The following is a 57,671-nucleotide window of genomic DNA, read 5'->3' as shown; positions in this document are numbered from 1 at the left end:
TAAAGAACAGCAGAAGTTTGTACTGAATTATTTTAATGAGGAGGTCCGTACCAATATCATCCCCCTGATGATAGAAAGTATCCAGCATTTCCCCTTCCTCCGCGATAAATCCATATATCTGGCGGTAGTACTGGCTCGTCAGGATAATTCAGTAAGACAAAAGTTTGCACTGATAGAAATACCAACCACCGTACTTCCCCGTTTTATCATCCTGCCTGCCAAAGAAGGTGAACAGGATATTATCCTGATGGAAGACCTGGTACGGTTCTGCTTACCTCATATCTTCTCCTTCTTCGGGTATGATAAGTTCCTTTCCCACATCATTAAAGTGACCAGGGATGCAGAACTGGATATTGATAATGATATCTCCACCAGTCTGATCCACCAGTTGGAAAAAGGATTGAAAGACAGACGCAAGGGTAAACCGGTGCGTTTTGTATATGATAAAGATATTGATCCGCTGTTGCTGGAATACCTGATGCGCCGGCTGGGCCTTTCGAAGAAAGATAACCTGATTCCTGGTGCAAGGATCCATAACTTCAAGGATTTCATGGACTTCCCGTCTTCCGTATTTTCTGACAGGATCAACCCTGCACGGAAAAGCTTCATCCATCCGCTGTTTGCTAATGCTACCAGTGTGATGCATGTAATCCAGACGAAAGATGTAATGCTGCACCTGCCCTACCACTCTTTCGATACCATCATCGACTTGTTAAGAGAAGCTGCAATTGATCCTAATGTGATCAGCATCAAGATAACCGCCTACCGCCTGGCCAGGAACTCCCGGATCGTGAATGCCCTTACAAATGCGGTACGTAATGGAAAACAGGTTACCGTAGCACTGGAATTGCGGGCCCGCTTTAATGAGGCTGAAAACCTGGTATGGAAATCAAGACTGGAAGATGAAGGGGTGAAAGTACTAATCGGGATCCCAGGACTGAAAATGCATGCTAAGTTATGCGTGATCAGGAAAAGGATCGGCATCAAAACTGTACAGTGTGGTTTTGTGAGCACCGGTAACCTCAACGAGAAAACCGCCCGTGTGTATGGAGATCATTGCCTGCTTACAGCAAACCGGAATATTATGGCGGATATCAACCGGGTATTCAGCTATTTAGAAAATCCAAAACACGATATTAAAATACTGGAAGCTTGTAAAATGCTGCCCGTAAGTCCCTTCAATATGCGGAGCTTTTTTGCGCGCATGGTAGATAGGGAGATCAAGCTTGCCAATCAGAAAAAGAATGGTGGCAGCATGATCATCAAAATGAACTCCCTCTCCGATCCGGATCTGATTAACCGGTTGTACGAAGCTGCGCGCAGTGGTGTAAATATAAAAATGATCATCCGGGGTATCTGTTGTGCTTATACGGAAAATAAGAAGTGGAAGAAAGATATTGAAGCCATCAGCATTGTAGATGAGTACCTGGAACATGCACGTGTGTTTGTTTTCCATCAGGGTGGAAAAGAACAGATCTATATTTCATCGTGCGACTGGATGCTGCGTAATCTCGATCATCGTGTGGAAGTGGCAGTACCTATCCTGGATCCCGAGATCCAGCAGGAGTTGAAAGATATTCTGGCAATACAGCTCAGTGGCAATGTGAAAGCCAGGATCTTAGATAATGAACAGAACAATGAATATAAACGTGAGGGTAGCAAAAAAATACGCTCCCAGATCGAGATCTTCCGCTACCTTCATGAGAAGCAGTATAAATAATATTTACGTTACTTTTGCTATCCGACTAAATGATGACCATGAAGCTTGCTGCCATTGATATAGGTTCCAACGCTGCGAGGTTGCTTATTTCAGAAGCATCCCCAAACAGTCAGGGTAGAATGGATTTCACCAAAGTGAACCTGGTAAGGGTTCCCTTACGCCTGGGATTTGATGTATTCAGCAATGGAGCTATCTCGGAAAAAAGAGCTTCTCATCTGCTAAGTACAATCCAGGCATATAAACTTCTATTGGAAGTATATGAAGTCAAATACCTGAAAGCGTGTGCGACTTCAGCAATGCGCGATGCATCTAATTCAACAGAAATCCTGCAGAAAGTAAAACATCACACCGGTATAGATATAAAAATAATCTCCGGACAGGAAGAAGCTTCTTTCCTGTTTGAAAGCCATGTGGCAGAACAGTTGGAGAAAAGCCGCGCTTACATGTACATAGATGTAGGTGGTGGTAGTACGGAAGTTACACTGTTCAATAACAACGCATTGGTATACAAAGAATCTTTCAATATAGGCACTATCCGTTTGCTGCAAAAGCAGGTAACTGATGAACAGTGGCAATATATGAAAGATACCATCAAGCAGCAGATCAAAGGCGTAAACCAGTTGACCGCTATCGGCTCCGGCGGTAATATCAATAAAATCTTTTCACTCTCAAAACGAAAAGAAGGTAAACCACTTACGCTGGATATATTAAAAGATTACTACAAGGAATTCAGCAATTTTACGGTAGAGGAAAGAATTCACCTTTACAACCTCCGGGAAGATCGCGCAGATGTGATTGTTCCTGCATTGCAGATTTATGTGAACATCATGCGCTGGGCAGATGCTACAGAAATTTATGTCCCCAAAATAGGACTGGCAGATGGCCTGATCCAGTCACTATATGCTGAAATCAGCCATAATAAATAGTCCGATTTGCCTGATTTAATGATTATGCCTACCTTAACGCGCTTTTAATCATTAATAAGATGTCTACGCATAAAGAAGTTAAGAGGATCACAACACATATTCTACAGAAAATGAAGGACGATGGAGAGAAAATCTCCATGATCACTGCATATGATTATTCTATGGCCCGCATTTTTGATGATGCCGGTATGGATATATTGCTGGTGGGCGATTCTGCGTCTAATGTAATGGCAGGCCATGAAACCACCCTGCCCATCACGCTCGACCAGATGATCTATCATGCTGCATCTGTGGTAAGAGGCATTAAAAGAAGCTTCGTAACAGTAGATCTTCCTTTTGGTTCTTACCAGGGCAATTCCAAAGAGGCCCTGCTGTCTGCTATCAGGATAATGAAAGAAACCAGTGCCCACGGGGTGAAAATAGAAGGCGGTGAAGAGATCCTGGAATCTGTAAAACGGATCATATCTGCCGGGGTGCCGGTTATGGGACACCTGGGGTTAACACCGCAATCCATTAATAAATTCGGTACCTATGCTGTTCGTGCCACCGATGAGGCAGAGGCGCAGAAGTTACTGAACGATGCCCGCCTGTTACAGGAAGCCGGTTGTTTTGGTATAGTACTGGAAAAGATCCCTGCCCTCCTGGCCAAACAGGTGGCAGAAACTGTTCGTATTCCAATCATCGGTATCGGTGCGGGTAAATATGTAGACGGACAAGTACTGGTGATGCATGATATGTTAGGTATCAATAAAGATTTTAAACCACGTTTTCTTCGCAAATACCTCAATTTATATGAGGAGATTTACAATGCCTCCCAGGCATATATCCGCGATGTAAAAACAAAGGATTTCCCCAATGATAACGAACAATATTAAAATTGTTTTATGTTAGACTACGTTCTGAACGGACTAATGCATCGCTATAAAGAGCGTGTGCCTGATGTTGCCGGTATTATTACGGCAATGATCAATGATAACATTATTCAGCGCGCAGAAGATATTGAGAATGACCACATTGCCTTCAGGACTATAGGCGTCCCACAGCTGGGTATACAGTCGCTCGAAAAGATCTTCCTCCACTACGGTTACACGAAAAAGGATCCGTATCATTTTAAGGAAAAAAAACTGGATGCCTGGTGGTATGCTCCTCCGAAACCCCACTACCCGCGTATTTTCCTGAGTGAGTTAAGGGTGAAAGATCTCAGCAAACAGGCACAGGCTATCATCACGAGTTACACCAGCGAAGTGATCACAGACCCTGCCAATCAGCTGGACCTGAATAGCGGAGTTATAGTAGACAACTTCCTGCATAGTGCTTTATGGCGTACACCTACTATTCAGGATTATCAGACACTTGCTGCAGAAAGTGAATACGCTGCCTGGGTGATCTATAACCGGTATTACCTGAACCATTTTACCATCAGCCTGCAGAACCTCCCTGAAGGATATAATACCGTAGCGGATTTTAATACATTCCTGGAAAAGAAGGGTTTTGTACTGAATAATGCAGGCGGCAAAATCAAAACCAGTCCGGATGGCCTGTTATTGCAAAGCAGCACTGTTGCGAAAATGATCCCAGCCACCTTTGCAGATAATGAAACACTGCAGATAGCCGGCTCTTATGTAGAGTTTGCAGAACGCAAGGTGTTGCCCCAGTTCGCACACCTGCCAGCATCCTCCATTACCCGTGAACAACGCCGCGAAGGTTTTGAAGCGGGCAATGCCGATAAAATCTTCGAAAGCACTTACAGTTCACAGACAACTCAGAAAGGTCAGTAAACCACTGGGTACCAAATACAACACCAAAACCGTCATCAGCAATTTTCTTAAATTTGCTTCTTAATTCTCATCTACATGATCAACGATATTCTACAGCAACTACATATAAATGCAGAAAATAGTGGCGTAAGCACCGGCACTGTATGGCTGCCAGCAACTGGCCCTTCAATCAAAGCAGATTCTCCTGTGGATGGTAAAGTGATCGCTTCCGTGAGCACTGCCAGCCGTGAAAACTACGACTCCGTTATCGAAACAGCCACTGCGGCTTTTAAGGAATGGCGCTCATGGCCCGCTCCCCGTCGTGGAGAGGTGGTAAGACAGGCGGGCGAAGCATTGAGGAAGAATAAGGAAGCGCTCGGCAGACTGGTTTCTTATGAAATGGGGAAAAGTTTGCAGGAAGGATACGGTGAGGTACAGGAGATGATAGATATCTGCGATTTTGCAGTAGGACTCTCAAGACAACTCTATGGTCTGAGCATGCATTCTGAAAGGCCGGGCCATCGCATGTATGAGCAATGGCACCCATTGGGCATTACGGGAATCATCTCTGCCTTTAACTTCCCGGTAGCGGTCTGGAGCTGGAATTCTATGCTGGCTCTGGTATGTGGAAACGTATGTGTCTGGAAACCATCAGAAAAAACACCTTTATCTGCTATTGCCTGTCAACAGATCATCCAGGATGTATTACGGGATAATAAGGTACCGGAAGGCGTTTGTAACCTGGTAGTAGGTGGCCGTGAACTGGGCGAATGGATGGCTGCAGATACCCGTGTTCCGCTGGTATCCGCCACAGGTTCTACCCGCATGGGTAAGGCAGTTGGTACAGCCGTAGGCTCCCGTCTGGGAAGGTCCCTTCTGGAGTTGGGAGGTAACAATGCCATCATTATTACAGCCAATGCCGATCTCGATATGTCCCTGATTGGTTGTGTGTTTGGGGCTGTAGGTACTGCCGGTCAGCGTTGTACCAGCACCCGCCGCCTCATTATCCATGAAAGTGTGTACGATGCTTTTACACAAAAACTTGCTAAAGCCTATCAGCAGTTGCGTATTGGCAACCCGCTGGATGAGAATAACCACGTAGGTCCATTGATAGATAAAGATGCGGTGCGTTTGTATCAGCAGTCTATTACAGAAATCAAATCCGAAGGTGGAAGTTTCATAGTAGAAGGTGGTGTACTGGAAGGGGATGCTTACTCATCCGGCTGTTATGTAAAACCTTGTATTGCAGCAGTAAAGAATAACTTTAAGATCGTTCAGCATGAAACCTTTGCGCCTATCCTCTATGTAATGAAATACAAAGAGCTGGATGAAGCGATTGCTATGCAAAACGATGTACCACAGGGATTGTCTTCTGCAATTATGACACTCAACCTCAGGGAAGCTGAGCTTTTCCTGTCACAGGCGGGTTCCGATTGCGGAATTGCCAATGTGAACATAGGAACTTCAGGTGCGGAGATTGGTGGTGCTTTTGGAGGAGAGAAAGAAACCGGTGGCGGACGCGAGAGTGGTTCAGATGCCTGGAAGGCGTATATGAGGAGGCAAACCAATACTATCAACTACTCAACCCATCTCCCACTTGCCCAGGGTATTAAGTTTGATCTGTAACACTTCATTTTATATAAGGCAACTTCATGGCTTTGAGATTCATACTATCTCAAAGCCATTTTTTTAGTCCGTATCAAACTATTTAGTTTTTATTCTAATACAATAAGTTAGGACATTAAACGTTATACAAGTATATAAAAATAGCGAGGTTAGAGAACCCCGCTTTTCGTTAAACGGAAACCATGCTTATGAGAAAATAATCAGATAGCTGTAAGGCCTCCAATTATTCTTCAAAAACTAAATATTACATTTTTTTCTGGAATTTCATATTCAACTTTTGTGCTAATTTAAATAACCTCTTTCCCCACATCTTTGTTCACTAATACTCCCCGGAAGCTTTTCCTTTATCCATGTTTTAAGTCGCTTATCACTAATGCCCTTCCCAAATATGTCATTTTACATATCTTTAACCAAATATGGTATTCGTATTGTTACGCTTATTGTGAAAAAAATAAATTAGATGAAATTTAGCAGAGCGCTGGCAGTCATGACCGTTTGTGTTGCGATGTTGACTGCACTTACAACTAGCAGATCCTATGGCCAAGGTACAACAGCTATTCCTAAAAACTGGCATTTACTGAACTACGCAACTGACAGCGTATATGGTACAGGCGTTGAAAAAGCCTATGCAGACTTGTTAAAAGGCAAAAAAAGCACCCCTGTTATTGTGGCTGTGATAGATTCAGGAGTAGATACTACCCATGAAGATCTCAAATCCATTTTATGGATAAATCCGGGAGAAGTTCCAAATAATGGAATCGATGATGATAAAAATGGTTATGTTGATGATATTCATGGCTGGAATTTTCTGGGTGGTAAAGATGGACGCAGTGTAAAAGAAGATACCGATGAAGGTACCCGCGAATATTACCGTTACAAGAGATTATACGGTAATCCGGATTCCCTGCTGGACAAACAATCCAAAGAATATGCCTACTGGCAGAAGCTTCAGGGTAAAATCGTAAAACCGAGCAGCGAAAGCAAACTGACCTATCAGAAAATGCAGCAAATGCAGGATAATGTGAAAAAATGTGAAAACCTGCTGACAAGATATCTGCAACAAAGTGACTTTACCATCCCCAGGCTGGATAGCATCGAGACCGCCGACCAGGGTGTTATGATGGCAAAGAACTACATGATCAGACTGCTGAAAAGTACTGAAGAACAGGATATTACCTACGCCGTTTTCAAATCTGAGTTTGATGAATACATGGAAGATCTCAAACATAAAGCAGAAATTGTAGAAGGAGAACCGGCAGATAAACGAGCTGAAATTATCGGAGATGATATCAATGATATCAACGACCGGTATTATGGCAACAATGATGTAATGGGCAAATTTGGCTTTCATGGTACTCACGTATCCGGTATCATCGCAGCTGTAAGAAATAATGGTGTAGGAATGGATGGTATAGCTGATAATGTACGTATCATGCTTGTAAAAGCTGTACCTGATGGTGATGAGCGTGATAAAGATATTGCACTGGCTATCCGTTATGCAGTGGATAATGGTGCCCGCGTTATCAATATGAGTTTTGGTAAGAGCTTTTCTCCTCATAAAGACTGGGTAGATGCTGCTGTAAAATATGCAGATGAGAAAGGTGTATTACTGATACATGCTGCCGGTAATGATGGTAATAATAACGACTCTACAGATAACTTCCCTAATCCTGACTTTGTGGATCATACCCATGCCGGTAACTACATTACAGTGGGTGCAAGCAGCAATGGTAAAATAGGTCCAAAGATTGCAGGATTCTCTAATTATGGTAAAAAGAGTGTAGACTTGTTTGCTCCCGGAGTACAGATTTATTCTACTGTACCAGGTGGTAATAAATATGGCAGTGCCAGTGGTACCAGTATGGCGGCTCCTGTAGTAGCCGGTGTGGCGGCACTCGTCCTCTCCTATTATCCTAACCTGAGTGCCAGGCAGTTAAAGGAAGTGCTTGAAGAATCTGCTACACCATTACCTGATGGAACAAAAGAAGTGATCAAGCCCGATACGAATGACAAAGTACCCTTTGCAGATCTTTCTATTACGGGAGGTGTAGTAAATGCTTACAATGCATTAAAGCTGGCTGCTACTATGCAGGGAGAGCTTACACCTAAGAAGGCGAAAGTGAATAAGATTAGAAAAGGATAACAAAAGAACCTACATGCACGGGGTTCACACATTCTGTTAAGTGGACATTCAAATCAACTGATTTACAAACTATTTGTATAATAAAAAAGCTCCCGGTTGGGAGCTTTTTTATTATACAAAATCTTCAAAGGATAAAGTCCTGTAATTACTTAACAAGTCTCCAGCTTACCGGATACTTATATCCAATTCCTTTATTAGCGCGAACTGCTGCAATGATGGAAAAAACGATGTTGAGTATCCATATTACACCATGACTGCCAGAGTAGATAGTCAGATCGTCGAAATCCCAGTCTCCTCTATGGAAAAACATACTGTTAAATGACCAGAATCCAAAACGGATGGCAGTGATAATGCCTAATGCAGCATTTGCCAGGCTTAGGGTTATCTGAAAATTCAGAGCTTCTTTTCCCTGATCATCTACAAATGCAGATTCATTGCGTTTGATCAGCCAGATTATAAGAGCCCCTAAGATATTACCAACAGAAGGAATAACCAGCGTACCAATTATTCCTCCGAGATGAGCCAGCGTGGCCCAGGTATTTTCTTCTTTTTGTTGCATAAGGGATTAGTTATTGTGGGTTACTAAATTAAAAAATAAAATCAAAGGATCGTCTTTACTTGCTTATTATGATTTTGAATGTTTTTAGTTATTGATAATCAGTTTAATATAAGCAAATTATCACTTAATCAGACCTTTGGTATCTGTAGGCTTCCATAGAACTCTTTAAAAGAATTACATTTAGTGCTTTCCAATAATTCTATATAGTCATTCCTTTCAATATGACTAACCAAGGCATTAATGTCCCCTTTACTCTTACTATAACGTTGTCCAACAAGTTGAAATATATCGTGTACATTATCTGCAGGATGAAAAAAAGTCTTCTCAGGATCTACAGTATTCAGGTCAAATCCTACATGCTCATTAATAAATTCAGGTGTTAACCGGTTATCCATCCGCTCAAAAGATCTTCTCAATCCTAATAACCAGGACTCGATTTCCATAATTGCAAAGGAGAAAAAAATATCGCCGGATTTGATCTGAGATCTGTGGCCATCAATGAATTTTTGGTTAATATCGTTGTCTATACTTTGGTTTTTAACCAAATCCCTGTATTCCCCTGAATACATATCTCTTAATCCTATGATCCGTTGAAATCCAGCATTCTTCAAATAGCTCTCTCTCTTCAATATCCTGGTAAGCACACTTTTATCATTTCCTACATTTATTATCTGGAAAAAATGCGCTGCATCCGGATTAGGGAAAGCATAATCAGTAGGATGAAAATTAGTGTCTGTAAAAAGATTAAAGCATTCCAGCGATATGTTCTGATACTCGAATACTTTTAATAATAACTCCCGGACAAAAATCAATTCTGTTTGTCCTTCAACGAATACAGCGGTTCTGGTCATTTTTTAATCTTTTGGGCTATATAATCAGAAGCCAGGAAATCAAAATTTGATAAACCGGTAAATTGAAAATCGTTGAACAGATCTGGTTGATTTTTAGGATTTAATGCGGTCACAACTGCACCATCCCTTTGCAGCAGGTTCCAGTATTTTAAATTTACTACATCCATCAGAAACATATCATTAGAGGTAGCAATCAATTGAATGTTCTTTTGTATGCAATTCTCATATATAATCTTGCCAAGTTTAGTAGCCCTATCGTAATCTAACCCTTCACACAAATCATCTATAATTACCGTTGCTGCTTTCTTTATGAATAAAAGATATTCTATGAAGATCAATATGGACAAACTACGAAACATCCCTTGCGAAAGTTGATAATGTGCAAGATATATTTCCATATCAGATTCTTTTATATGCAGGAAATTCCTTTGACGACCTGACGTGAAAACAATCTCATCAATCCTGTACCCGATTTCTAAAAAGTATTTCCTCACCCTTTCTTTACTTTCTGCACTTAACTCTTTATATAAAGCAGGTATTTCATCCACAGCAGTTAGCAGGTTATATTCCTGCTGATTATAAGGAACTTCAGGCCCAATACTGCCAAATTTAAACCCGTAGGAACGTTCAGCCCAAATTATAATTTCTTCCAGGTAAGGATACTTTTTAATATCGCGGGTAATATGGATAGTCAGTTTATTAGAAGGAGGATAAATAGTATTGCCAATATTATCTAATACATTCTGAAGGGATGCCTGTTGTAATTTTCTATGAACATAAACCTTATCATCTACTGCCATCTGTTCAAATGAAACAAAAGATTCTCCATTGCTCGTTTCTACTATAAATTGATAATTAATGGTTCCGTACTTATCGGATGAAAAAGTTACATTCCATGTGGACTCCTCAACTAAACCTACCCTTTGCGTAAGAATTTTACCCAGCAAATCTATTGCACGCAATGTTTTCGACTTTCCTGTTGAGTTTTTACCAACGATTAAACTCACATTATCAAATTCGAGATTCTTAATTTCCCAATTAGCTGTCTTATATGATAATTCTGTTAGCTTCATTTTAGTTGCTGCTTAAATCGCTAATTAACGAAGGGTATTATTTGATTCTGGAACAGGCTTTATTGCCCATTTGGTTAATCATTCTGAAGAAAAAAAATAAACTACAAACCTGTAAGCCGGATTCTGTTCCCGGGCAATGCCCGTGATGCTATCATTTATCTGCGATGACGTTCACACGTCACCTGTAGCTGCCTACCCTCAGTCATCGGGCGAGCCGCCCTCAATCGACTGTATACATGGCGTTTCAGCACGCAAGGTTTACCCTCCTATAATGTTGCCATTACAGAACGTGGGCTCTTACCCCACATTTTCACCCTTACTCCATACCGGCAAGCCGTTATGGAGCGGTCATTTTCTGTGGCACTTTCTGTACCTGTCTCAGGCTTTCACCCTTCACAGGCCCCACCCGTTAGGTGGTGCGTTGCCCTATGCTGTCCGGACTTTCCTCACTGAAATAAATCTCAGAGCGATAGCACGGTCTGTAGTTCGTTGCAAAAATAATAGAATTAAGGTCTAATGCTGAAAAATATCTCAATAACGCTATGCACATAGCAGAGATCGTAGTATAGTTATGTCCCTAATGTTTGAAAAATATCTCAGTAGCACCATATCCGTAGCGGGGGTGATATTCATTCACAAAGCGTTCTACATCGTTAGTCTGCTTCAGTATTGCATGAATCTCTTCTTTCAGCTTACCTCTTCCCAGTCCGTGAATAACAATCATGGTATGCTGATGATGTACAATCGCCAGATCCAGGTAACGCTGAAATTCATTGAGTTGTATGGCCAGGATTGCTACATTGTTTAATCCTCTCCATTCTGTCAAAAGGTGCTCTATATGAAGATCCAGTTCGTATTTGGGTTGCAAGGGCGGTTCTGCCTGTGCTGCTACGCTGTTAGCTCCTGCAGCAAGGTTACCAATCTTCCCCGTTTCAAAATCTGATATGGCAGATTTCTCTTTGATAGGGTATTTCTCAAATAAAGGATAACTCAGGGTAGCATCCCTGCGGGCCTTTAATTCATTGAGTTGCTGAAAAAGTTGTTTAGGCTTTATTTTCCAGATTTTCTGGTAAGCAGGTGCCAGGGTGGGATCATTTTCCTTCGGATAGAAAGTAAATTCCAGCCGCGGACTATCATTCAATGATTCAAATAAAAGATCTGAGAGATAAAAGTGTTTGAAAGCATCAATATCATTGCGGATTTCCAGTTCCAGCCGCTGTTTCAGCCATACCTGGAAATGAAAGCGATAGGCCATTTGTGTTTCATTCAGCAGGTGAAACTTCAGTACCTGCACATTCTCTTCATACCCTTCTACCTGGAATACAGGTAATACAGACAGGAATACTCCTTTACTTTCTTTGAATGTCTCCTGCTTTTTTTCAGGTTTGATATCCCAGCCGGGTATACGGGTAGGTGGAGGTGTTACCTTGGGAGCGGTAAAACGATGAAAATAAGGAAAGTCGATCTGGTCAAGATATACAGGGAAGGATACTTTGCCGACTTCTACCATTACCATTTCGGCATTGATGATGTCCACTACTGTCCCTTCTTCCTTAGAATGTAATAATAAAATTTTATCGCCGATCTCGTATTTCATACTTAAATTTCCCAATATGAGTGGCAAATCTAAGGAAATGAGCCGAAACGGGAGGACATAATTACTAGTGGCCGGACGACCCTGAGCCATCCTGACCACTAGCGAAGATCATTGTGAAAAATCTTCATGCCGGGTGACGGCGCATATATCCATCGAAAGAAATGGGGCCGCTCCCCTCCACTAAGAAGAAGATTAATAGCAGCAGAACAAGGATAGAAAGGCCGGTTTCTCCATGTACATCGAATAACCCCGTAGAGGTATGTACAAAAATGAGCGCGCCTAAAAGAATGGGGATCTGGACAATGACAGCAACTCTTGTCAGTAAACCGAACGTAATGAGAATACCACCAGCCAGATGAGCAAAAACAATGTAATGAGCAAGCCAGAAAGATAATACAGTTAATACCGGACTCTGGGTGATCACAGCTTTAAGAACATCAATATTTTGTATGAAAACCACCCCTTTCCAGAACAGGAAAATTCCTAAGAGGACACGAATGGCGTCTACCCACTTAGGATGATGCGACTCGCCCCAACGGTCAATACGTTGCAGTAGGTTCATAAAATTTGATTTTTAAGAGCTGATATGAATATACATTAAAATATTCATACTACAAAATCAGCGTTTAGAGCGGAAATGCTCCAGGTAAGCACTCAGTTTGGCCCGGAATGAGTATATACCAAACCAGGGTAGTCTGTAAATAAAGATTTCCTCTGGATCCAGTAATAATGCGAGGTAATAACGATAAGAAGAACTACGGCGTCCACCTCTGGGTCTGGCAACAATATACATATCCAATATGTTATGCCATTGGAAGCTACGGTCATCTATTACCAGACCTGATCTGGAAATTTCAATTCTGCGTGGTCGTAATGAAGGAGTTATTAATGGTACGCATAAAGCAACCAGGACAAATAATAATATCAGATAATTCCCGACAGAATTATCAAACGTTGCTATAAATATGGTTAAAGCAAATGATGCCAGCAGCAGCAAACCAATACCTGCAACAATCCGGGCAGTCCGGTTTATAAACACCTTCGGGTCCTTAGTATTCGCTTTGAGAAGAGGTGCATAGTACTTTGTCTGAGCAGTCGTAGACAGTAAAACATACTCAGGGAAGAAAAAACCTATCCTGTTTTTATACTCCCTGGCATATAACTTTTCATAAAGCCTTCTTCTTAAAGCTTCTCTGCTTTCCATACTAAGCATTTAGTATAATCTTCTTCACACTATTCAACTTACTGTTCCGGTAACTATACCCAAAGTAAATCACTAACCCCATCAACAACCAGATAGAAAACACAACCCAGTTCCGGAACCCAATCTCGGTCATCAGGTAAAAACAGCTAAGCAGTCCCAGCACAGGAATAAGCGATAGTTTTTTTAAGAACGAAAGCACGGAAAAAACAATCGCCGCTATAGTAAAGAAAAAGAAAGGAATATTATGTTTCCATACCTCCCAACCTCCTTCAAAAGAGAACTTGTTCGGTAACTCCTCACGGAAAAAATACGCAAAGGCTATAATGATTGCCGGAACGATGAATTGTCCATTAATATAAGGCAAACGGAAACGCTTATTGTTCGGATCTGCTTTTTCCTGCGGAGGCAGCAGCAATACGCCACCACAAACAAGGATAAATGCAAACAGTGTTCCTATACTGGTAAGGTCTGTTACAACCGTCAGGTTCAGGAATAATGCGGGGACACCTACAAGAAAACCAGTGATGATAGTGGCAAAAGAAGGTGTTTTAAACCGGGGGTGGATCTTACTGAAGCGTTTAGGTAACAGTCCATCGCGGCTCATACTCATCCAGATACGGGGCTGCCCTATCTGGAATACCAGCAATACACTGGTGGTGGCCACTACGGCACTCACCGAAATAATATATCCTATCCAGGGCAGGTTTACTGCCTGAAACACATATGCCAGCGGATCATTCACTTTCAGTTGTGAGTAGGATACCATCCCTGTCAGCACTAAAGCGATCAGGATATATAATACAGTACAGATGATCAGCGAATAGATCATCCCCTTTGGCAGATCCCGCTGAGGATTAGAACATTCTTCTGCTGTAGTACTGATGGCATCAAAGCCGATATAAGCAAAGAAAACAGCCGACACACCTTTCATCACTCCCGAAAAACCATTGGGCATAAACGGATCCCAGTGACTGGTATTTACATAAAAAGCTCCCACCACAATCACAAACAGGATCACCAGGATCTTTAATCCCACCATCAGGTTGGCACTGCGTTTACTTTCCTGGATGCCTACATAGGCCAGATAAGTAACCAGTACTACTATAATAAAAGCAGGTAAATTCAGAATGATAGGCACTCCGGCTATATGTGGCGCTGCGGCTACTATCTCCGGCGTTGCACTGTCGTAGTTACTGGTAAGCCATACCGGGAAAGACATTCCTATACCGCTAAGGAGGTTATTGAAATAGCCACTCCAGGAGATGGCTACCGCAATATTCCCAATGGCATATTCCAGGATCAGCGCCCAGCCAATTACCCAGGCGGCCAGTTCTCCGAATGTTACATAAGAATAAGTATATGCACTGCCGGATACCGGTACACGGGAGGCAAATTCTGCATAACAGAGTGCAGAGAAACCACAGGTTACCGCGGTAATAATAAACAATAAGGAAACTCCGGGGCCGCCATGAAAGGAGGCTTCACCGATAGTAGAGAAGATACCGGCGCCAATCACCGCTGCAATTCCCATTGCAGTGAGATCTTTTACGCCCAATACTTTTTGTAATTTAGTACCACCACCATGACTGTCAGTCAAACCATCATGTGCATCTTTTAATATCGTAGCAATAGATTTTTTTCTAAAAAGCGATTTAGACATTGGGTGATAGCAGTTAAATGTGAATTACGTTACAGGTTTAGCGATGCTGCGAATATATCAAAAAATCTAATGCTCCCTTCTTAGTAAATAATCAGCCAGGTCTATTAATGGCTTTTTCCGGGCAGATAATACGGCAATACTTTCAAGATGCTGTAAAGCAATATCCTGAAAACGTTCCTTTTCCTTCTCTGCCCAGGCATCTACCCGGCAGTCACGGAAAAGTTGCAGTACCTGTGCTACCTTATCGTCCGGATTGGCGGACAGTAATTCCTTTAGTTTGGTGCGCTGTGCCGGATTACACATTTCCAATGCTTTCAGCAACAGGAAGGTTTTTTTATTAACGAGAATATCGCCACCCTGCTGTTTGCCAAATTTCTCCGGATCACCAAAAGCATCCAGGTAATCGTCCTGAATCTGGAAGGCAATACCTACATTCTTACCAAATTCGTAAATATGCGTCTGGTTATATTCACTCCCCCCTCCTATAATGGCTCCCATCTGTAAACTGGCGGCCAGTAATACGGAGGTTTTCAGGGCAATCATGTGCACATAGTCCTTGTAGTGTACCTGCTCCGGTTCCATATCTTCAAAATCCATATCTATCTGCTGGCCTTCACATACTTCTTTGGCAGCCTTGTTAAAAGCCGTCAGCAGTTTCTGTTTATAATGAGGCTGCACCCTGTTCAGGTATTCATATACATTTATGAGCATTACATCTCCGGCCAGGATGGCTGTAGGTTCTCCGTATAACGTATGTACAGTAGGATGATTCCGGCGAAGCGGCGCTTTATCCATGATATCGTCATGCACCAGGGTAAAATTATGGAACATTTCTACGGCGATGCCTACCTGGTATACATCCGGGTGAATGGCATCAAACAGTTCGTTCCCCATGATACTGAGCACCGGGCGAATACGTTTACCTCCTATTTTAAGGATGTGGTTTACAGAATCATACAACTTTTTAGGCTGTTCCGGGAAATGTTCTTTTTCAAAATGTTCTCCAAACTTTACAGTTAATTCCTGAAATGAATGCATCATTATTTGTGTCAATTTTTCTTTTTGGATCTTCCTTCATTCTTTTTACCACCGGAAGATGCTTTTTTCTTTCCAGCGTTGCCTGCAGACTCTTTACGTCCTCCACTCCTTGCTCCTCCCGATGATTTCTTATCTCCTCCGGAAGATCTGCGGCTATCTCCACCACCAGACCGGCGACTATCGCCTGCTGCTGGTTTGCGACGTGCCGTGGGGCGTGATCCCTGCGGCATATCCGGCCAGTCTTCTATCAGATCATAGTCCAGCTGACGTTTCACCAGGTTGGCTGCTACTACGCGGATCTTTACTCTATCCCCAATACGGATTTTCTTACCAGTATACAAACCTATCAGTGCATATTCGGCTTCATCATAGTGGAACTCGTCCTTTGCTGTCATATTATGAATGCTCACCAGTCCTTCACATTTGGTATCCACAGTTTCCACCCAGAAGCCAAAATGCGCTACTCCACTCACTACACCATCAAATTCCTCACCGAGAAACTGCTGCATGTATTCCACCTGTTTGTATTTGTTGGACGCTCTTTCCGCTTCCATGGCTTTGCGTTCCATTTCAGAAGAATGCTTGCATTTGCTTTCCATATTCTTGTCCGGGTGCACATCATGTACCAGGCATTCTGCCAGAACACGGTGTACCAGTACATCCGGATAACGGCGAATAGGAGAAGTAAAATGACAGTAATGTTCGAAGCCCAGTCCGTAGTGACCAATATTTTCGGTGGTATATACCGCCTTTGCCATCGTCCTGATTCCCAGGGTTTCCAGCACATGCTGTTCCGGTTTCCCTTTAGCCAGCCGCAACATCTCATTGAAAGATGCGGCTAATGTATCCATATTGCTGGTATCCAGTGAATGACCAAACTTGCGGGCGAATACTGAAAATACCTGCAGCTTATCTTCATCCGGGGTATCGTGGATCCTGTATGGGAAAGGAACACGCTGATTCGTTCCTATCTTAATATTATATACATACTCTGCTATGGTACGGTTGGCCAGCAGCATAAATTCTTCAATCAGTTGATGGGCTTCTTTGCTTTCTTTCACCACAATGCCTATTGGCTTTGCATTTTCATCCAGCTGAAAGCGAACTTCTGTTGAGGAGAAATTGATAGCACCATGTCTGAATCTTTCCGCACGCATGGTTTGAGCTATCTGATTCAGCAGCAGAACTTCATCTTCATATTGTCCTACTTTGCTTTCTATCACTTCCTGTACATCTTCGTAGGTAAAACGATGATCGGAATGAATGATGGTTCTGCCTATCCAATGTTCCTTGATCTCTCCTTTTTCGTTCATTTTAAAAACAGCGGAGAAGGTCAGTTTATCTTCATGAGGACGGAGGGAACAAAGTTCGTTAGAGATCTTTTCCGGCAACATCGGGTTTACACGGTCCGGCAGATAAACGGAAGTAGCTCTTTTATAGGCTTCCTTATCCAGTGCAGTTTCCGGTAACACATAATGGCTAACGTCTGCAATATGTACCCCTACTTCATACCAGCCACCACGCATTTTGCGGATGGAAATGGCATCATCAAAATCTTTTGCGTCTACAGGGTCTATCGTAAAGGTGAGGATCTTACGGAAGTCCTTTCTTTTCTTTATTTCATCTAAAGAGGTGCTTTCTTCTATCTGTACTAACTCTTCCAAAACGTCATCGGGGAAACTGAGAGGGAATCCGCTTTCTATCAGGATTTCCTTCATGGCCAGATCGTTGGTATTGGTAGCATCCAGTAATTCAACGATCTCTCCCACCGGTTTGCGGGTTTTATCGCCCCAGCTTACAACGCGTACCAGCGCCTTATCACCGGTTTTACCATCTTTCAGTACATTGGCCGGGATATAGATGTCCGGCATGAACAATGATTTGTCCAGTATCAGGAAGGCAAAGCCTTTATTTACCTGCAGGGTGCCTGTAAACTCTGTTTTTTTGCGTGTAATGATCTCCGTTACCACACCTTCCATACGGCCCATATTCTTGCCCTGCTTGATCACATTCACGATCACTTCATCGCCATCCAGTGCGGTATTCAGGTTTTGTTGCCTTACCATCACGTCTTTATCCTGTCCTTCTATAATTACGAAGGCCATACCCGAACGGGTTATTTGTACAGCGCCTTTGAATACCTTCTCATGGCTGCTGCTTTTTTGAGGTTTTTTACTATTTGTCATTCTCGTAACATTTAAACATGGTTACTTCCAAACTGCTCCACGTAATCAAAAATATAATTATTAAATGAATATGCTTCCCCGAAAAGGAAAGATATTTCTACCGGCATAACGGCGATGCTTATGTTTAACTCCTTTAATCTTTCTTCCAGGAGGTGCAGTCTTACAGCATCTTTTTCTGTCGTTATTACCATTTTTTTGTTGCCCGGAAGGTCGGCCAGTTCCTTCCTTATCTTATCCAGATCATGTTCCGCATAGTAGTAATGATCTGGAAAGGACAGCAGGAACACCTGTTCATGGGTGCTTTTCAGCTGCTGTAATAATGGCTCCGGGCGGGCAATTCCACATACCAGCATCAGTGTAGCGCCGGCAGGTACATCGATTGGCTGACCGCTGAACATATCATATAATGTGCCATACTGCAGGGATGTAAAGAACAGTTGTTGAGATGGCAGCGGGTTTATTTCTTTTCTGATAGCATCTTTTTCGGCTTCCGATAAGTTGGGCGGACATTTGGACACGATAATACAATTAGCCCGTTCATATCCTTTGCGGCCTTCACGCAGGCGGCCAAAAGGTACCACATGGTCTTTTGTAAAACGGCGGCTGTAATCCGTGACCAGGATATTCATACCCGGCTTAATGGAACGGTGCTGGAAAGCATCATCCAGCAGTATTACCTGCGTATCAGGGCGTTCTCCGAGTAATTGCGGAATGGCCAGCATCCTTTCTTCTCCTACACAAACGCTGATTTGAGGAAATTTCTGATGAAACTGCATGGGTTCATCTCCCAGTTGGGCTGCCGTACTGTTTTCATCTGCCAGCAGATAGCCGGTAGTGCGCCGGTTATATCCCCGGCTGAGAGTAGCTGTATGGTACTGATCTTTCAGCTGGCGAATCAAATGTTCTACATGGGGAGTTTTGCCAGTGCCTCCGACTGACAGGTTCCCAACGGCAATCACGGGCAGGTCAAACTCTACAGCGGTGAGTACATTCGTATCATATAAGCGGTTGCGGATCCACATCACAAGGCCATATAACAGGGAAAAAGGGTATAAAAAAATCTTCAGGTATTGCAACATGCATTAACTTTTTGAAAAATGATAGATAGCGTCCGGAGTGATCACCATTTTCAGTGGCACGTCCAGGGCATCTGTATCTGTAATTTTATCTACCGGGTCAAAAAGTGACAATCCGATAGTGATGGCATCCGGCCGGCATTCACTTAAGAAACGGTCGTACATCCCTTTTCCGTATCCCACACGGTGACCTGTTTTGTCAAATGCCAATAGAGGAACAAACACAAGATCGATTGCAGAAGGTTCAACCAGTGTTCCGTTTTCCGGCTCCGGAATACCATATTTGTTCTTTTCAAGGATGGTTTGTGGCTCCCACAAAAAATGCTGCATCTGGCCGGTCTTGAGATCTGACTTAGGCAATACCCATTTCAGTGCAGGCCATGCTTCCCGCGCCCAGTGGACCAGCGCATGAGTATTCACCTCTTTTTTTTCAGTAATTGGCAGAAAAATATGGGCCAGTCTTAAGGAACTATAATCCAGTTGCCGGAATTGTTCCAGCAGTTGCCCATTCAGCGTGGTAGTTACGGCATCCGGAAGATTCAAACGTTTTTCCAGGTATTCTTTTCGTATATCCTTTTTTGTTAACAAGTATGCTTTCAGGTTATAAAGTTGTTGTCCGCAAAGATAGCTTTTCTGCCTGTTCTTTTACAAAGGCCCTGTCTACCAGCGATGTTCTGGGTATTCGTCCCAGATGCGGGAAGCCACTCCATGATACGACTTCGTCCTCATTACTATGGGTATCCCCGCTAAAAACCCATCCCATCACGGGAATACCACTGTGTTTCAGTACTCTGGCAGTTAACAGTGCGTGGTTAATGCTGCCCAGGTAATTTTGTGCAACAATGACCACTTTTGCATTCAGCTGCTGAATAAAGTCGATGGTGAAGGTCTGCTCATTCAGCGGCACCATCAATCCTCCTGCCCCTTCAATAACCAGTGGTCTGTTTGCCGGCTGCAAGCTTTCGGCTACTTCTATGATCCGTTTTACATTGATAGTCACGTCTTCCATTCTCGCGGCCAGGTGCGGAGAGGCTGGTTCTTCCAGGCAATAGGCTTCACGGTGGCATACGGATATCGGGTTGGATAACAGGCTTCTCACGGTATCAGTGTCTGTCCCTTCCTTCAAACCAGTTTGCACAGGTTTCCAGTAATCAGCCTGCAGCGCCTCTGTGATGCAGGCCGCAGTTAATGTTTTTCCCACTCCGGTACCTATGCCCGTTATAAAGATCCGCTGACTCATATATTGCAAATATAGTTCAATACAAGTACAGACAGTTAGTAAACGGGAACTAAAGAGTAAGGGCTCAGGCTCATCCTACGTTCATCCTTCGTTTAAAAACGTAGGATGAACGTAGGATGAGCCTGAACGTACCTTATCTGAAACCCGTTTGATTCCTGTTTTAATACTTGTTATAGTATCTTCAAGATAACACTACAACCTGAAATTTCCTTATTTTCGTTGGAATTCAACATTTCACAATATGAATTTTTGCAATAGCATTCTGGAAACAATTGGAAATACCCCTTTAGTAAAACTGCATCGGGTAACAGCAGGAATACCCTGTCCCGTGTTGGCAAAAGTAGAATTCTTTAACCCAGGCAACTCAATCAAAGACCGCATGGCACTGAAGATGGTAGAGGTGGCGGAACAAAAAGGCTTATTAAAACCGGGAGGTACTATTATAGAAGGAACATCCGGAAATACCGGTATGGGACTTGCCCTGGCAGCAGTAGTAAAAGGCTATAAATGCATTTTTGCTACTACAGATAAACAGTCGAAAGAAAAAGTAGACATTCTGAAGGCCGTAGGTGCAGAAGTAATTGTTTGTCCTACAAACGTAGAACCTGAAGATCCACGTTCTTATTATTCTGTAGCCGCCCGGCTGGCAAAAGAAATCCCTAACTCGTTCTATATGAACCAGTACGATAACCTGGCTAACCGCGATGCTCATTATGAGCAAACCGGCCCGGAAATTTGGGAACAGACAGACGGAAAGATAACCCACCTGGTAGTTGCTACCGGAACTGGTGGCACTATTACTGGTACAGGAAAATATCTTAAAGAGAAAAATCCCGACATTCAACTCTGGGCAATAGACAGTTATGGCTCCCTGCTGAAAAAGTTTCATGAAACGGGCGAACTGGACATGAGTGAGGTTTATCCTTACATCACAGAAGGCATCGGGGAAGATTTTGTACCACAGAATTATGATATGTCCCTCATAGATCTCTTTGAAAAAGTAACCGATAAAGACGGCGCTGTAATGGCCCGCCGCATCGCAAAAGAAGAAGGGATTTTTGTAGGTTACTCTGCAGGCTCAGCTATCGCAGGACTGCAACAGCTGAAAAGCAAATTGAAACCAACAGACCTGGTAGTAGTGATTTTTCATGATCATGGCAGTCGTTATGTAGGAAAGGTATATAATGATCAGTGGATGATGGAACGCGGCTTTCTTGATGTTAAAACAGTAAAAGATGTGGTGAATGCCCGTCGTAATAAACCCCTTGTAACGGTTGATCAGGATGAGAAAGTAAGTGATGTGATTGTGAAAATGAAAAAATACGATATAGAGCATATCCCGGTATTACATAATAATGAAATTGTGGGTTCCATCTCCGAAAATGGATTGTTTATCAGATTGATAGATGATTCCAACCTGAAAGATGCGCATGTAAAACAGGTGATACAACCTGCTTTTCCGGTAGTAAAGATGGATACGCCTATAGAAAAGTTATCCGTATATATTAATAAGGAAAACGGAGCTGTGTTAACAAAAGATGAAAGTGGCGACTATCATATCGTAACCAAATACGACATTATCCAGGCACTTGGAAACTAATACACATATTGATCAGTTGGGCCGGCGGGTAAAGATTCCTTTCCCGCCGCGCCGGATTGTGTCGCTTGTTCCCTCACAAACAGAATTGCTTTCCTATCTAGGGTTAACCACAGAAGTGGTGGGCATCACTAAGTTCTGTGTACATCCTGACGAATGGTTCAGGGAAAAGACCCGCATAGGTGGAACTAAAAAACTCCACCTGGATCAGATCCGGGCCCTGGCACCAGATCTCATTATTGCAAATAAAGAGGAGAACGACCCACAACAGGTGAAAGTACTGATGGAGGAATTTCCTGTATGGGTAAGTGATATCCATACCCTGGCCGATGCGCAGGAAATGATCAGCAGTATTGGTGTTATAACAGGAACAAGTGAAGTTGCATTACAACTTAATAAGCAGATTTCAGAAGAATTCAGCACCCTTACAGGGCCGGGTCAATTAAAAACCGCTTACTTCATATGGAAAGATCCCTGGATGGTTGCCGGCGGGGATACTTTTATTCATGAAATGATGAAGTTGTCCGGACTGGAAAATGTCTTTGCCGGATTATCCCGCTATCCGGAAGTAACGTTGGCTGAACTACAGGCAACCGATTGTCAACTGATTTTATTATCTTCTGAGCCCTACCCTTTCAAAGAAAAGCATATTGCTGAATTACAGGAATTATTACCAGCGTCGAAAATTCTGCTGGTAGATGGTGAAATGTACTCCTGGTATGGCAGCAGGCTCCTTTATGCCCCTGCTTATTTCAGGAGCCTGTTCCCCCCTGAAACCGTAAAGTCTACGAAAACACTATAATAAGTACTATTAAGTCCTTATATTTGCTTCCCTTAAATGTAAAACAATTCGTAAGCTATGGGAAAATACAGAGCTGGCGTGTTATTCGGCGAAGAGCTGGATGCGCTGTACAATGATGCTAAGGCTAATGCATTTGCAATGCCTGCCGTGAACGTGGTAGGAACAAACACTGTTAACGCAGTACTGGAAACAGCTGCAAAGGTAAATTCACCTGTAATTATACAGTTTTCTAACGGTGGTGCTCAGTTCTTTGCTGGTAAAGGCATGCCGAATGATAAGCTGCAGGCAAATATTGCCGGTGGTGTTTCAGGCGCTAAACACGTACATGAGGTAGCTAAATACTATGGTGTTCCTGTAGTATTACATACAGACCATGCTGCCAAGAAATGGTTACCATGGATCGATGGTTTGCTGGATGCAGGTGAAGCCTTCAAAAAGCAAACTGGTCAGCCTTTGTACAGTTCCCACATGCTGGATCTTTCCGAAGAGCCAATCAAGGAGAACATCGAAACTTCCCTGAAATATTTCGAGCGCATGAACAAGCTGGGCATGTCTATCGAAATCGAACTGGGTGTAACCGGTGGTGAAGAAGATGGTGTTGACAACTCTGGTATAGACAACTCCAAGCTGTATACTCAGCCTGAAGAAGTAGCTTATGCTTACGAAGAATTATCAAAGATCGGTACCCGCTTTACAGTAGCTGCTGCTTTTGGTAATGTACATGGTGTGTATACTCCGGGTAACGTAGAATTACGTCCTGTGATCTTACAGAACAGCCAGGAATTTATCCAGCAGAAGTTCAAGACTGCTCAGAAACCAGTATTTTATGTATTCCACGGTGGTTCAGGTTCTCCTAAACACCAGATTACTGAAGCTCTGGGTTATGGCGTGATCAAAATGAACCTGGATACTGATATGCAGTGGGCATATTGGGAAGGTGTACATGACTTCTACGAGTCTAAAAAAGCATATCTGCAGGGTCAGCTGGGTAATCCGGAAGGCGCAGACAAGCCAAATAAAAAATATTACGATCCACGCGTATGGTTGCGCAAAGGTGAAGAATCCTTTGTAAAACGTCTTGAAGAAGCGTTTGCCGACCTGAATTGCATCAACAGGAACGCGTAATTCGTTAAAAGTCAATATTTAAGAAAGGCCCTCCCGTTAACCGGGAGGGCCTTTCAATATCTCGTACCTGTGTAATATCCTATTACTTCAATTAAATATATATATTTCCCTGCCAAAATACTGGTTCCCAGGTACTTTAAGCATAATATTGCGAATGAGATACTTTGGAAGTTAATTTAATTTGTATCTTGCACAACTATTTTGTAACCTAATAGTACAATATGTCAAGCTGGTTTAAGCGCATTAAACAAGGCATTCAAACGTCTACAAGTGAAAAGAAAGAAGCACCGGATGGATTGTGGCACAAATGTCCTAGCTGCAAAAAAACCGTCACGGTAAGAGATTTGAAAGAACATTTTTACGTGTGTGATAAATGTAATTATCACAACCGTATTAATTCGGCAGAATATTTTGAAATCTTATTTGATAATAATGATTTCGAAGAGCTATTCGATAATATCTATCCAAAGGATTTCCTGGGCTTTAAAGACCTGAAGCCTTATGGCGCCAGGTTGGTAGATGCTCAGAAGAAGTCGGGCCTGAAAGATGCTATGCGGGTAGGTGTAGGGAAAGTGCTGGAAAATGATCTGGTGGTAGCCTGTATGGACTTTGCTTTCATTGGTGGTTCTATGGGATCTGTAGTAGGTGAAAAGATTGCCCGCTCTATAGATTACTGTATTGCTCATAAGATGCCGCTGATGATCATTTCAAAATCAGGTGGTGCCCGTATGATGGAAAGTGCTTTCTCGCTGATGCAGATGGCCAAAACATCGGCTAAATTAACACAGCTGGCCGATGCCAAACTGCCTTACATTTCCATGATGACAGATCCTACTACAGGTGGTGTAACAGCTTCTTTTGCGATGCTGGGCGACCTGAACGTATCTGAACCTAAGGCACTGATCGGTTTTGCCGGTCCGCGTGTAATCAAGGAAACAATCAAGAAAGATCTTCCGGAAGGCTTCCAGAGTGCAGAATTTGTACTTGAACACGGTTTCCTGGATCTGATCATTGACCGTAAAGAATTAAAACCAAAGTTGGCAGAGTTGCTTACTTTGTTTAAAAATTAAGAACTTTTAAATACCAACTGGCCAGGGAATGCTATCTTCGGATAGCCTTTTTTGGCCAGTTACTTAAAATAGATGTCCAAAGTACAACTCAAAAACAGATCGGCTTACTATGATTATGCAATTGAAGATAAATTCATTGCTGGCCTTGTGCTGTCTGGTACTGAGATCAAATCCATCCGTGCCAGCAGGGTAAGTTTCAATGATGCTTTCTGCTATTTCTCACATGGAGAACTGTTTGTTAAAAGCCTGCACATTTCTGCTTATACACACGGCACTTTCTATAATCATGATCCTCTTCGTGAACGTAAATTGTTGCTGACAAAAAAGGAGTTGCGTAAACTGGATCTTAAGATCAGAGAGAAAGGTTACAGTATTATTCCATTATTCATTTTTATTTCTGACAAGGGATATGCGAAAATGGAAATAGGACTGGGTAAAGGTAAGAAGGTGCATGATAAACGTGACAGCATAAGAGAACGCGAGAACGACAGAGAAATGAGAAGAGGATACATCAAGTAAGTATATTGTGAAGATTTCACTTATATCGAGTATATATGCAAAACCGTTACTGGTTGCTGATAGCACCTATCCTATTCATTCTGTCTTGTAAATCAGGAGAAAAATTATACAATAAAGGCAGATACGACGATGCCGTAAAAGCTTTCGTAAAGAAACTGCAACGGCGCCCCGAACATACCACCTCTCTTCAGCTGCTTCCCAAAGCATATGCACAATCCCAACGCTTGCATGAAGACAAGGTTAATGGTTATCTGACTTCCGACAATCCGCTTAAATGGGAATATGTGAGACAGGAATACCGCTCACTTCAAAGCTTATACGATATTATACACGCCTCTCCTGCTGCGTCAGCTATCGTAACACCCAAAGATTATCGTACAGCCATTACAGGTGCCCAGGAAAATGCGGCAGAAGTACGTTATCAGCGAGGTGTGGCATTGTTGGAGAAAGAGGATAAAGCGAGTGCCCGCAGGGCTTATGATGAATTTATTGCTGCCCTTAAGCTGGTTAAAAATTACCGTAATTCAGAAGAGTTAAGGGATGAATCTTTTAACAGGGGTGTTGTAAATGTAGTGATAAGTGAAATGCAAATCAGCTCTTCCTACTACCAGTTCAGTGCTGATCAGTTCAGGGATGTGCTTATTCGCAATCTGCAAAACCGTAATATCAACCGCTTTGTTGTGTTTACTGATGAACGCATTGCGCGTAATAACAACCTGCAGCCAGACCAGTACCTGGAACTCCGGTTTTATGATTTCGTAGTAGGACAAACCTATGTAGATCGTAGTCAGCGGGATGTTTCAAAGGAAATTGTAACCAGCAGTTATAAAGATACCAGCGGTAAAGTGATCAATAGATACGAAACGGTGAGAGCTACTGTATTCCTCACCAGGGCCAGTGTGATCTCCCAGGGCTCACTGGACTACCGGCTTATTGATGTAACCAACAATAATGTGATCAGCACCAACCGCCTTCCGGGCAGTTATACCTGGGTGAATGAATTTGGCACTTACCGGGGCGATAAAAGAGCTCTCAGTGATGATGACAAGCGTTTAATCGGAGGATCTGATATACCGCCTCCACCACCCCAGGAATTGTTTATGCTGTTCACCAGACCTATCTATGATCAGCTTGCGGGGGATATGCATTCCCTCTATAATAATTTATAAATGCTTTATTTCGGATTCAGGTGGGATTGTGGACTGTACCCATTTGGTATTAATGCTATTGGGCTTTATCAAGCGTACGAACTTTAGTTCTTTATTGAACGGTATGCCAAATGGCTAAGGCCCATAATCCACCTGAAACCTCCGTATCTCTGTCATTCTTCTTATTCGCATACTACTCACTGTCTTGTTTATTAACCTTACATCTTTCTCAAACAATAGAAATATTAAATATTTATATATATCTTACAAGAGCATTGCTGTGAGTGGAAGTATTATACCTACTATATATCGGAGAAAACCATATTATCCTGAAACCAATTGATTCTCAATAATAAAACAATGTAACCTATGAAAAAACTAGCTGCTGTTATGCTGGCTATGAGCCTGTTTGCTCTTTTCGCAACTGCCTGTAAGAAAGATGATAAAACAACTCCTGCTGGTGGCTCATTTACCATAGACGGTAAGGCATACAATTCAGACTATGCTTACTGGACTACCGCCAATGGACTAATCATCACTAATATCGGTGTGGCTCCTGACTATATAGAAAATTTTGTACAGATCTTTGTAGACTCATTATCTTATCCTAAGTATGATTTCCTGAGCAGAAGCAATGTAGCATATGATGCTAAAAAGAATTTTTCAAGTGCTGTTGTAAGGTATAATGCAACAAATGTTGCTGGTGCCGGTACTGAGGTCACCGGTGTTACTGCCGGTACGGTGAATGTTTCCAAATCAGGTGATGTTTATTCCATCAGTTATTCTATTACTTTATCGGGAAAGGTTGTTACCGGTACATATAACGGCAAGATAAGCAACAAAGCTGCCGGAGAATAAATGACAGTTCTTAGTGAGAAATATTTTACACGTGAAATTGGCAGGGGTTGGGTAAGTTGTATGTGATCTATCCCCTGCTAATTCCTGGTTTATCTCTGGTCAATTCCTGGTTAATCCCGAAATAGACAGGTAATTTATACAAAGTCATGAATTGCTAATCGCCTGGTGGCATAAACTAAGAAGAAAACCATTATATCCTGGCAGAAAACATCATGTATGGCCCTCCATCAGGGAGCCGAATTAAAAAAGGTTGTACCATATTGTTGAACCCCCTTTTACTAGCAAGTGACTTCTATTAATGCCCGGGATTATTCTTGCTAAACCTTACAGCGATTGCAGCAAGTTCATTCTCTTTCAGCGAAGAAGATTTCTTTAATGATTTGATAAATTCATCCACTTCATCTTTTTGAGCCGGGCACCCAATAATACCACTTCCCTTTACATCAAATCCGGTTCCTTCTGGTCTCAAATGAGAGTCTGCCAGCAGCTTGCCCTTATTATCAAAGATGAACCATACAGGAATGCCCAAACCGTCGCTATTGTATTTTTTTAGTAACTCCGCAGCCCCTGGGTTTTCAAGATTCTCCTTCCCTTTAGACTCTGTTACTGTAAGATGCCTGATCACGTAATTATTGTCAAAATAAGCTTTTATAGCAGGATCATTCATGCTCTCATCCATTTTACGGCACCAGCCACACCAGGAAGCATGAAACATAATAAACACGCTTTTGTGTTCTTTTGTGGCTTGCTTCATTGCTTCAGATAGTACCTGGTCTGCAGAAGGCGGCGGAGTCGCCTGAGCAAATAACATTGTGCTGAACAGCACTAAAATTATGCTTACAAAAATGGATTTTTTCATATCCTGAAGTTAATTAATTATTGGATCAGAATAATGCATAATCGATCAATTTATTTGTCAAACATTATCCTGATCCAATAGTCAATTATCATTCAACAGAAGCTGTTTTCTCTGTAGCAAGTTAATAGGAGTCTATAGTTACTTTATAAATAAAACGTACCTTGGACACCCTTAGATCGTCTATATGCGAACTAAGGGCGTCCAAGGTACGTTCAAAGGGTGTTCAACCTACGAAGCAACTATAGACTCACTACTAACTTGCTATCAACTTACCCTAAAGGCGCTGCAGAAAAAAGAAGGATTCAAGGTTAATACAGCAACTCTTCCAAAGGTACAATTTTGCTGTAAAACATGTTGCAGTGTGTTCTTAAAAAACACTGCCTTTTTTCCAAACGAATATGACCAGGAACATGGGATCACTATAGCTAAAACAATTTTAAAATGGCATTACGTTTATTACCGAGCATATTAATACTTACCATTTTTGTGACAAACTCTTTTGTCGCTTGGGGACAGGTATCAAATAAAAATCAAGGCAACATAAACCGGTTTGAAAACAAAACCAATCTCAAATTCGACACTTCAAAAACGGCTATTATTAAGTTCGACTCCAAAAGCAACTGGCCCTTTGATAGCACCTATAAGGCTGCAATGCTGACTCAAAAAGAATTGCAAGTCGTAGACAGTTTTTTATTGGTGTGTGTAACAGACTTTAATAATTCGCTGGATAAAGACTATAAGTGGTGGAGTATAGACTTAAAACAAAGAAACTACAGAAAGCAATTAATTGTTGTGGTAAATAAAAATGGGCAGAAGGAAGTTTGGGTAAACTGCTTTTGTCGGGTTCGCGATGATCGATGGAAAACCGAAATGTTTGATGTCTCAGACGGTGGCAATTGTTATTTCCAATTCAAAGTAAACCTGACCCTAAACATGTACTACGATATAAGAGTAAATGGTGTGGCCTGGCAAAAATTCCTTATGAGTTCCAACGACCACCTCTTGTCCTTAAATTGAGAACCCACGTCTATTCAATAGCAGAAGGTTTGATTAAAATATCGGCCGCGCTAATGAAACTGATCTAAAAAAGTAAGACCCTGCATCAAAAGTATTATACGATCTTTTTTTCTTCGTAATTATCTGTTTATAAAAAATAGTACCTGGATAATACCGCTAAATGCCCTGCCAGGCTCCAATTGAATCACGTGCCGTTTCCCTTCTTTGTCAGTTAATGCTATCCGGGTGAATAACCGAGAGGAACCCAGGTTTTCATATTCTTCCTTGAATGCCACGTTCACGTCAATTATATCCGCATGTGCTATCGCGAAGCGATTATACCTTGGACACCCTTAGATCGTCTATATGCGAACTAAGGGCGTCCATTATTTCCCCTTCATCAAAAAAGCAGACAGTTTTTTATTAAAAGCATCTACTTTATCACAATTAGTAAAAAACACAATGTTCGATACGTGAAAGGTTTTCCAAAAACTTTAAATTCCAGTGTAAAATTTTAGCAGTATTCTTTCAGCGTAATAGAATTGGCGATCTTCATAGGTAACTCTATCATCATATTTTTCCAGGGAGTGTATGGCAAAATCTTCCAGAATAGCCCGCTCATCCATTGCTTAAACTTAGTTTTAGGTACAAACCAGTCCACGCCGTTAGCCAGCTCCTGGCAGCGCTGGACAAACTCACGCATATACGTTTCATAGTTGGCCAATGCCTTTTTGTAATCACCATCCGCCTCTTTGAGTTCTCCTGCCAGGATATAGGCGCCGATAATTGCCATACTGGTACCCATCCCGGACATAGGTGAAGCACAATGTGCCGCATCACCCACCAATGCAATTCGACCTTTCGACCAACGGTCCATTTTGATCTGGCTTATAGAGTCAAAGTAAAAATCCGGAGCTGTATCCATCATTTCCAACAAGCGAGGCACTTGCCATTCATCCCCGGAGAACCTTTCCCGGATGACCTGCTTTTGTTGACTGACATCACGATAATTATAGTTAAATGGATCAGAGGCGAAGTAGAATGATGCCCTGGCCTCCCTACCCTTGCAGGCACCAAACACGCCTGTACGTTTTCCCAGCGTGCTATAATACACACCATCCATACCAAGGTCCATAAAGTTCGGCGTGGTAAAGATGGCAATATATAATCCCAGGTGGTTTATATAGTTTGCTTCTTCCCCAAAAGCGATTGATCTTACTTTGGAATGTAAACCGTCGGCCCCAAATACAAGGTCAAAGTTCCTCGGAGCGCCATGTTGGAAGGTGACATTTACGCCGTTACCGGTTTCTCTCAAGCCTGTGATCGTATCATCGAAGATATACTCTACATCGGACCGGGTTGCCTCATACAATACATTTGCCAGATCACCACGCATAATCTCCAGTTCACCACTGGTAAAAGCATCCGGAAAGCTGGCGACCTTTTTGTTGTCTTTATTCACAACAGCAATTTTTCCTGCGCGGGTTTCAAATTTACGTATCTCGTCGAGGAGTCCCATTCGTTTCAGTACGGTTATCGCAGTTCCTCGAAAGTCTACTGCGTAGCCACCCGGACGAATCGTTGGCGCACGTTCAATGATCGTAACCTTGAATCCATATTTGCTTAAGCTGTGAGCCAGTGCAGGCCCAGCTACACTGGCACCTGATATCAGAACGGTATTTGTTTTCATACAGCAAAACTAATCCGCCCCTACTCTCAGCACAATCTGAGATAGGTTAGTCCACTGAAAAAATCGGCAAACGCACTTTAAGTTCCGGTAAAATTTAAGCCGTCAGATCGCTACATTCTACTGATGCCAATTATTTGACCATTGCCGGAAGCTGTGCACTGGAAACGCTCGTTGTACTGATTAAAATAAAATTTGTTCAAAAATTTATATAATTATTAAATTTGAATATGAAAGATGAATCCACAGTCAAACCAACAGATAAATTGTCTGGTATCGCCACAGGAATGTTGATGATGGCTTTATTTACCGGCATCTGGACAGTTATTGCCTATATAGGTTTAAAGACCAGCCCTTATAAAATCGCACTGATTTTGTTCCCGGTTTTGATTTCGATATTTACAAGCTATGCCCTTAGGTTTCTAAAAGTGTCAAAACATTATCCGGATCAGGGTATAAAGGTCGTTTCTGAAGCGGATAAAAAACGTGACAAAAGGTTCACCTATGTTTTTGTTGGCGAAGGTTTGGGTATTTTAATAGGGATTAATATCGTTACCAATTTAGGTTACCCGGATCTGGTTATCCCGGTTATAGCGCTAGTCGTAGGATTGCACTTTTTCCCGTTAGGTTGGTTGTTCAAACGTGCCCAGGATTATTATCTGGCTACCTGGTCAACGGTTGTAGCTGTTTGTGGGATCATATTTTCCTTCTACGGTCTATTATCTTATTCCTGGGTAATCGCATTTATTGGTGTTGGGATGGCGGTTGCAACTTCAGTTTACGGATGTTCTATGTTAATCAGAGGGCTGAAGATGCGGGTATTGGCAGATGCGCTCAATTAAACGCTAATGAAAGTGATCTGAAAAAGTAAGGAGCCGTATCAAAAGTATGATACGGTCTTTTTTCTTCGTCATTATCTATTTATAAAATATAGTACCTGGATAATACCGCTAAATGCCAGACCATGCTCCAACTGAATCACGTGCCGTTTCCCTTCTTTGTCAGTTAATGCTATCCGGGTGAATAACCGAGAGGAACCCAGGTTTTCATGTTCTTCCTTGAATGCCACATCCACGTCAATTATATCCGCATGTGCTATCGCGAAGCGATTATCGTTCTGGACAGATATTACTCTTTTGCTGGTCAGCAAAAACCAATCATTGTTATTCCTCCTGTAAATGATCAATCCTTTTTCATTCTCTTCAAGATTGGATAATTGTTCCGCATAGTCAGCTTCATTTTGTTCGGTTATTATTTTGGTAAATTCCCCTTCTCCACCCACACGTTTGAACAAGGATATTATTACTCCCGGCTTTTTTCTTTTGCCATATTATCTAGGAGATTCATACAAAGAAGTTATTTATTATTGTCAAAATCGTCCCGCTAGTGGCGGGGGCGATCTTCGTACAATAAAATACAGTACCTGAATAATACCGCTAAATGACTGGCCACGCTCCAGTTGAATCCCGTGCTGTTTCCCCTCTTTGTCAGTTACTGCTACCCGGGTTAATGACGGAGCCTTCCCTATATTATCACGTTCCACCTCCACCTCGATTACATCCTCATGTGCCATTACTAAGCGATTATCGTCCTTGACTGATATTAGTCTTTTATTAGTTAGCAAAAACCAATCATTGTTATTCCTCCTGTAAATGATCAATCCTTTTTCATTCTCTTCAAGATCAGATAATTGTTCCGCATAGTCAGCTTCATTTTGTTCGGTTATTATTTTGGTAAATTCCCCTTCTCCACCCACACGTTTAAACAAGGATACTATTACTCCCGGACTTTTTCCTTTTGCCATATTATTTAGGGTATTCATACAAAGAAGTTATTCATTATTACCAAAATCACCCTACTAATAGCAGGGTGACTTAATTTAAATAAAATATAGTGCCTGGGAAAAGCCGTTAAATGCCCGGCCAGGCTCCAGCTGAATCACGTGCCGTTTCCCTTCTTTGTCAGTTAATGCTAATCGGGTGAATAACGAGGACGAACCCAGGTTTTCATGTTCTTCCTTGAATGCCACATTCACGTCAATTATATCCGCATGTGCTATCGCAAAGCGATTATCGTTCTGGAAAGATATTACTCTTTTGCTGGTCAGCAAAACCCAATCATTGTTACTCCTCTTGTAAATGATCAGTCCTTTTTCATTCTCTTCAAGATCGGATAATTGTTCCACATAGTCAGCCTCATTTTGTTCGGTTATTATTTTCGTAAATTCTCCTTCTGCGCCTTTACGTTTGAATCTGGCTACTAATATTCCGGCGCTCGTTTCTTTTGCCATATTATTAAGGTACCAAAACTTTGATTAAAATATCGGCCGCGCTAATGAAACTGATCTGAAAAAGTAAGAAGCTGCATCAAAAGTATGATACAGCCTTTTTTCTTCGTCAGTATCTGTTTATAAAATGCATTACCTGCGAAATACCGTTAAATGGACTTCCTGCTTCCACCTGGAATACATAAGTATTTCTATTTATGTCCGTTAGCTTTAGCCGCGTGAATGATCTGAAGCCTTCCTGTTTGAGATTCTCATATTCTTCATCCATTGCCACCTCCACATGGGCGAGATCCTGATAATAAACGTCTGAACGACTTTCATTTTTGACTGATATTATTCTTTTGCTGGTCAGCAAAACCCATTGGGTATTATCCTTCTTGTAAATAATCAACCCTTTTTCGCCATCTTCCAGTCCTGCAAGTTGTTCTGCGTATTCTGGTTCATTTCGTTCAGTGATTATTTTAGTAAACTCCCCTTCCCCTCCTTTCCGTTGGAAATGGGTTATTATAGCTGCAGCGCTTCGTTCTTTTGCCATATAATTAATTACAATACTCCGGTAAAAAATCAGGAAGCTAATTTGCCCCAAACGGTAGTACACACTGTTAACAATGCGACTGGTAAAGACAATCCAATATTCATATATTTAAGTGCCTTTACATATATTTGACATTCCTTAAGTAATATCTTATGAGTAGGAAAATCGCATATAAATATGCTTATCTAATCTCTTTTTTTTATGTTGGATTAGGTACTGTTTCTGTTTTATCAGTATATCCGCATGATTTTTTACATGGAGATTGGATAATATATTGTCTGGCTTTTACATTGCCAGTTAGTGCAATTGGCATAGGAATTCGCTATGCGGATCCTTCACAGTATTTAATGATAATATCTATTCAAATATTAACATTTTTATTTGTAGGATGGATTATATTCAGACTTTTTTTAAAGAAGAAAATTGTACAATAAATGATAATTTAGAAATTATGGTTGATCATAGCCGTAGGCAACGCCTGCGGCTATGATATTTATGGTTATATACAGTTTTCCTAAATGTCAATCGGAACTCTGATTAACTCTGCTACAGGAGTATAGATATCCAGATTCGCAATGTTATCCGGCGCCTCTATAGTAATAATAAGACTGTAATAAACATGACTATTATAGCGCTCTAATTGTTTTCTTGCCCTCCACCAACCCCCAACCGGATAGATGGCGATTTGATTTCTATTTGCGAGTTCCACTGCAGGCCCCACCCAAATGTCTTTATGTATACAACCTTTATTCCGCAGGCGCTCTCCCAGGATCCAGTCTTCCGCGCCTTCGGCTTCCCAGTTGTCTTCCTCCATTGCTTTACTAATTCTGCCAAGAAAGGCGGCAGGCCGTTCACCGCTGTCTATCATCTTAAAGCGAAGCCCATGGGACATATAACTTGATGCCTGCTCATAGCGCTTGTTGCCGGGGTTCGGTTCTATAAAATAGGATAGCGTCACTGTTAATTTGACTTCAGTATTAAATAAGCCCTGAAGAGCGTCCACAGGCCACGGTAGCTCGAACAGATGAAACTGATCCGTTTTGGTCACGCTACCCTCTAGTTTGTATGGCTTTAGTATGCGTTCTGCGATCAAGGACAGACTATTATTAGCACTATATCGGGCCTTTCCCATATTAGGGACACCATATCCAACTTGCCTGAATAATCTCAATTTTTCGCCGGCATTCAATTGTTGGATGGATCGGTTTCGGCGCATAGCTGGTGTCCATTCTGCCGAATGAATCATCAGGCCACGAATAGTTTCCGGCCGTAGATTGGGATATTCCCTGTATAGCTGTGCACCAAATCTGGACGCTAATGCTGTTGCGCCACTGGTATCACCAAAAGTCACTAGCGGTGCATGGAGAAATCTGGCAGTGGAGGTTGAAAGTAATTCCAATGACCAGTCCAGAACAAGACCTGCACTGTCAATACCATGATTACCTCCTTCCATAACAATATCCGGTTTTCTGCACCACTCATTGTCCCAGTCAGCGGATGTGCGGCTGCTGGGAGACAATGCCCCTCGTTGAGCTAATAAATTGGCGCCTGGAAAGCGTTGTATGTCTAATTGGTCTTTTAAAGTATAGGCTCCCACCACAATTGCATTGTAGGATTGGGCAGGATCTTCAATCGAATTTTTCTCATTGGAGAGTGGGTAAGTTAACCTTTCGTGATGGTCGAGGTTTCCGGCACTGATCATAAATAGTAAGTTGTCGTTTGGCACATCCGGCGTCCCAAAAAGCAATTGATCAATGGCTGCCGAATGTGAGGATGGACGTCCTTTATGTACTACATCCCAATTGGTCAAAGCCAAACATACTATCCTGTTATGATTAGGATTTAGAATCTCTGCTCTGGCAATAGCTTCAATGGTTACAGCTCCTCGCAGTTCCGGAGCAAAACCATTGCCATTATAAATTTTTATGCTTTCCAATTTATGTCTGATATCTATGCGATGTTGAGTAGCAAATAGATCGGTAAGATCACCATAGATTGCCAGTCCTGCCATAGGTGTACCATGCCCATTGTTTAGGAACTTGTCCTCAGCATCCCAGTGGGCTTCAATAGCTACTACATGTCTGGGATCAACGACGTTTGCCAATAGTGGATTGTTAAGCGTAATGCCGGAATCAAGCAAGCACACACTTACATCGTCAGGTGCAAAGTTCACCCTGGTCGCTAGGTCATCCGCCCATACATGCTGTTCTTCGGGAGGCGTGTAATACGTAAAAAATGCGGCATTCTCCTTTAGCATTCTGATTTCGCAAAGTCGGTCCGTATAAAGAATAGATTTGGAAAGCTGTTCTGCTGTAGCATTCATCAGGTAGACGTAATGTTCAGGAAATGCCAGAAACCGTCTTCCAATCTGCACTTCATTTGCTGCCAATGACTCAGCGATTCTTGATATGGGATTGTCCGGATCGTCGGCATTCTCGCGGCTGATCCATATTTCCCACCACTGGCGTTGATCAAATTCCGGAAACAGTATTTCCGGTTCCTGCCAAAAACTTTGCAAAGTAGCCGCACGGATCTCATCTATATTAGCTACTAAGGACTGGTTCAGTGGTGATCCCCAGCGAGGGTGATTACGATTGACGTAGTCATCAACCTTTTGCAAAAATTTACTGATTGCCTGACGATTAAGGTATACTGCCGCTTCGTAATAGGTGTGTAGCTGACCTTCGTGGTCTTCGCTTTCCAACTGTCTGGTAGTCTTTAGCCTGAAATGGCCTTTGCTGTCCTCAAACTTTTGCAGATCCAATAGAAAGTCCGGAGGCGACTTAAATACTATGTAAACAAAGTTATCATCGGAGTTTTGCTGGAAATCTCTGACCGCTTGATTAAACTGGTCCCTAATGGAGCGTCCATGGCGCACCCGGTTAAGTCCTTTTCTTATCTCAATAGATCTACCCTGGACCTTACTGGTATATGGGTAAGAGTTAGTTCGGCCATTTATAATCAAATGGTCGACGTGGAATGCAGGCATGAACAATCATTATTTAAATGGGCTCTTCCGTTTATCTATGTAATGGACTAATAGCTCTTTGGTTATTTGAGAATCTCCATATAAAATACTTTCCTTCACCAATTCTGCACAGATATGGAATATATCATCATAACTAAGCCCTTCAGCCCGTTCACGAACGGTTGAGGCTAAATTAAAGTAGATAAGGTGCTCCAGAACTTTCAGCCCTTCTTCAAATGCTTCAACAATTTGGGGACTGTTAGGTAAGGAAAACTTAATGATATCGTCAAATCGACGAAGTAACGCAGTGTCTAAGGCCTGCGGAAGATTTGTTGCGGCTACAATAATACTATCGGATTGATCTTTTTCTATTTCCAGTAGGAAACTATTCAATACTCTTTTTATTTCCCCCACGTCATTTGAGTCTGTACGAGAAGTAGCAATGCTATCAAATTCGTCAAACAAATATACAGCCTTAAATTGTTTCATTGAGTCGAAGATTAGCCGAAGCTTTGAAATCGACTCACCCATATAGCGACTAATAAGACCATCAAGTCTGATAACAAAAACCGTTAAACCCAATTCTGCTGCAATCACACTGGCTGACATGGTTTTTCCGCTACCGGGAGGACCAACCAGCAACAACTTTCGCCTCGGTGCCAACCCATGTCGCAGTAACAAATCGATCTTTTTCTGTTCTTCTATCAATCTGACAAGCCCTTGCTTAATGGAGTCCTCAAGGATCATATTGCTTAAGGTGACATGAGGTTTAATCAGGTCTAGCAATTCGTTAAGATCTTTTTGTGCGCCATTTACAGGTAGCTTCTTAAGTAGCCCATTGGCTTGATGAGTTTTCGATTTGGCTTGGTCAATAGTTCTAACCAGGTCGTCTGCTAGCTTTTGATTTCCATTCCTAGCCTCAGCAGCTGCCATCTGCATAGCAACAGCATAGAAATGCGCATCATCGCCTTCCGCAAATGACTTAATTAATGTTTTCAACTGTTGCGCTGCCTCCATACTAAATTAAAATTGATACATCCAAAATACTCATTTTATCTGATAATCAATTGTTTGCTTGTTTGTCTACTTAAGTTATGTCTACCCAAAGTTATTAAATAAGCTGGGTAATCCCACAACAGAAGTCGCCAAATTACATGTTGGCGAAACAAAAATCAGTCGTACCCGCGGCCCTGGCTTCCTGTTCCAGTGATTCAATCAGCCATTTAAAACCCCTCACATTTCCTTTCAACAATGCTTGTCAATACTTAAATACTCAATATAATCTGAAATCATCAAGTACCTAAAATTGATAAACCGCCTCAAAATGATTGAGACGGTTTATCCGTTTACTAATTCAGGTTGGTGTACCGAAGCCTTGCAATTAATTTGCGAATTGCATAGCACTTAAATGCTGGTATACACCTCCCTCCAATGCAATCAATTCCTGATGCGTACCTACCTCCACCACATGTCCTTTGTCCATCACAACTATCTTATTAGCCTCCCGTACTGTAGAGAGACGATGTGCTATAATAATACACGTACGACCTTTCATTAGTTTGTCCAATGCATCCTGCACCAGTCGCTCGGATTCTGAATCCAATGCGGAGGTGGCTTCATCGAGTATAAGGATACGGGGATTCCTCAGCAATGCACGGGCAATCGCAATTCGCTGCCGTTGTCCTCCGGACAATTGCACTCCCCGATCTCCTACCAATGTGCTGAATCCGTCGGGGAAACTGTTGATAAACTCAACGGCATTGGCTTGTCTGGCGGCCATCATGATCTGTTCCTTTGAAGCTCCAGGGTTTCCGTAGGCGATATTATCATATATAGAACCTCCAAAAAGAAATACATCCTGCAGCACGACTGCTATCTGGCTTCGTAATGCTGAGAAAGGGAACGTTTTGCTATCCCGCTCATCAAAATAGATATTACCATGAGCAGGATCGTATAACCTTAACAGTAAGGAGACGATCGTACTTTTACCTGCCCCGCTGGGCCCTACCACTGCTATTTTCTGATCTGGTGCTACGGAAAAAGAAATATCATTCAGCACATACCTGTCTGGTCGTGAAGGATAAGAAAAAGATACATGCCTGAAAGAGATCTGTCCCTTCAGTGTATGTTTGGGATCTATCTCCGTTACATCTGTCAGTATTTCCGCAGGTTCATCCAGTATTTCAAGCAAATGCTCAGTAGCGCCAATGCTTTTCTGGATATTGGCATAGGCATCTGCCAACTCAGTGAAAGCTCCGCCTATCAAAGCCGCGTACACTACAAAAGAAACGAGATCTCCCGCAGATTTCATTTCTCCTGAGGCAATCAGTAATGCACCTTTCCATATAACGGCCACGATTGCCCCAAAGAGACACATTGTAAGCAATGCAGTAAAAGCGCCCCGGAACTTCCCGCTCTTCATGCCTATAGTTGCGGTTTCCTGTACTTTCTGCTTGTATCGCTTCATTTCAAAAAACTCATTGGCAAAAGCTTTTACATTTAGTACGCCTTGCAATGTTTCTTCTAAAATAGTATTCGATTCTGCTATTCTTTCCTGCGCATTTTTTGAAAAAATACGTAAATATTTTCCAAAGAATAATGCTATCCCCAGGATAACAGGCAATATAGCCATCATGAACAAGGTGAGCTTAAATGATGTGTTCATCAACAATACTAATCCACCTATGAGCAGTACGAAATTCCTGATAAACTCTGCTATTGTGGTGGTAAATGTTTCCTGCAGCAATGAGATATCGGAGGATATACGACTATTCAATTCCCCTACCCTTCTTTTCAGGAAAAATGCCATAGGCAGTTGTATCAGGTGATTATAAATATTCTGCCGCAAAGAAGACAATGCTTTCTCTGTTATGTTTACGAAGAGTATAACACGAAAGAAAGAGAATATTGCCTGTCCGCCTAATACTGCTGTGAGTAACAGTCCCAGCCGGTTAATATCTCCTGCTAAATGATTCTTACTGCCAAAGTCTACCAGTTGCCCTAGTAAATATGGAATTGCAAGACCCGCCAAACTGGCCAAAAGCAGGAAAAGCATAGCAGCAAAGAATTCCAGGTAGTACGGTTTCACATACTGATATAACCGCAATGTTCTCTTCAACCCGCTTTTAGGCTGACTTATTTTCGATTCATTTGACTGCATAAGTGAAATTTTCTATTTAGTTTAAATGACTGGCAATTATGCCAATTCCTGCTGCTGATGAACTTTCTGGCGGACATGCGCATTCACACCATCCTTCAATATTCCCAATGCCCTCTCCAGTATATCATTTTCAATAGTCAATGCAGGTAAGAGTTTGATTACCCTGTCATGACGACCAACACATTCTACAATCAACTGCTTTTCAAAACAATATTTTGCTATTTTCTTCGCCAGTAAAGGATCTTCAAATGCAGAAAGATCAATTCCCCACATTAGTCCAAGTCCCCTGATAGCAATACGATCATCAACAGTGGCTATCTCTTCCAGGAGGAAATTATGTATGAAATCTGACTTCTGCTTTACTGCAGCTTCCAGATTCGTATTCTTCCTAAACTCAAGCGCTGCTTTTCCGCCTATAAATGCCAGCTGATATCCACGGAATGTTCCATTATGTTCGCCCGGTTGCCAGATATCCAGTTCCGGCTTAATTAATAATATTGCCATAGGCAGGCCATATCCGCTAATTGACTTTGACAACACCACAATATCAGGTACAATACCAGCACGTTCGAAGGAGAAAAAATCGCCCGATCTGCCGCATCCGATCTGAATATCATCGCAAATAAAAAGTATCTCATGCTTTTCACAAATGCGCTTTAATGCTGCCAGCCACTCCGGAGATGCCACGTTTATTCCTCCTTCTGCCTGTACTGTTTCAAGTATTACCGCAGCCGGTTTTTCTATTCCTGAATGTGTATCTTCCAGCATCATTTCAAAATATGTTAGGCTGTCAAATCCACTATTCTCAAATGGAAGGAACGTAACATTATGTAATGCTACTCCGGCTGCCTGACGGTGGTATTGATTACTTGTTAATGCCAGGCTTCCCTGAGATAAGCCATGATAACCTCCCATAAATGCCACCACATTTGAACGTTTGGTATAATTCCTTGCAAGTTTGAGTGCTGCTTCAATAGCATTGGTACCAGTTGGGCCACAAAACTGAAATTTATAGTGTAACCCTTTTGGTTGTAGTAACAATTCATTAAATGTTGTGATAAATTCACTCTTGGCTGTTGTGAACATATCCAGTCCCTGCATGATATAGTCATCCGCCATATACTGCAATAACTGCGATTTGATATAGTCATTATTATGACCATAATTAAGCGCGCCAGCTCCCATCAGGAAATCAATATATTCCTCACCATTCACTCCATATAATAATGAGCCTTTTGCTTTCTGAAATATTACCGGAAAACTTCTGGAATAGCTGCGCACATTTGATTCCAGGGCTTCAAAAACATTTGTAGACATACTAATAATAATTAGAGGATAAAATAATAGGGGTAATAGTATTATGGGTTATTTAAAACTGATAATATTTTCATCAATAACATTTAGTTTAGCTCCGGAGGAGCGCCCTGTAATTTGTTGATACAAACAGGTGCTCCTACCGAAACCCGATTTAGATTTTGTTTGACTAAACAGCATTGATATATTTATTTAAAAAAACGGCTAATGATTTTGCGTAATCATTCTCCAGCATTGTAACATGATTGCCAGGTGTAACAATAGCTTGAATATCTCCGGCATACGGTTTCCATCCAAGCGTTTCATCGAATCCAAACTTATTCCAGTTTTGCTCAACCGCACTAACTATAGTCAGCGTTGCATCTACCTTTCCTGAAACATAATACTCCATAGTTGAATTACAGATCATCAGGTAAAGCATTTTCGACATTCCTTTACATTCATTCCGGACAACATCCAACAGATAAGCACGTCTGTCACTTACAGGCAGGAGTTCCATAGCTGATCTCATTTCCTTTATCCAATCAGGATATGGTTCTTCAATCAGTTTATGTTCTTCCAGGTAAATCATTGCGTCATCCAGCAATGTATCTGTATTTACGGAATAGCTTAATCTCACAGGAGCATCCAGCATAACAGCCAGTTCTACTTTTTCCTGCATACCTTCCAGTTGACGGATCACTTCGTAAAGCGCATAAGCCCCGAATGAATGTCCCATTATCCTGTAAGGGCCTTCAGGCTGTACTTCTTTTATCCATTGAATATTTTGTGCGGCAATTGCTTCCATACTATCCAGTGGCACTTCTCCTTCCAATAGTCCTGTCATCCTCAAACCATATACAGGTCCGTTTTTATCCAGTTTATTCACCAGCTGATCATACAGGTCTACCATCCCATAACCACCGGGTATTATAAACATAGGTTTATCTCCCCTGGCATCATTTAATAGAACGATGTGATCATTCACTCCTCCTTGCAACGTACTCTGAGCAAGTAATGCCGCTTGTGTTTCAATGGTTTTATTTGTCATTAAATCACCCAGTTGCAAACGGTATCCCATTTTCCCGATTTTCGACATCAAACGGATCAATATCAATGAGTGACCACCCAACTCAAAGAAGTTATCATAGATGCCTATTCTTTCTATTCCCAGCAATTCCTTCCAGATATCAGTCAATTTCTTTTCGATTAAATTACGGGCCTCCACATATGGTACATTCACCAGTTGGAATACAATTGGTTCAGGCAGTTTCTTTCTGTTGATCTTTCCGTTAGCAGTAAGTGGCATTTCCTCCAATTCCATCCATACTGCAGGTACCATATACTCCGGTAAGCAACTCAACAGGAAGGATACAATTTGCTCCCTGTTAAATATTCCATTGGCTACTACATATCCTGTGAGGTATTTATTTCCGGATATATCTGCTCTTGCTATTACGACTGCCTGATTTACCAGTTTGCTTTGCAATAACACTCTTTCTATTTCTTCCGGTTCAATTCTGTATCCTCTGATCTTTACCTGGTTGTCTATACGCCCCATGAACATGATATTCCCATCGGGCAACCAACGGGCCAGATCTCCCGTTCTGTATAACCGGGATCCGGGATCAATACTAAAAGGATTACTGATAAACTTCTCTTCTGTTAATGCCGGCAGGTTCAGATATCCTCTTGCTACTCCTTGTCCTCCTATACACAATTCTCCACCTACTCCTATTGGAACAATTGCTCCATTAGGATCCACGATATATAAACTTGTATCAGAAAAAGAAGTTCCAATAGGCACAGCTGTATACTCCTTTTGAAGATCTATTTTATACATGCACTTTCCTATAGTCGTTTCAGTGGGACCGTAGTGATTAAACACTTCACAAGCGGTACCGGACAACCGGATATCGGCAATCACATCATCCTGCAAAGCTTCACCTCCAAAAATCAGTAACCTGGCTGGTAATAGTAATATACCATCTGCACACAATGCTTTCCAGTGAGAAGGAACGATCTTTAAACAATCGATCGGATGTTCTTTAAAATAAACCCGCAGCAACTCTGCATCTGTTACCCTTTCACCTGAAATGATGTGTAATGCTCCACCTGCTGCTAAAGCTCCGTATATAATCGTATTCCCCAGATCGGTTGTTATTGCTGGTACTAAAGCAAATGACCGGCATTCATTCACACAACATTTTTGCTGCAACCCATATATGTAATCAACAAGATTGGAATGTGCAATCATCACGCCTTTGGGATTACCGGTGGACCCAGAGGTGTATATCACATATACCAGGCTGTCGGGTTTACTGTCATTCAAGGAACTATCATTCTGCGCTTTCGCTTTGATAAGATCCCAGTCTTCTTTAATGTTCAGACATTTTATTCTGCTGAGAGGAGGAAGTATTTTATCGTCAAGGCTACCATCAGTAATACATATACGACAATCCGTATCCTCTAATATAAAAAGCATTCTTTCTTTCGGAAATGCCGGATCAATTGGCACATAGGCTCCGCCTGCCTTTAATATGCCCAATATGCCTACCATCATTTCCAGGCTTCTGTCTATACAAAGAGGAACCAGTGTATCCGCTTTCACCCCTTCTTCCTTCAGGTACCTGCCCAATGCATCAGCACGTTCATTCAGTTCCTGATACGTCAATTGTGTTTCTTCATATACCAACGCCACAGCATCAGGATACTTCAATACCTGCTCGTGGAATAAATCTATAATCGTTTTATCCGTTTTGTGAAAGTGAGTAGCCGAACCAGTGCTAAAAGTATGTATCAGCTCATGTTCTTCCTGCTCCGTAAGCATATGCAGGGCATCAACAGACAGGGAAGGCAATGCTACAGCAGACCATAATAATTGCTCATAATGTTTTGCCATACGAACAATTGTTTCCTGGGCAAACAGGTCTGTAGCATATACAATACTCAAATCTATCCCTTGCTCTGTTTCTGATATCATAAAGTTCAGATCAAACTTAGCCGTGGTAAGTTCTACTTCTTCACCGGAAAGAGATAAATCTCCTAATACCAGCTCCGGGGAGTCGGGTGTATTCTCTAATACAAACATTACCTGGAATAATGGATTTCTGCTCCGGTCCCTGTCTTTCACTACAACTTCCACCACTTTTTCAAAAGGTATATCCTGATGAGCATATCCTTCCAGTAATGTTGTTTTTACCTGCTGCAATAATTCCGTGAAAGATGGTTTACCACTCAGGTCGCAGCGCAGTGCCAGCGTGTTTATAAAAAAACCTATCAGATCTTCTACTTCCTTTTGTCTTCTGCCCGCCACAGGTGTTCCTATACAAAGATCGTCCTGTCTGCTGTACCTGTGCAACAACACATAAAATGCAGACAACAAAGTCATGTATAAAGTAACTTCCTGTTTATGACTGAATCCTTTCAGTTTGGCTGTCAGCAAACCATCTATATGATGATTCACCACAGCACCATTGGTCCGCTGTATGGCTGGTCTGTTATAATCAAGCGGCAGCTCCAGTGGCGGGGTATCTGCTAATTTCTGAGACCAGTAATCCTGCTGGGATTGCAACACATCTCCTGTAACGTATGTTCTTTGCCATATGGCATAATCTGCATACTGTATCTGCAATTCCGGTAATTGATCTGAACCGCCAGCATACAATTCCGTAAATTCTTTTACGAGTACATTAACAGACCATCCATCTGATGCAATGTGATGCATAGCTAACACCAGAATATATTCTTCTTCATTTAAATGCACCAATCCGGCCCTCAGCATATATTCCGAGCTGAGATCAAACGGCTGGTAAATAAATGAATTGATAGCCGTTTTCAGGTCACCTGCTACTGTTATCTCTGAAAGTTGCCAACCATCAGCTCCCATCACTTCCTGCCAGGCAATACCATCTTCCGACCGGATAACCGATCTAAGCACCTCATGCCGGCTAACAATTCTTTGCAATGCATATTGAAGTGCATCCCTGCTTACTTTACCTCTTAATCTTAATGCCGCAGGCATATGATAATGTAAACTTCCCTCCAGCTGATCAATAAACCATAATCGCTCCTGGCTGAATGACAATGGTATCTTTGCGGGTCTTGGCTGTTGGGTAATGGCAGGAAGTAATACCTTATTTCCTTCCTGCACAATATATTCGGCTAATGAAGCAATCGTAACATATGTGAATAAGGATTTCACTGTAAGCTCTACAGCCATTTCTTCCCGTATGGCAGCAATTAGCCTGATGACCATCAGAGAATGTACTCCTAATTCAAAGAAGTTATCATATACTCCTATCCGTTCTATTTTCAATATACGTTGCAGAATAAGAGCCAGTGATTGTTCCGTTTGATTACGGGGAGCTACATATTCATTTATTAACAACGTATCCGTTTCCGGTAGTGGTAATTTTTTCTTGTCTACTTTCCCATTGACTGTTAATGGTAGTTGTGCCAATTCAATCAGCAACACAGGTATCATATAAGCAGGCAACTTTTCCTTCAGGAAGTTCATCACCCCTTCTCTGTCAAAAGTACTCCCAGGCACTACATAACCTATCAATCGCTTTTGACCATTTGCATCCGGCAAAGCAGTAACCACCGCCTGGCTAACCCATTCACATTGTTGCAGTACACTTTCAATTTCACCCAACTCTATACGGAAGCCACGGATCTTTACCTGTTCATCTATTCTTCCTGTATATGCAATTGTTCCATCAGGAAGCCATTTGCCCAAATCGCCTGTTTTATAAAGCCTTTCACTACCGAACGGATTAGCTACAAATTTCTCTGCTGTTAAATCAGGACGATTCAGATAACCACGTGCCACACCGGCACCTCCCAAATAGATTTCGCCCACTACACCTACCGGCACTAAATGCTGTAGTTCATCCACTATATAAGCCTGACGGTTACTTAAAGGATAACCTATCGGAATATTATCATTGAACAAACCTGTTTTAACAGGATAGGTTAATGAAAAGGTTGTATTCTCCGTAGGACCATATCCATTAATTATTTTAATAGACGGGTATTCCTCTAATAACTTGTTGACATGTTTTGCTGATAATTTTTCTCCTCCTGCTAAAACAACAGATAAGCTTTTAAATACGTGGATATCAGTATCCACCAGCTGATTAAACCATCCTGCTGTAAACCACATCATGCTGATTCCCCGTTGCTGAATTTCCCTTTTCAGTAAAGCAGGATCCAGCAAAGTCTGTTCCTCACATAATACCAGTTGCCCGCCATTTAACAACATCCCCCAGTATTCAAAAGTGGTAGCATCAAAAGAAGGAGATCCGGTAGACAACAGAATATTGGAAGTATTAAAAGAAACATAATTTACTCCGTTCACTAAACTCACCACATTTTCATGTGTCACCATCACTCCTTTTGGTTGACCAGTAGACCCTGAAGTATAAATGATATAAGCCAGATTACCGGAATGCAAAACAGTATTTACCGGTGTTAGCGGTTCCTGCTGTAACAGTGTAACCAGCTTATCTGTACAGATATACTTCAGGGTTGAATGTAACTGACCGGAATATGCTGTTGTTGTTATAATCACGGGGCTGTTACTTTCCGATAACATGAAATGAATACGCTCAGCAGGATAGTCCGGATCAATGGGTACGTAAGCTGCTCCGGCTTTCAGAACACCAAGGATAGCTATTATCATTTCCGGACTTCTTTCCATACAAACCGGTACCAGCATTTCATGTTGAACGCCCTGGTTTTTAAGATAATGTCCAAACTGATTTGAACGTTCATCCAGTTGTTTGTATGTGAGCTTTTCTTCCCCAAACACAAGTGCTATCGCAGAAGGAGTCTGCTGCACCTGCTGCTCAAACATGGTAATGATCGTTTGATTTTCATCCGCCTTAATAAAGGTATCATTAAAGCTATGCAGTAACTGCTCTTTTTCAGCGGCTGTTATCAGGACAATATCACCTACAGTCCCTTCTTCCTGCGATATGATTTGTGTCAATACCTGTTTGAAATGCCCGGACAACCGTTTCACATATTGCGTTTCCAGTATATCCTCATTATAGATAAACAGGGCTTCAATTTTATCCGATGCACCTACTATAATCGTTAGTGGATAATTAGTGTGTTCTTTTATGATAACATTATCCAGTTTAAGTTTCCAGGAACCAGATGCAGCAATCTTACTCACGGGATAATTTTCAAAGACCAGGATACTATCAAACAGATCTCCTGTAATCCCTGTCCACCGCTGAATTGTACTTAGTGCGGTATATCCGTTCTCTCTTGATTCTATCTGCCCCTGCTGAATATCATTCAGCCACTCTGCAATGCCGGTATTGTAGTTTAACTTTGAGTGTAAAGGCAGTGTATTGATATATAGTCCTGCTTTTTTTTCCACTTCAGGTAATTCCTCCGGACGCCCTGATGTAATAACTCCATAAGTAACACTCTTTTTCCCTGTATAATTATGCAGGATAAATGCCCAAACTCCCTGCATCAAAGTATTTACCGTCAACCCATTTTTCTTCGCATATGCTTCCACGTGGGCACTAATCTCTTCATCCAGCACCAGCAATTCCTCCTGAAATATACCTGCTCCTTTTGTACGGCTTTCTGCAGATGAAATAAAAGGTAAAAGGCTACCTTCTTCCACTCCATTCATATACTTTTGCCAGAATAGCTCTTCCTGCTCTTTATTCCGCCCTTCCACATAACGGATATAATCCTCATACAGATCCTCACCTTTCCATTCAACAGTCTTACCATCTGCCAGCAATTCATAATATTGTAATAACTCTTCCAGCAGAATTGACATAGACCAACCATCTAATAAGATATGGTGGTAGGTCCATAACATATGATAGCTATCCTTATCAGTTTGCAATAATGTGATGCGCATCAAAGGTGGTTCCTTATAATTGAGTCCCATGGAAAGATCTGTACGCAGGTAGGCTTCAATTGCCAGCTGCTGATCTGCCGGATTCAAATGTTGATAGTCTACCACTTCAAAAGGCAGCGTCACTTCACGGTATACACATTGTACCGGCATTCCCAGCTCCTCATATTCAAAACTACTGCGCAGGATGCTATGCCTTTTCAGCAGCAGGTTCCAGCTTTCCTTTAGTATATCAACATTCACTTCCCTGATATCACAGGTAAATTGTTCCGTGTATGCCAATACCTCTTCATCATATAATCCATGAAACAGCATTCCTTCCTGCAAACCGCTTAAGCGGTAAATAGCACTAATATTCTCCGACCGTTTCTTGGCAACCGGCAATTTGTATTCAGCGATATAATCTATCAGCTGTTGTTTATTATCCTTTATGTAAGTTATTACCTCATCTTCCTTTCTTATAGCTGCAATTTGCTCATCAGTCAGTTTATTCCTGTCGCCTCTCAGTAATAGTTTACCATCCTGCACTGCCAGCGAGAAGTGAGCGCTTTCGAGTTTACTTACAAATTCTTTAATACTCATTTATTAATTTTTTAAAAACTGATGATATCTTCCAATTCGTCCTCGTTACCGTTTAAGAACCTATCCATCTTCTGATAGCTTACTTCACCGGACAGTCCATAATCAGCTGGCGTAAATGATTGCTGTACCTTGCCCTGTTTCACACAATGAGTTATCAACTCTTTCAAATGGGAAATGTAAATAACAGCCAGTGATTCTATAGTGGCACTTTCAAAATGTTTGTTACTATAACTCCAGTGAAAAGACAACTGGCCTTCCTGTATCATTCCATTTATTGAAAGCAAACCTCTCATTGGGTAACTACTGCTTATTTCATTACCAGCAGATTCATCTGCATAACTGAACAAGCCCTGCGCGTTTGTGATATTATCAAACTGTCCGAGGTAATTAAACAATATATTCCATGGTGTAGCTCCTTGTAGCGATGTTTCTTTGTTCAGGTATTTCAGCACCCCATATCCCAGCCCCTTATCGGGTATCTGACGGAGTTGTTCTTTTATACTTTTTATCAGATCGCTGTTGTCTCTGCTATTATTAATATGCAGCAATACCGGGTACAGATTAGTGAACCATCCTACCGTACGACTTGTATCTATCCCTGTTCCCAGATCTTCCCTGCCATGACCTTCCAGTCCTACAACAACATCCTGTTTTCCGCTCCATCCACTCCATGTAAGTGCCAATGCTGCCAATAGTATATCATTGATTTCTGTGTTATAGGCTGTTGAAACTTCCTGTAGCAATTGCCGGGTAAGATCTGCTTCCAGATGAATGGTAAAGGAGTTGGTATCATTAACCGTTGCGGCTTCATCAGGGTTACCATCTACCGGTAAGTTTTTCGCTGTTTCGGTTACCTGTTTCCAGTATGGTAACTGAGATAACAGCCTGGACGATTTTCCGTATTGCGCCAGGTGATTATACCATTGCCTGTAGGAACTGCTCTTTTCACCCAGGCTGATGCGTTCTTTTTTAACGGCAGCTTCCAGCAAATGTTCTGCATCTTCCAGCAAGATGCGCCAGGACACGCCATCTACAGCCAGGTGATGAATCACAATCAATAAGCGGTTATGCGTTGCCGTATCTGCAGTTTTGATCCACACCATCCGCATCAGTTCATTATCAGCTATATTAAGTGCAGCCTGATTCTGATCGCAACATGTAGTAACTGCATCAGCCAATAAAGACTCCGGTACAGCCGTCAGATCCACTTCTATCAATGATGTATATTCATCGCTATACCTTTGTTCCCAATGAGTATCATTGCCGGAATAGGTGAACCGGAGAGCATCATGATGTGTCTGCAATTGTGTTAATACATCCTCCAATATCTCCTTATCTATTTTCTTATCCAGATTCAGTAGAACACTTTGATTGAAGTGATGAATGGCAGATTTTACGGAAGGTTGTTCTTCAAAGAACCATTGCTGAATTGGTAACAGTCCGGCAGTGCCCTGTAACTGCCCCTGCTCACCTTTAACAATACTGTCTGTGTTTTTACGTGTTGTTGCAATCGCTGCCAGCTGTGCAATTGTTTGATGCATAAATACATCTTTAGGTTGTAAAGCACATCCTATCCATTTAGCGCGACTAATTACCTGGATCGTAATAATGGAATCTCCTCCCAGTTTAAAGAAGTTATCGTGAATACCTACTTTTTCTATTCCCAGTAAATCCTGCCAGATAGTTGCCAGCCCAATTTCCATTTCATTACGCGGAGCAACATACGAAGATTGATCTGCCAGCCCCTCCATAACCGGTTCCGGCAATGCTTTGCGGTTTACTTTACCACTTGCTGTTAATGGAATTTCAGTCAGTGCTACCCATAATGCAGGGATCATATATTCCGGTAACCTCTCTTTCAGATAACCATTCAGTGCATCACTGTTAAATATGCCTGCCGGAACTACATATCCTATGAGGCGTTTATTTCCTTTATCATCAGCTTTTGCCAGTACTACTACCTGATTTACCAATCCGCTTTGCTGTAATACACTTTCTATTTCTCCCAGCTCTATACGATACCCTCTGATCTTTACCTGCTCATCTGTTCTGCCCAGGTATTCTATATTACCATCCGGCAGCCAGCGTGCAAGGTCTCCACTACGATACAAACGGGCATGTTGGGCAAAAGGATCGGCAATGAATTTTTCTGCGGTTAAAGCTGCCCGGTTCAGATAACCTCTGGCTACCTGTAAACCTCCAATATGTACCTCTCCCGGAACACCCACCGGAACTAACTGTCCGGACTTATCTAAAATGTGTATGGATACATTCGCTAGTGGTTTTCCAATAACAACCTTTCCATTTTCTTTCAGCGGGTCATCTGATAAAGTAGAACAAACAGTATTTTCTGTCGGGCCATAAGCATTTACCAGCCTGATACCAGCAGACTGTATCTGCCGTGCTATTTCACTGTTCAATGCTTCTCCTCCGGATACAATTGTTTTGGCAGCAACCGGAATATTATCTTTTATAACATTCAGATAAGATGGAGGCAGCATTAACACTGCTACTTCATGACTGTTTATGAATTCGGAAAACTGTGTAGCAGATAAAATATCATCCTTATCCGGGATAACAAGACAACCACCACTTAACAGCGTATCGAAAATTTCATAACAGGAAGCATCAAATCCAAAAGCCGCAAACTGAAGGGTTTTCATACCCGGTTGTAATCTTAAAGCAGAAGCCATGTTTGCAGTCAGACTCACCACTCCTCCATGTTCCACCAGTACCCCTTTAGGAGTTCCTGTAGAACCCGAAGTATAGATCATATAGGCGAGGTGCTGAGGTAACAGTCCGGTAATAACCGGCATGCGATTCTTATGCAACAGCCCTACTGTTCTATGATCCAGGGAAATGATATCTGAAGATGCGGGTAAAACTGCTTTTAATGATTCCTCGAATCCTGCTGTAGTAAGGCAATACGGACTATTAATATCTTCCAGTATAAACCTTACCCTGTCTGCCGGATATTGTGTATCCACAGGTACATAAGCGCCGCCTGCTTTCAGAATACCCAATATACCGATAATCATTTCCAGTCCTCTGTCTACATACAAAGGCACCAGTGTATCTTCTTTCACACCATTATCACTCAGGTAATGTCCCAGTTGATTGGATAACCGGTCCAGTTCACGATAGGTAAGCTTTGTTTCCTGGTACCAGACTGCTGTAGCATCCGGGGTGTTATTCACCTGTTCGGTAAACACTTCCACTATCGTTCTGTTCCTTGCCTGTAAATCTACAGGCTGATTAAATTCCAGTAACAACTGCGCTTCTTCACTTATGGAAAGCATCGGCAGTCTGTTAATCTGCTGCGATGGAGATACTGTTATAGCATTTAGTAATTGAATATAATGTCCTGCCATCCGGGCAACTGTTCCACTGTGGAACAAATCTGTACAGTATTCCACACTGAGTGTTAAACCGTCTTCACTTTCATTCATTACAAAAGTGAGATCGAATTTCGCAGTATCATGTACAGCATCTCCAAAGGACAATGATAAATCACCCAGTTTTAATGCCGGTGTTTCCGGCATATTCTGAAATACGAACATCACCTGGAACAAAGGACTTCTGCCCATATCCCTGTTCTCTACCACAGCATCCACCACTTTCTCAAAAGGAGTGTCCTGGTAAGTGTATCCCAGTAACAGGCTTTCTTTTACCTGTTGCAAGAAATCACTGAATACCGGTTCTCCGCTTAAATCACTCCGCACCGCGAGTGTATTCACAAAGAAGCCGATTAATCCTTCTACTTCCTGCTGTTTTCTGCCTGCTACCGGTATCCCTACGCAGATATCATCCTGACCACTATAACGATACAGTAATACTTTGAATGCAGCCAGCAATGTCATGAACAAGGTACTTCCCTGTTGCTGACTGAATTGTTGGAGCTCTTTTTTCAAAGTACTATCTATAGTAAAATCAGCCATCGCGCCTTTCATACTTTGAACAGCGGGCCTTACATAATCAACAGGCAGATCCAGTGTCGCTACACCCGACAAATGTTTTTTCCAATATTCCAGCTGCCTGTCCAGTACTTCTCCCTTTAAATAATTCCGCTGCCATATAGCATAATCTGCATATTGTAAAGACATTGGCAAGAGTTTCGCCTCACTTGCATTATACAGCTCCACTAATTCCTCTACAATAATTGTTTCCGACCAGCCATCAGAGGCAATATGATGTGTTACAATTACCAGTATGTAATCCTCTGCAGATAAGGTTATCAAACCAACTCTCAGCATATGATGGGCAGACAGATCAAAGGGTAACCCGATAAATGCAGCAATTGCCGCTGTTACATTTTCCTCATCAGGCTCTGTATCAATATCCGTCAACTGCCAGCCATCTGCCTCTAATACCTGCTGATAGGCACTATTATCCTCATCTGACCAATGGATGACCGTTCTCAGTACTTCATGACGGTTGATAATTCCCTGTAGCGCATATTGTAAACGCTCCCGATCCAGACGACCTTTTAATTTTAATATACCCGGTATATGATAGTTTGTACTGCCTTCAAGGCGGTCAATAAACCATAAACGCTCCTGACTGAATGACAACGGAATGTGTGCTGGCCTGTTTTGTATTGTAACAGGCGGAAGTAAATTGTTGTTACGCTGTGATTGTAAATAAGTACTCTGGGTAGCAATCGTTGGATATACAAATATGTCTTTCACTACCAGCTCTACTTCCAGCCGTTTACGAATCAGGGCCAGCAATCTTATTGCCAGTAATGAATGACCGCCGCGCTCAAAGAAGTTATCATTTACTCCTATCTGTTCTGTACCCAGCAGCTGTTCCCATATTTCAACCAATACCTGTTCCGTTTCATTACGGGGAGCTACATACAGATTATTCGTTAACAATTCTCCCGCAGGATCAGGTAATAATTTCCTGTCTACTTTCCCATTAGCCGTTAACGGTAGTTTATCCAGTATTACCAGCACCGGCATCATGTATTCGGGTAATTTACGTGTCAGATAAGTACGGATAATTTCCTTATCTGCTTCTCCTTCACATACTATATATCCTACCAGGTTTCCTGATTTTGCCACCACCACAGATGCAATTACCTGTTCATGTTGTTGCAGTACTTTTTCTATTTCGCCCAGTTCTATCCGGTAACCGCGGATCTTCACCTGGTCATCCATACGTCCCAGGTACTCCACGGTACCATCCGGAAGCCAGCGTCCCAAATCTCCTGTACGATACATCCTTACACCAGTAGCAGGATCGGTAACAAATTTTTCACTTGTTAATTCTGGACGGTTCAGGTAACCACGAGCCACCCCTATTCCTGATACACAGATTTCACCTGGAATTCCCCATGCACATAATTGTCCGCGTTTATCCCATATTGAAATATGCATATGCTGTATTGGCTTACCTAATGGCACACTATTACCATTAGGCGTTTCATGCATAAAATGATGCGTGATATCATCGGAGGCTTCCGTTGGTCCATAAGCGTTAACAACAGGAATACCTCCGTAATGTTTATGACTGAACCATTGTTCCAGTAATGGCTGGTTAACAGCTTCGCCAGTAACCAGTAAATACTGCAAATGTTCAGGGATTACTTCCACCTCTTCCTGCAACAATGCTCTCAGATAAGATGGTACCAATTCCAGGATACTTACTTTATCAGCAACTACCTGTTTTATGAAGGATGCCGGTTGTAGTATTAGTTCTTCCTGATATACAATAGTGCGACCTCCGCATAATAATGCTGCAAACATCTGCCACACAGAAATATCGAAAGTGTAAGAAGCAGTGTAAGCGATGATGGATGTAGCATCCAGTTTCAGCTCATTTATTTTCGCAAATAAGTGATTAAGCATGCCTCTGTGTTCTATTAATACACCTTTGGGGGTACCTGTAGAACCAGAAGTATAAATTACATAGGCAAGATCCTGAGGTGCCAGAACAATAGCAGGGGACGTAATTGGATATTGAGCTATTTCATCCAGGACTACAATCCTTGCAACTGAAGTACCAGGTATCACCTCACGGGTAGATTTACTGCTGATAATTACATCTGCATTTGCATCTTCCAGGATATAACTGATACGGTGAGCCGGATACGTTATATCAATGGGAACATAAGCTGCCCCTGCTTTCATGATGCCTATTATACCTATAATCATTTCCAGCGACCGTTCTATGCAAACAGCCACCAGTGTATCTGTTTTAACGCCAAGCGTGATGAGATAATTAGCCAGTTGATTAGCCTGCTCATTCAGTTCGCGGTAGGTTAGTACTTTCCCTTCATATACCAATGCCGTTGCATCCGGAGTTTGCGCTGCCTGAGCTTCAAACAGACTTACAAATGTTTCTGTTTGCGGGTAATCCACCAGTACTCCCTGACCTATTTGCTGCAACATGTTTTCTTCTTCCTGTGGCAGCATCAATAAGGTATTGATATCCTGTGTGGCATCATTCACAACAGACCATAACAGCTGTTTAAAATGCCTACCCATTCGGGCAATCGTTTCTTCTGCAAAAATATCTTTGCAATAATCCACGCTTAACAATAGCGCTTCGCCTTCTTCTGCAATAGTAAAGGTGAGGTCAAACTGAGCTACTACATGTTCATTTTCTACAGCAGATACGGATATTTCATTTAAGCTGATTCCATCAGTTGCAGGTCCGTTCTGCATTACAAAAAACACCTGGAATAACGGGCTCCTGCTCAGATCACGTGTTTTCACTACGGCTTCTACTATTTTCTCAAAAGGCATATCCTGATGTTCATACCCATCCAGCAAAGTAGCTTTTACCCGTTGCAACAGTTCGGAGAAAGAAGGTGTTCCGCTCAGATCTGTGTGCACCGCCAGTGTATTCACAAAAAATCCTACCAGGTCTTCTACTTCCTGTTGTCTTCTTCCTGCTACCGGTGTTCCTACACAGATATTTTCCTGACTACTGTAGCGATACAGTAATACCTGGAAGGCAGAGAACAAGGTCATAAACAATGTAGTACCCTGTTGCCGGCCCAGTTGATGGAGCGCATCAGTTAATGAATCTTCTATTTCAAAACGTACTACAGCTCCATTGGTACTCTGAACTGCTGGTCTTGGATAATCTGTGGGTAAATTCAGCGGTTCCAGACCTGCCAGTTGTTTTTCCCAATACGCCTGCTGATGTGCCAGTACGGCACCTGTGAGATACGATCTTTCCCATATAGCATAATCCGCATATTGAATCAATAAGGGCTTCAGCAATGGCGGATGTTGCGTTGTATAAGCATTATAAAGTGCTGTTAACTCATTCACTATAATACCGACAGACCAGCCATCAGATGCAATATGATGCATTACTATTACCAGTATAAACTCATCCGCTCCTAACGTGATCAATCCGGCTCTCAACATATGATCTGCAGAAAGATCAAACGGTTTGTCTATGAAAGAGATCACATCATCTGTTAATGTTTCCAGTTTCCACTGATCCTGCGGTAATACCTGCTGATAAACAATACCGTCTTCAGCAGATTGACCAATAACTGTTCTTAATATCTCATGACGATTAATAATTTGTTGTATCGCTAGTTGTAAAGCAGGCTGATTTACTTTTCCCTTTAGTTTTAAAACTGCAGGTGTATGATAATGCAAACTACCTTCCAACTGATCAATAAACCATAAACGTTCCTGGCCAAATGACAATGGAATACGGTCAGGTTTTGGTTGTACAGTAATTGCAGGCAGTAAAACTTTACCAGATGCTTTTGTAACATAAGCCGCCAATGCTGCAATGGTTGCATGTGCAAACAGATCTTTCACTTCCAGTTCAGCCTGAAGTTCTCTGCGCATTATGCCCAGCAGTCTTATGGCTAACAAGGAATGTCCACCCAGTTCAAAGAAGTTATCATATATACCAATCTGCGCTACTGGCAACAGTTGCTGCCAGATAGTGGCAATCTTCGCTTCTGTTTCATTTCGCGGCGCTACATAAATACCGGTGGAGAAGTCTGTAGCTTCCGGATCAGGCAAAACATTCCTGTTAATTTTTCCATTGGCAGTAAGTGGCATATTCTCCAGCAATACTATCAATGGCACCATGTAATCCGGTAGTTTACTTTCCAGGTAAGCCAGCAATGTTTCCTTATTGAAATTATTAAGAGGCACCACATAAGCTACCAGGCGCTTCATTCCCCTCGCATCGGATTTAGCTAATGTTACAGCCTGACTTACCAGTCCGCTTTGCTGTAATACATTTTCTATTTCTCCTAACTCAATACGATATCCTCTGATCTTTACCTGCTCATCTGTTCTGCCCAGGTATTCAATATTCCCATCCGGCAACCAGCGCGCAAGATCTCCTGTCCGATATAACCGTTCTCCTGCTATGAAAGGATGCGCTATAAATTTCTCTGCTGTAAGCACTGGCAAATTCAAGTAACCCCTTGCCAGCTGTGTACCACTGATACACAATTCTCCTGCTACTCCTACCGGAGACAGTGATAAATATCCATTGATAATATATACCTGTGAATTGGATACAGGCCGGCCAATAAAAGGAATAACATCTTCATTATCTGACAACAATCTGTAAGAAGTTGTTACTACAGTATTCTCAGTTGGTCCGTAGTTGTTAACCAAAGCAAATGGCAAATTACTCACTTCT

At 42.0% G+C, this 57,671-nt stretch carries 40 protein-coding genes and 1 other RNA gene (2 of these 41 cut by a window edge); 16 read left to right on the top strand and 25 right to left on the bottom strand.

Annotated elements, in window-relative coordinates; translation table 11 throughout:
• The 6 genes from ppk1 to BM176_RS28785 all read left to right on the top strand — a co-directional run.
• Window positions 1-1,720, top strand: the 3' portion of a protein-coding gene (gene ppk1 / locus BM176_RS28810) for a polyphosphate kinase 1 (protein ID WP_090107868.1). It extends 434 nt beyond the left edge of the window; 1,720 of the gene's 2,154 nt are visible here — the last part of the coding sequence; the start codon falls outside the window, past its left edge; its stop codon occupies window positions 1,718-1,720.
• 38 nt (window positions 1,721-1,758) lie between these two features.
• The gene (locus tag BM176_RS28805) at window positions 1,759-2,646 is read left to right on the top strand and encodes a Ppx/GppA phosphatase family protein (protein WP_090107927.1); all 888 of its coding nucleotides are present in this window, start codon (window positions 1,759-1,761) and stop codon (window positions 2,644-2,646) included.
• Between the two features lie 59 nt (window positions 2,647-2,705).
• Window positions 2,706-3,521, top strand: coding sequence for a 3-methyl-2-oxobutanoate hydroxymethyltransferase (gene panB / locus BM176_RS28800; protein WP_090107867.1), 816 nt, complete (start codon window positions 2,706-2,708; stop codon window positions 3,519-3,521).
• Window positions 3,522-3,530: 9 nt separating this feature from the next.
• Window positions 3,531-4,424 (top strand): DUF1338 domain-containing protein, encoded by an 894-nt coding sequence (locus tag BM176_RS28795; protein ID WP_090107866.1) that lies wholly within the window; start codon window positions 3,531-3,533, stop codon window positions 4,422-4,424.
• 75 nt (window positions 4,425-4,499) lie between these two features.
• Window positions 4,500-6,029: an L-piperidine-6-carboxylate dehydrogenase gene (locus tag BM176_RS28790; protein WP_090107865.1), complete on the top strand. Its 1,530-nt coding sequence runs from the start codon at window positions 4,500-4,502 to the stop codon at window positions 6,027-6,029.
• Window positions 6,030-6,489: 460 nt separating this feature from the next.
• Complete coding sequence (locus tag BM176_RS28785; protein ID WP_218162301.1) at window positions 6,490-8,172, top strand: S8 family serine peptidase; 1,683 nt, start codon at window positions 6,490-6,492, stop codon at window positions 8,170-8,172.
• A 145-nt stretch (window positions 8,173-8,317) separates the two neighbouring features.
• Here the strand turns inward: BM176_RS28785 and BM176_RS28780 are convergent, their stop codons facing one another.
• The 13 genes from BM176_RS28780 to bioD all read right to left on the bottom strand — a co-directional run bounded on the left by BM176_RS28780 (window position 8,318) and on the right by bioD (window position 20,656).
• The gene (locus BM176_RS28780) at window positions 8,318-8,731 is read right to left on the bottom strand and encodes a DUF4870 domain-containing protein (RefSeq protein ID WP_090107863.1); all 414 of its coding nucleotides are present in this window, start codon (window positions 8,729-8,731) and stop codon (window positions 8,318-8,320) included.
• 128 nt (window positions 8,732-8,859) lie between these two features.
• Window positions 8,860-9,582 (bottom strand): DUF4276 family protein, encoded by a 723-nt coding sequence (locus BM176_RS28775; protein ID WP_090107862.1) that lies wholly within the window; start codon window positions 9,580-9,582, stop codon window positions 8,860-8,862.
• Window positions 9,579-10,655, bottom strand: coding sequence for an ATP-binding protein (locus tag BM176_RS28770; protein WP_090107861.1), 1,077 nt, complete (start codon window positions 10,653-10,655; stop codon window positions 9,579-9,581). Before BM176_RS28770 ends, BM176_RS28775 begins: the two co-directional genes overlap by 4 nt.
• Before the next feature lie 96 nt (window positions 10,656-10,751).
• Window positions 10,752-11,141, bottom strand: an RNA gene (rnpB, locus tag BM176_RS28765) — RNase P RNA component class A.
• A gap of 91 nt (window positions 11,142-11,232) precedes the next feature.
• Window positions 11,233-12,252 (bottom strand): Smr/MutS family protein, encoded by a 1,020-nt coding sequence (locus BM176_RS28760; RefSeq protein ID WP_177230575.1) that lies wholly within the window; start codon window positions 12,250-12,252, stop codon window positions 11,233-11,235.
• 124 nt (window positions 12,253-12,376) lie between these two features.
• Window positions 12,377-12,814: a DoxX family protein gene (locus tag BM176_RS28755; protein ID WP_090107859.1), complete on the bottom strand. Its 438-nt coding sequence runs from the start codon at window positions 12,812-12,814 to the stop codon at window positions 12,377-12,379.
• A gap of 57 nt (window positions 12,815-12,871) precedes the next feature.
• Window positions 12,872-13,456, bottom strand: a complete 585-nt coding sequence (locus BM176_RS28750) for a hypothetical protein (RefSeq protein ID WP_090107858.1) — start codon at window positions 13,454-13,456, stop codon at window positions 12,872-12,874.
• 1 nt (window position 13,457) lies between these two features.
• Window positions 13,458-15,116 (bottom strand): amino acid permease, encoded by a 1,659-nt coding sequence (locus BM176_RS28745; protein ID WP_090107857.1) that lies wholly within the window; start codon window positions 15,114-15,116, stop codon window positions 13,458-13,460.
• Between the two features lie 66 nt (window positions 15,117-15,182).
• Window positions 15,183-16,157: a polyprenyl synthetase family protein gene (locus BM176_RS28740; protein WP_255373604.1), complete on the bottom strand. Its 975-nt coding sequence runs from the start codon at window positions 16,155-16,157 to the stop codon at window positions 15,183-15,185.
• 8 nt (window positions 16,158-16,165) lie between these two features.
• Window positions 16,166-18,340 carry a ribonuclease R gene (gene rnr, locus BM176_RS28735; protein ID WP_255373603.1) on the bottom strand — a complete coding sequence of 725 codons (2,175 nt, stop codon included), beginning with the start codon at window positions 18,338-18,340 and terminating at the stop codon, window positions 16,166-16,168.
• Window positions 18,341-18,351: 11 nt separating this feature from the next.
• The gene (gene lpxK, locus BM176_RS28730; protein ID WP_090107856.1) at window positions 18,352-19,419 is read right to left on the bottom strand and encodes a tetraacyldisaccharide 4'-kinase; all 1,068 of its coding nucleotides are present in this window, start codon (window positions 19,417-19,419) and stop codon (window positions 18,352-18,354) included.
• Between the two features lie 3 nt (window positions 19,420-19,422).
• Window positions 19,423-20,004, bottom strand: a complete 582-nt coding sequence (locus BM176_RS28725; RefSeq protein WP_177230574.1) for a 5-formyltetrahydrofolate cyclo-ligase — start codon at window positions 20,002-20,004, stop codon at window positions 19,423-19,425.
• Window positions 20,005-20,017: 13 nt separating this feature from the next.
• Window positions 20,018-20,656 (bottom strand): dethiobiotin synthase, encoded by a 639-nt coding sequence (gene bioD, locus BM176_RS28720; protein ID WP_090107854.1) that lies wholly within the window; start codon window positions 20,654-20,656, stop codon window positions 20,018-20,020.
• A 241-nt stretch (window positions 20,657-20,897) separates the two neighbouring features.
• Between bioD and BM176_RS28715 the strand changes: the two genes are divergently transcribed.
• The 7 genes from BM176_RS28715 (at window position 20,898) to BM176_RS28685 (ending at window position 27,775) form a co-directional block, all read left to right on the top strand.
• Window positions 20,898-22,256, top strand: coding sequence for a pyridoxal-phosphate dependent enzyme (locus tag BM176_RS28715; RefSeq protein ID WP_090107853.1), 1,359 nt, complete (start codon window positions 20,898-20,900; stop codon window positions 22,254-22,256).
• Window positions 22,246-23,055 carry an ABC transporter substrate-binding protein gene (locus BM176_RS28710; RefSeq protein ID WP_090107852.1) on the top strand — a complete coding sequence of 270 codons (810 nt, stop codon included), beginning with the start codon at window positions 22,246-22,248 and terminating at the stop codon, window positions 23,053-23,055. The genes BM176_RS28715 and BM176_RS28710 overlap by 11 nt, the downstream gene beginning before the upstream one ends.
• 57 nt (window positions 23,056-23,112) lie before the next feature.
• On the top strand, window positions 23,113-24,180 hold the full coding sequence (gene fbaA / locus BM176_RS28705; RefSeq protein ID WP_090107851.1) for a class II fructose-bisphosphate aldolase: 1,068 nt from the start codon (window positions 23,113-23,115) through the stop codon (window positions 24,178-24,180).
• A 221-nt stretch (window positions 24,181-24,401) separates the two neighbouring features.
• On the top strand, window positions 24,402-25,250 hold the full coding sequence (gene accD / locus BM176_RS28700) for an acetyl-CoA carboxylase, carboxyltransferase subunit beta (protein ID WP_090107850.1): 849 nt from the start codon (window positions 24,402-24,404) through the stop codon (window positions 25,248-25,250).
• A gap of 72 nt (window positions 25,251-25,322) precedes the next feature.
• Window positions 25,323-25,769 carry an SsrA-binding protein SmpB gene (smpB, locus tag BM176_RS28695; RefSeq protein ID WP_090107849.1) on the top strand — a complete coding sequence of 149 codons (447 nt, stop codon included), beginning with the start codon at window positions 25,323-25,325 and terminating at the stop codon, window positions 25,767-25,769.
• A 35-nt stretch (window positions 25,770-25,804) separates the two neighbouring features.
• Window positions 25,805-26,938: a hypothetical protein gene (locus BM176_RS28690; RefSeq protein WP_090107848.1), complete on the top strand. Its 1,134-nt coding sequence runs from the start codon at window positions 25,805-25,807 to the stop codon at window positions 26,936-26,938.
• Window positions 26,939-27,286: 348 nt separating this feature from the next.
• Window positions 27,287-27,775: a hypothetical protein gene (locus BM176_RS28685; protein ID WP_090107847.1), complete on the top strand. Its 489-nt coding sequence runs from the start codon at window positions 27,287-27,289 to the stop codon at window positions 27,773-27,775.
• Between the two features lie 295 nt (window positions 27,776-28,070).
• Here the strand turns inward: BM176_RS28685 and BM176_RS28680 are convergent, their stop codons facing one another.
• A complete protein-coding gene (locus tag BM176_RS28680; RefSeq protein WP_090107846.1) occupies window positions 28,071-28,634 on the bottom strand; it encodes a thioredoxin family protein in 564 nt (187 codons plus the stop codon).
• Window positions 28,635-29,075: 441 nt separating this feature from the next.
• Between BM176_RS28680 and BM176_RS28675 the strand changes: the two genes are divergently transcribed.
• Window positions 29,076-29,651: a hypothetical protein gene (locus BM176_RS28675; protein ID WP_090107845.1), complete on the top strand. Its 576-nt coding sequence runs from the start codon at window positions 29,076-29,078 to the stop codon at window positions 29,649-29,651.
• Window positions 29,652-30,144: 493 nt separating this feature from the next.
• Here BM176_RS28675 and BM176_RS28670 read toward each other — a convergent pair whose 3' ends face one another.
• The gene (locus tag BM176_RS28670; RefSeq protein WP_090107844.1) at window positions 30,145-31,320 is read right to left on the bottom strand and encodes an FAD-dependent monooxygenase; all 1,176 of its coding nucleotides are present in this window, start codon (window positions 31,318-31,320) and stop codon (window positions 30,145-30,147) included.
• A gap of 227 nt (window positions 31,321-31,547) precedes the next feature.
• Here BM176_RS28670 and BM176_RS28665 point away from each other — a divergent pair, with 227 nt between their 5' ends.
• Window positions 31,548-32,159, top strand: coding sequence for a hypothetical protein (locus BM176_RS28665; protein WP_090107843.1), 612 nt, complete (start codon window positions 31,548-31,550; stop codon window positions 32,157-32,159).
• Between the two features lie 71 nt (window positions 32,160-32,230).
• Here the strand turns inward: BM176_RS28665 and BM176_RS28660 are convergent, their stop codons facing one another.
• From BM176_RS28660 to BM176_RS28645, 4 genes are all read right to left on the bottom strand, one after another.
• On the bottom strand, window positions 32,231-32,611 hold the full coding sequence (locus BM176_RS28660; RefSeq protein ID WP_090107842.1) for a hypothetical protein: 381 nt from the start codon (window positions 32,609-32,611) through the stop codon (window positions 32,231-32,233).
• A 75-nt stretch (window positions 32,612-32,686) separates the two neighbouring features.
• The gene (locus BM176_RS28655) at window positions 32,687-33,139 is read right to left on the bottom strand and encodes a hypothetical protein (protein WP_090107841.1); all 453 of its coding nucleotides are present in this window, start codon (window positions 33,137-33,139) and stop codon (window positions 32,687-32,689) included.
• A 57-nt stretch (window positions 33,140-33,196) separates the two neighbouring features.
• Window positions 33,197-33,607 (bottom strand): hypothetical protein, encoded by a 411-nt coding sequence (locus BM176_RS28650; RefSeq protein ID WP_090107840.1) that lies wholly within the window; start codon window positions 33,605-33,607, stop codon window positions 33,197-33,199.
• Between the two features lie 106 nt (window positions 33,608-33,713).
• Window positions 33,714-34,139, bottom strand: coding sequence for a hypothetical protein (locus tag BM176_RS28645; protein ID WP_090107839.1), 426 nt, complete (start codon window positions 34,137-34,139; stop codon window positions 33,714-33,716).
• Window positions 34,140-34,291: 152 nt separating this feature from the next.
• Between BM176_RS28645 and BM176_RS28640 the strand changes: the two genes are divergently transcribed.
• On the top strand, window positions 34,292-34,573 hold the full coding sequence (locus tag BM176_RS28640; protein ID WP_090107838.1) for a hypothetical protein: 282 nt from the start codon (window positions 34,292-34,294) through the stop codon (window positions 34,571-34,573).
• 80 nt (window positions 34,574-34,653) lie between these two features.
• Here the strand turns inward: BM176_RS28640 and BM176_RS28635 are convergent, their stop codons facing one another.
• The 6 genes from BM176_RS28635 to BM176_RS28610 form a co-directional block, all read right to left on the bottom strand.
• Complete coding sequence (locus tag BM176_RS28635) at window positions 34,654-37,128, bottom strand: S8 family peptidase (protein WP_090107837.1); 2,475 nt, start codon at window positions 37,126-37,128, stop codon at window positions 34,654-34,656.
• Between the two features lie 9 nt (window positions 37,129-37,137).
• A complete protein-coding gene (locus tag BM176_RS28630) occupies window positions 37,138-38,124 on the bottom strand; it encodes an AAA family ATPase (protein ID WP_090107836.1) in 987 nt (328 codons plus the stop codon).
• Window positions 38,125-38,488: 364 nt separating this feature from the next.
• Window positions 38,489-40,267 (bottom strand): ABC transporter ATP-binding protein, encoded by a 1,779-nt coding sequence (locus tag BM176_RS28625; protein WP_090107835.1) that lies wholly within the window; start codon window positions 40,265-40,267, stop codon window positions 38,489-38,491.
• A 36-nt stretch (window positions 40,268-40,303) separates the two neighbouring features.
• Window positions 40,304-41,584: a diaminobutyrate--2-oxoglutarate transaminase gene (gene ectB / locus BM176_RS28620; protein ID WP_090107834.1), complete on the bottom strand. Its 1,281-nt coding sequence runs from the start codon at window positions 41,582-41,584 to the stop codon at window positions 40,304-40,306.
• A 166-nt stretch (window positions 41,585-41,750) separates the two neighbouring features.
• Window positions 41,751-49,034, bottom strand: a complete 7,284-nt coding sequence (locus BM176_RS28615; RefSeq protein WP_090107833.1) for a non-ribosomal peptide synthetase — start codon at window positions 49,032-49,034, stop codon at window positions 41,751-41,753.
• Window positions 49,035-49,045: 11 nt separating this feature from the next.
• A protein-coding gene (locus tag BM176_RS28610) for a non-ribosomal peptide synthetase (RefSeq protein ID WP_090107832.1) crosses the window boundary here: on the bottom strand, window positions 49,046-57,671 show its end. The gene runs 14,729 nt beyond the window's last position; only the last 8,626 of its 23,355 coding nucleotides appear in the window; its start codon lies off the right edge, out of view — the gene reads right to left on this strand; the stop codon is at window positions 49,046-49,048.

The organism is Chitinophaga sp. CF118 (assembly GCF_900112615.1).
Classification (GTDB): domain Bacteria; phylum Bacteroidota; class Bacteroidia; order Chitinophagales; family Chitinophagaceae; genus Chitinophaga.
This window is presented reverse-complemented; position numbering and strand designations above follow the sequence as displayed.

What these genes read in the sequence shown, in the direction of transcription:
- BM176_RS28805 (WP_090107927.1), top strand. Translation starts at nt 1,759, where the DNA reads ATGAAGCTTGCTGCCATTGATATAGGTTCCAACGCTGCGAGGTTGCTT.
- panB (WP_090107867.1), top strand. Translation starts at nt 2,706, where the DNA reads ATGTCTACGCATAAAGAAGTTAAGAGGATCACAACACATATTCTACAG.
- BM176_RS28795 (WP_090107866.1), top strand. Translation starts at nt 3,531, where the DNA reads ATGTTAGACTACGTTCTGAACGGACTAATGCATCGCTATAAAGAGCGT.
- BM176_RS28790 (WP_090107865.1), top strand. Translation starts at nt 4,500, where the DNA reads ATGATCAACGATATTCTACAGCAACTACATATAAATGCAGAAAATAGT.
- BM176_RS28785 (WP_218162301.1), top strand. Translation starts at nt 6,490, where the DNA reads ATGAAATTTAGCAGAGCGCTGGCAGTCATGACCGTTTGTGTTGCGATG.
- BM176_RS28780 (WP_090107863.1), bottom strand. Translation starts at nt 8,731, where the DNA reads ATGCAACAAAAAGAAGAAAATACCTGGGCCACGCTGGCTCATCTCGGA.
- BM176_RS28775 (WP_090107862.1), bottom strand. Translation starts at nt 9,582, where the DNA reads ATGACCAGAACCGCTGTATTCGTTGAAGGACAAACAGAATTGATTTTT.
- BM176_RS28770 (WP_090107861.1), bottom strand. Translation starts at nt 10,655, where the DNA reads ATGAAGCTAACAGAATTATCATATAAGACAGCTAATTGGGAAATTAAG.
- BM176_RS28760 (WP_177230575.1), bottom strand. Translation starts at nt 12,252, where the DNA reads ATGAAATACGAGATCGGCGATAAAATTTTATTATTACATTCTAAGGAA.
- BM176_RS28755 (WP_090107859.1), bottom strand. Translation starts at nt 12,814, where the DNA reads ATGAACCTACTGCAACGTATTGACCGTTGGGGCGAGTCGCATCATCCT.
- BM176_RS28750 (WP_090107858.1), bottom strand. Translation starts at nt 13,456, where the DNA reads ATGGAAAGCAGAGAAGCTTTAAGAAGAAGGCTTTATGAAAAGTTATAT.
- BM176_RS28745 (WP_090107857.1), bottom strand. Translation starts at nt 15,116, where the DNA reads ATGTCTAAATCGCTTTTTAGAAAAAAATCTATTGCTACGATATTAAAA.
- BM176_RS28740 (WP_255373604.1), bottom strand. Translation starts at nt 16,157, where the DNA reads ATGATGCATTCATTTCAGGAATTAACTGTAAAGTTTGGAGAACATTTT.
- rnr (WP_255373603.1), bottom strand. Translation starts at nt 18,340, where the DNA reads ATGACAAATAGTAAAAAACCTCAAAAAAGCAGCAGCCATGAGAAGGTA.
- lpxK (WP_090107856.1), bottom strand. Translation starts at nt 19,419, where the DNA reads ATGTTGCAATACCTGAAGATTTTTTTATACCCTTTTTCCCTGTTATAT.
- bioD (WP_090107854.1), bottom strand. Translation starts at nt 20,656, where the DNA reads ATGAGTCAGCGGATCTTTATAACGGGCATAGGTACCGGAGTGGGAAAA.
- BM176_RS28715 (WP_090107853.1), top strand. Translation starts at nt 20,898, where the DNA reads ATGAATTTTTGCAATAGCATTCTGGAAACAATTGGAAATACCCCTTTA.
- fbaA (WP_090107851.1), top strand. Translation starts at nt 23,113, where the DNA reads ATGGGAAAATACAGAGCTGGCGTGTTATTCGGCGAAGAGCTGGATGCG.
- accD (WP_090107850.1), top strand. Translation starts at nt 24,402, where the DNA reads ATGTCAAGCTGGTTTAAGCGCATTAAACAAGGCATTCAAACGTCTACA.
- smpB (WP_090107849.1), top strand. Translation starts at nt 25,323, where the DNA reads ATGTCCAAAGTACAACTCAAAAACAGATCGGCTTACTATGATTATGCA.
- BM176_RS28690 (WP_090107848.1), top strand. Translation starts at nt 25,805, where the DNA reads ATGCAAAACCGTTACTGGTTGCTGATAGCACCTATCCTATTCATTCTG.
- BM176_RS28685 (WP_090107847.1), top strand. Translation starts at nt 27,287, where the DNA reads ATGAAAAAACTAGCTGCTGTTATGCTGGCTATGAGCCTGTTTGCTCTT.
- BM176_RS28680 (WP_090107846.1), bottom strand. Translation starts at nt 28,634, where the DNA reads ATGAAAAAATCCATTTTTGTAAGCATAATTTTAGTGCTGTTCAGCACA.
- BM176_RS28675 (WP_090107845.1), top strand. Translation starts at nt 29,076, where the DNA reads ATGGCATTACGTTTATTACCGAGCATATTAATACTTACCATTTTTGTG.
- BM176_RS28670 (WP_090107844.1), bottom strand. Translation starts at nt 31,320, where the DNA reads ATGAAAACAAATACCGTTCTGATATCAGGTGCCAGTGTAGCTGGGCCT.
- BM176_RS28665 (WP_090107843.1), top strand. Translation starts at nt 31,548, where the DNA reads ATGAAAGATGAATCCACAGTCAAACCAACAGATAAATTGTCTGGTATC.
- BM176_RS28655 (WP_090107841.1), bottom strand. Translation starts at nt 33,139, where the DNA reads ATGAATACCCTAAATAATATGGCAAAAGGAAAAAGTCCGGGAGTAATA.
- BM176_RS28650 (WP_090107840.1), bottom strand. Translation starts at nt 33,607, where the DNA reads ATGGCAAAAGAAACGAGCGCCGGAATATTAGTAGCCAGATTCAAACGT.
- BM176_RS28645 (WP_090107839.1), bottom strand. Translation starts at nt 34,139, where the DNA reads ATGGCAAAAGAACGAAGCGCTGCAGCTATAATAACCCATTTCCAACGG.
- BM176_RS28640 (WP_090107838.1), top strand. Translation starts at nt 34,292, where the DNA reads ATGAGTAGGAAAATCGCATATAAATATGCTTATCTAATCTCTTTTTTT.
- BM176_RS28635 (WP_090107837.1), bottom strand. Translation starts at nt 37,128, where the DNA reads ATGCCTGCATTCCACGTCGACCATTTGATTATAAATGGCCGAACTAAC.
- BM176_RS28630 (WP_090107836.1), bottom strand. Translation starts at nt 38,124, where the DNA reads ATGGAGGCAGCGCAACAGTTGAAAACATTAATTAAGTCATTTGCGGAA.
- BM176_RS28625 (WP_090107835.1), bottom strand. Translation starts at nt 40,267, where the DNA reads ATGCAGTCAAATGAATCGAAAATAAGTCAGCCTAAAAGCGGGTTGAAG.
- ectB (WP_090107834.1), bottom strand. Translation starts at nt 41,584, where the DNA reads ATGTCTACAAATGTTTTTGAAGCCCTGGAATCAAATGTGCGCAGCTAT.
- BM176_RS28615 (WP_090107833.1), bottom strand. Translation starts at nt 49,034, where the DNA reads ATGAGTATTAAAGAATTTGTAAGTAAACTCGAAAGCGCTCACTTCTCG.